This window comes from Ferdinandcohnia jepli (genome assembly GCF_047246645.1).
Classification (GTDB): domain Bacteria; phylum Bacillota; class Bacilli; order Bacillales; family Bacillaceae_L; genus Ferdinandcohnia.
Genome location: NZ_JBFOKR010000005.1, coordinates 1 through 57,671, shown reverse-complemented (window position 1 = coordinate 57,671; position 57,671 = coordinate 1). Strand labels below are relative to the sequence as shown.

Below are 57,671 nucleotides of genomic sequence, written 5' to 3'. Positions count from 1 at the left end.
AAAAAAGCACAGTCGAAGAGTTTTTAAAAGCAGGCCATCGGAATTTTAAAAAGTATATGGAAGATGAAACAGGCATGAAAATGTGGAGAGTCCTACAAGTAGAACAATTTCGTTTCCCACTTGCAAGGGAAATCATTTTAGAAGACTTATTTAAAAAGACGATTGATTTCTTGGAGTTAGTTTTTAGTAAACTAATTGAAATGAATAAAATCAGGAATTTTGAACCAAAGTTATTAGCAATTGAGTACCAATACCCCGTTTTCACCTTACTCACTGAATACAATATTTTAAAATTTGACGGTAAGGATACCTCAGAGGTCGAGTCAAAATTAGATCAACACATAGCATTCTTTTTAAATATGATTACTGAATAAACCAAAAAGCACAGGTGAAGAGAATTCTCTCCAGCTGTGCTTTCATTAATCTTTAAGCAATAGAAAATCCTAAGGAAGCCATTAACACATATACCACCATTTGTAGATCCATCACAAAGTGAGCGATAATTAATGGTGTCATGTTTCTTGTTTTATGAAAGATAATCCCAACAACTAAGGCCAATGGAATGAAAGCAAGTAACCGCCAGGCAATATATGATCCTCCTAATACAATTGGAAGTGGTCCATGTTGTATTGCTAAAAAGAGGGCAGGAAGAACGATTGCCAATGCCACACTTCCCCATTTCTTTTCTATTCTAGGAAAAGCATACCCATAATATGTCGGAAGTTCAACTAATGCATTTGTTAGTGGAAAAACGACTACTGCAATAACTGCAGCCCCTAGTGGAAGAGCCTGCATCATGTTTGTAGGTGGTTGAATATCTCCCAAGATTAAATAGGAAAGTCCATATAACCCTAACGCAGCAAAAGGAAAACTAATTAATAAGTAAAGTAAGCCTTTTAAAATGTCTTTTTTAAACTTTCCTTTTCTAAAGTGAAGGATTGAATTATAGGGTTTCCCTTCTTTTCTCAACAAATTCTTCAATACAAGAAAACTAGCAATATTAGCTAAAATTGCTTGAAACGGCCACCATTTCTCTGCTTCTTTCATGGCATCATCCACACCAATTACACTACATATCACAATTATTACTAAACCAAACACAAGAAAAAAGACAGTTCTCATAACTAAAGCAGCCCATACCCTTGTTTGTTCCATTATCGTTATCCCCTTTTATTATTATAATACTAACGTTCGTTAGTATTATAAGCTAACATGTGTTAGTTTGACAATAACAAAAAAGAAAATTTTTTGCTAAAAGAAGAACTACCAGGAGTATTCCTGGTAGTTCTAAACAAATTTATCTATACACTTCTCAATGCATCAATCGGATGAAGTCTAGATGCTTTTCTTGCCGGTGCAATACCAAAGATAATTCCAATTCCTGCAGAGAATCCAAGTGCCAATAGGACTGTTGAAGCTGTTAGAATTAACTTAGTACCCATAATTAAACACACAACATATGCAATGAAGGCACCCCCGAAGAATCCTATAATTCCACCGATTAATGAAAGAAAGACAGCTTCAAGCAAAAACTGCTGTTGAATTCGTTTAGGTTCTGCTCCTAGTGCTTTTCTAAGACCAATTTCAGTAGTCCTTTCTGTGACGGAAACAAGCATCATATTCATAATTCCAATACCCCCAACAAAGAGAGAAATGGAACCAATCCCACCTAGCATAAAAGAAAGCATATTTGTTATTTTATTGATTGAAGAGAGCATATCCTGCATATTCATTACCGAAAATGCTTCTTTTTTATCATTAAATGCCTCGGATAAAGCTGCATCAATATCTTCTGTAATCTTCTCTGAGCTAGTAGAATTTGTCATATATACATCTACACTTGTTACATAACCAGTTCCTAGTAAGCTCATAGAAGTCGTATACGGGATAATAACAGATTCATTCATAGATGCGTTGGAAAAGTTATTAGATTCTTTTAATGTTCCTATTATTGTATAAGATACCCCACCAATAATTAACTCTTTACCTATCGGATTTTCCCCAAAATACATCTCCTTCGCAATTGTCGATCCAATCAGACTGACTTTATTTTCACTTTCAATATCCAATTGATTAATGCCCCTACCGGTTTCAATTAAATCTTTACTTTTGGAAAAGTACACATCATTTTTCCCTTGGACCACTACATTGGATTTCTCAGCACCAGATGCAACCACTGTCGTATTCCCTGAAATAGTTGGTGACACACCTGCCACATTTTCAATCTGTTGAAGTTTTTCAATATCACTTTCAATAAGCCCTTGTTTTAGAGGCGTACCTATCACTTGTATAGATATTTTATCTGCACCAAATAATTCAAATTCACTCGTCATTTCATTCATTGAGCTTTTACCAATCGTAATAAGGGCAATAATTGAACTGACACCAATGACAATGCCTAAAATGGTTAAAGCGGAGCGCATTTTATTATTCATCACATTCATCCAGGACATTTTGAGATTTTCTTTAAACATACGCCCTCTCCTCCCTAAGCTGACCATCTAATATATGGACGATTCTATTTGCGTGTTGCGCAATTTCTATATCGTGTGTAATCATGATAATGGTTTTTCCCTCATTGTTAATCTCTTGAAAGAGTTTCATTATTTGTTGCCCTGTTTTTTGATCTAATGCTCCAGTAGGTTCATCTGCAAGTAGAATGGTAGGCTCAGTTACCATTGCACGAGCAATGGCAACTCTTTGTTGCTGACCGCCTGAAAGCTGATTTGGACGATTTTGTATTTTGTCTTCAAGTCCCACTCTGCTTAACATCTCTTTGGCTCTTGCCTTCCTTTCTTTTTCATTTATTCCTGCATAAACTAGAGGAAGTTCAACGTTTTGTAATGCACTTAGTCGTGGCAGCAATTGAAATTGTTGAAAAACAAACCCTATTTCTTTGTTTCGAATTGCAGCCAATTTTTTATCACTTAACTCATTAATCGGTTGATTTGATAATACATAATCTCCACTAGACGGTGAATCGAGGCATCCAATTATATTCATTAGCGTTGATTTCCCTGAACCAGATGGCCCTAATACTGCAAGGAAATCCCCTTTCCTAACTTCTAAATCAATCTGCTTTAAAACGATTTGATTTTCGGCCCCCATGATATATGACTTTGTTATTTGATTCATTGTCAGAATGTTACTATTCACTATTGATTTCCCCCTCCATGCATAGCAGTAGCACTAGGCTGTTCAGATGTTTTTGGAATCAAAACTTTATCGTCTACCTCTAATCCTTTCTTGATTTCTACGGTTATACCATCATTTATACCTGTTTCAACATATTGTTTAATTGCTTCCCCTTCTTCAGAAGCTATCATTACATAAGGTTTATTTTTACTATCAAACTGAATTGCTTTCATCGATACTGTTTTAATTTCTTTAGCGTGATCTTTTAAAACTTCTACTTCTGCACTCATCCCAACTCTAATTGTTTCATCTTTATCAAAATCAATCATGGCTGTAAAGTATGAAATCCCGTTCTCATTTATCGCCTCTTTTGAGATATCATATATATTACCCTTGATATCTTTTTCTAGAGCATTAATTGTTACATCTACTTCTTGATTAACCTCGACATATTTTAAGTCATATTCATCAACTTTAACTTTCACATGTAAATTGCTATAATCTACAATATCAACCAATCTTGAGCCTTTGATGGCATGACTATTATTCTTCGTATATACACCCGCTATTTCTCCATCAATTTCGGCCCTTGTCTCTTCTCCTTCTGAGCTAATCAGTAACACATCTCCCATTTTCACCTTATCCCCTGGTTTAACTAATACTTCTTCAACATGCATTTCTTTTTGACTAACTATATTTTGTCTGCTCTTTGCATCAACTGTTCCTGAGAAACTATAATACGTTGTAATGTCCTCTGTTTGAACCTTTTCTTCTTCGTATGAAGCAGAACCCTTCTGTGTAAATAATGCACCTGATACTAAGGAAACTACCAATACTCCACCGATTACGAAACTAGCAATCTTTGTACTCTTTTTCATTTTCTTTCCTCCAATTTGTGATTTTTAGTTTATCAACTACCTGTTAACTTTCGAATAATTATACTTTTATCGTCGATTTAACCTTCTTATCGATCAACGACTTCCCCTTCCTTGTGAACTTTCTTTATTTTCATCTCCTCACTCTCTTCGTAGGTATCTTACCAACATTATTAACAGGCTTTGTTTTTTGGTATTAGACTTATTAGTTTCTACACTCTCATTCTACTAAGGAGAGACATAATTCAAACCGCACTCTTATGAGAGAACAACCGAACAGTTTTTGAAGAACACCGCAGACAAATTGAAGGGAACCGCAAGATTTTGCGGTTCCCTTCAAAAGAAAAAAACTACCAGGAAACCTAGGTAGTTCAACACGTATTATTATTTCAATTCTTCCTCTGGAATTAATCCAAGTTTTTTTGCTTTAGCGATGGTATCTACTCTCGTACGGACACCAAACTTTTGGTAAAGAGTTGTTAAATTATATTCTAATGATCTTTGGCTCATTGCTAAAGTTGCAGCTATCTCACGTGTGCTTTTTCCTTTAGAAAGCTCTGATAAGATTTGTTCTTCGTTTGCAGTTAAGACTACTTTTTCATAAGAATTAGAGCTATCTGTTATTATCCCTGGTCTCCTTAGTTCTCTGACCAAAGAAAGCGGCAAAATGACTTGTTTTCTTATTGCACTTCGAATTCCTGCTACTAACTCGTCTCTTGAAGAGGTTTTGGATAGAAATCCAGAAACTCCCGCTTCTACAAGTAGATTAAAATGTGGCTTAATATCAAAGCCTGTATATATTAAAACTGTTAAATCAGGATTATATGCAAGTGCTTGCTTTGCTAATTCAAGCCCATTGAGATGTGGCATGTATAAGTCAAATAGTAGTACATCATAATGGTGTAGCTTAATTATATTCATTGCATTTAATGAGCTGTTTTCAACGGTAATCTTAAAATCAGGTTCTTGTTCTAACAGCATTTTCGTCCCTTCGATGATCGATAAATGATCATCTACAATTAATATATTTACCATTACACTAAACTCCTTTCTAATTGGTTGGGTAGCTCTAGTGTAGCTACAAACCCACTGACATGCTTTGAGGTGATATCCATTCTCCCTCCAAGACTTTTCGCTCGTTGACTTACACTAGTAATCCTCAGATTTGTTGACCAGTTATCTTTTTCATTTGCATCATACATTCTTCCGTTATCACTATATACAAGTTTTAATTTTTCATTTTCACTATACAAGTTAAATCTTACTACACTCGCTTTAGAAAATTCTTCAGCATAATGAAGGAACTCTTGTACAATCCGATATATCCCAATAGTTTGCTCTTCGTTTAAACTAATCAATGAAAGATTACCTGATGAAAACTGAATTTTATAAGTGGACGATAGCTGGATATGATCAAACAAATTTTCTAGTGAACTTACCAGTCCCAATTCTCTTAAAAGAGGTGGCCGTAAATTATTACATGTAGCTCGTATTGCATGAATAATATCCAACAAGCCTTGTTCAATTTCGATTAACTTCGTTTTTGCTTCCTTATCAATTTCAAAACGTTTTAATAGCGTTTCAAGTCTTCGATACAAGTCAATTTGATCCTGTAAGACGGTATCGTGTAAATCACTTGATAGTGTCAAGCGTTGTTGTTCTTGAAGGTTAAACATCATTCGAAACACCCATTGTGGGGTTTCTTTTTGAAGGGTTATCGCTTCTAGCTGATGCATCAGATTTTCAATCATATTTAAATTTTCAAAAACCATGACTGAATAATGAACAAACGTTTCTAGCCAGATTAACTCCATTGGTTCACTGACTTCAAGAGCGTCAAGAGAGATGATATAAGGACGGTTCTTTCTCTCGCCTACTTTAACGAATATGTTGTCAGAAATCATTGTTATTTTACCAATAGGCAAATTCATGTCATTACCTACTTCATCGGAGTATGTCGAAGTAATTTTAGGCTTCGAATCTGGAAGAATAGTTACCAACTCTTTCATCATCCGGTTCTCAAGATCAGATAGTTTCATAACTGCCGTCAGATCATTTGAGAAATTTTTTAAACTTTTTTGTAATACTTCATGTCTGTTTTTGTGATACTCGAGTTCCAACTCAATCATCTTTCGCTCGGTAACATCTCTTGTCGAGACAACTTGCAGATAATTCTCTGTGCCTGGAAGTGGGGTAGTTTTACACTCAAAGTACCGGATTTCTCCGTTTTTTCTAACCATACGATACTCACTGGAATTACTCTCCTCAGAATCTAGTAAATGCTTATGTCGATGCATCATCAGCTCTCGGTCTTCAGGATGAACAATAATAAATGCGTCTACATCATTTAATTCTTCAGGACTATAGCCCGTAATTTCATAAAAACTAGGGGTCGCGTAAATAATGTGACGATATTGATTAACAATAAAGAGCATATCACTAGTATGAGTAAGGATGGTTTCAAACATTTGCTGGTTGAAGTTCATAAAAACACCACCTATTTTCAACTTTATATTTGTATGTTAGCTCAATTGTGTCTATCTTGAGCCGTAATAATTCTGCGTGCCTACGCCTTTTTTGCGTGGATACTTGCAGGATCAATAGGAAGTGTAATAAGTAACCTTAAGCCTCCACCAGTCTTTGAAATAATATCAATTTTACCTCCGAGACTTTGTACTCGTTGGTTTACACTGTTTAATTTTACATTAGTTAAGTCATGACCAATCATTTCAACATACCCAATACCATCATCATGATAGGTCATCACCAAACTATTATTTTTATAACAGAAATCAAATGTTACGTCCTGTGCTCCAGATACGAATTCCGCATAGTGCAGCAACTCCTGAACTATCCGGTATATTCCAATCGTTTCATACTCACTTATCGATAGCGCTGAAAGACCACCAGGAGAAAAACGTATTTTATAAGTAGAAGTTAGTTGAACATGATCAAACAAATTGATCAAAGCCGATTCAATTCCCAATTCACGTAACAAAGGTGGGCGTAAATTGTTACAAGTTGTCCGGATGTCATGAATGATATCTAATAAACCTTGTTCAATTTGTATTAGTTTTGATTTCGCTGTTTCTTCAATTTCATCTCGATGTAGGATTGATTCTAGTCTACGATATATATCAATTTGATCCTGTAACACGGTGTCATGCAAATCACTCGATAACGTATTTCTTTGTTGTTCTTGAATGTCAAACATCATCTTTAGCATCCATTGCGGTGTATTTTTTTGTTGGGCCGCTGTCTCCAGTTGAACCATAAGATTCTCTATTAAAAGTAAATTTTCAAAAAGCATCATTGAATAATGAATAAGTGTCTCTAACCAAATGATTTCCATTTGATCATGAATCCCATTAGCCTCTAATGTCAGAATATATGGTAGCTGCTGTAGATCACCTATTTTAATAAAAATCTTATTAGAAACCGTTACCAATTTCCCGTCTTGCAAATCTCTTACTTCACTAGGAAAATCGGTAAGAATAATTGGATTTGAACCAGGGAGAATTGACTCTACCTCTTTAAGCATTTTGTCTTCAAGCTCAACTAGCTTCATAATGGTAGTAATTTCACTTGAAAAACGTTTGAGGCTGTTCTGTAAGGTTTCATGACGATTTTTGTGATACTCAAGATCCATTTCCATTAGCTTTCGTTCAGTAATATCTCTCATTGATACCACTTGAAGATAGTTCTTTGTCTCAGGAAGTGGTGTTGTTTTACATTCGCAATACATTACTTCGCCATTTTTCATAATCGTTCGATATTCTGAAGAATTCCTTTGTTCTGATTCAAGTAGATTTTGGTGCCTTTTTTCCATATATTCTCTATCATCTGGATGGAGGAGAAAAAAAGTATCTCTGTCTTTCCATTCTTCAGGGCCATAACCCGAAATCTCATACGCATTTGGGGTAAGGTACACAACATGGCGATTTCGATCGCAAATCATGATAACATCACTCGTATGATTTAGGATGGTTTCAAAAAACTGTTCATTGTATTTCATGTAAACACCACCTGTAAATATCTTCTAATACTAGTTTACCTGAATTTCACATAACCTGAACCGAAAAAATCTTGCGTGATTGGTGCTTTTTTTAGAGATATAGGTTGGTTGAATTTCTCTTCTGAGAAACAGAGGGGTATAAATATTTATTTTGAACTATTTTCCAATAGTCATCAAAAGGGAAAGGCCGCTTGACCTTTCCCTCATTTCCCAAAGCTAAATGGTATCGTCATTCAATTACCTCGATGACAAATGGGAATGCTCGAACTTTACCATTTTGTTGAAATTCAGCCCAAATTTTATAAATACCTGGTTGTTCAAACTTTGTTTCAAAAATAGTGTCAACATCATTAGACGGATGTACATGAAGAAATTTCTTACCAAATTCATCAAGTATTACTACATGGCCCATAGCCCCTAAATATGGATCTAGGTTTGTTTTATCTAATCCAAACGATAGTTTCACATTCTCCCCTGCTTTGACCGAACTTACTGAGAGTGTAACCTCTTCTCCTTCTACTGTTTTTGTAAAAGTAGTATCTGGCACCAAAGCATGACCTTGTGTTTCTGATTTAGGAGTTCCAACTACGAATGGAATAGGTTCTACTGCGTACGAATGTGACTTTGGCTTAATATCTATAAATGCCTTATAGTAGCCATCGGGAAGAGTATTTTCTACTGTAAACTCACCAATAGCAGTTCTCTCTGGATGTACGTGGTAATATTTCTGCAATTGTTCATCAACAATTACTAAATGAAATAATTTCTCATGATTTACTTCTAAATCGTCTACCGGGTTTCCAACTTTGTCTTTTAAGATGAGTTTTATGTGGTCTTCATCGTTAACCACAAACGCATTTACTTGACTTCCTTCACTATGTGATCCATCACTATGTCCATGGCTCGCTTCTGTCTCAACCCCATCCTCACCATGACTCGATTCCCCCATATTTTCCATTCCTTCCATGCTTTCTGAAGCCTCATCTTTCATATCATCCATGTTCTTGGATTCTTTACTTTCTAAATCCATACTACCCATGTCCTGCATCCCGGCTTGAGCTACTTTGCTCTCTTCTTCTGCAAACCATCTGTCATATGCCTCAAATCCAAAAACAACGACTGTAATATAAATCATTCCTGCAATTGCCCATTTTCTCATTGAACTCACTCCTTGATTTAAACCGAATTATTGGTATATATATCCATGTAATAGATATCATATAGTCACACTCCTCACGAAAAACCGCAAAACCTCAGTATATTCCCGTAAAGATATTGAATCATTCCTCAAAAAAACCAGGTGTTTCTACGCCCATTGAGCTATTGTAACTCCCAATGCACTCATAAAAATATCGTTATTCTTTACCTGAACTATCCGGTTGGTCTAGATCAACTTTCACCGACACAGGTTGTTCTTCGTCCGCATTATCTACCAAATTGGTATAAATAAAATAACCGCCAAACAAAACCACCAATGAAAGCAATGCCGGGATTACTAATCGTTTCATATTAACTCCACGATGTGTATTATCCTCGACATTGGCTTCTTCATGCTGAAGTCTAAGAGCATTTAACACCACAGACACTGAACTAAATGCCATGGCCGCACCTGCTAACCACGGTGCTAAAAAGCCAAAAGCAGCAACCGGAATTCCCACTGTATTATAGGCAAAGGCCCAGAATAGGTTTTGTTTTATATTTCGAATCGTGCTTTTACTCATATGGATGGCATCTGCAATCCCATTTAAATCTCCACGCATGAGAGTAATATCACTAGCCTCGATCGCAACATCAGTACCTGTTCCAATTGCCATACCAATATCAGCAAGCGCTAATGCAGGTGCATCATTAATTCCATCACCAACCATTGCTACAATTTTCCCTTGTTCCTGAAGTTTCTTAACTTCTTCTGCCTTTCCTTCAGGTAGAATTTCTGCTAATACATGGTCAATCCCAACTTGTTTAGCAATCGCATGAGCAACATTTTGATTGTCACCTGTTATCATAATTACTTCTAATCCCATATCCTTTAGGCGCTTTACAGCCATTTCAGACGTATCTTTAATGGTATCTGCAACTCCAATCACTCCGACATAAAAACTATCAATTGCAACCAGCATGGCTGTCTTTCCAGCATGTTCAAGTTTTTCCATTTTACCTATTGACTTTTCAAACGAAACATTGTGTTGCATCAGTAGCTTCCGTGTCCCAATTAGGACTTCCCTTCCATCAATGTTTGCTTTAACACCAAATCCTGGGATTGCTTCAAACTCAGTCGGATCTGTAAAAAAGATGCCTTTTTCTTTTACCCCATCAACAATCGCTTTCGCCAAAGGATGCTCAGACTGCTTCTCAGCAGATGCTACGATCTGTAAAAACTCCTCTTCACATAAATCTCCGGCAATGATAACATCTGTTAATACAGGAGTACCATTTGTTATCGTACCTGTTTTATCTAACACGATTGTCGTTAATAGATTGGTTCTCTCAAGATGTTCTCCACCTTTGAACAAGATTCCGAATTCGGCAGCCCTGCCCGAACCTGCCATTATTGACGTTGGTGTTGCTAACCCCAAGGAACATGGACAAGCAATGACAAGAACTGCAATTAATTTTTCAAGCGAACCAGCGAAGTCTCCCGGTGATACCCAGTAATACCATACAAAAAAAGTCAGTAAACCAATGCCAACAACAATAGGGACAAAAAACCCCGAAATCCGGTCCGCCAACCGTTGTATTGGGGCTTTTGAACCTTGTGCTGATTCCACAATTTTTATTATTTGCGCAAGTGCTGTATCCTTACCAACTTTTGTCGCCCGTACTTTAATAAAACCGTTTTTATTAATTGTTGCACCAATAACCTCGTCTCCAATTGTCTTATCAACCGGAACACTTTCACCAGTTAGCATCGATTCATCTAAAGATGTCCTACCTTCTATAATTTCACCATCAACAGGGACCTTTTCACCTGGTTTAATTAAGAGAATATCTCCTACTACTACCTCTTCAAGCGGTAATTCAAATTCCTGACCGTTTCTTTCAACAATAGCAAGCTTCGATTGTAGTTGCATCAACTTTTTAATAGCTTCAGAGGTACGCCCCTTTGCACTAGTTTCAAAAATCTTACCTAAAAGTATGAGCGTAATTAAAATGGCACTCGTTTCAAAGTAAACTTCGAGCATCATCGCGCTTTTTCCATATGACTCAATTGTGATGTATAAGCTATAAAAAAAAGCTGCAGAAGTACCAAGTGCAACTAGTACATCCATATTGGCACTTCGGTTGCGAACAGCTTTAAAGGCGCCAATATAAAACTGCATTCCAATCAACAATTGTACAGGAGCAGCCAAAGCAAGCTGCACCCATGGATTCATAAAGAAAGTCTGTATCCCAAAAGTATCCGGGACGTTAGCCATATCAGCGAACATTACTAAGGCCATTGGCAATGATAAATACATCGCAAAAAGAAATTTCCCCTTTTGGCGCTTCAGCTCAAGTTCTCGAGGGTCTACCTTTTCACTACTAGCCTCATCTTTTCGTTTTGCTCCATAGCCTAACTTTTCAACCTTTTGAGTTAGTTGAGTCACATCGACCATAGAAGGGTGGTATTCCACAGTCGCCGATTCTAATGCCAAATTAACAGTAGCATTTGCTACGCCGTCTATCTTGTTTAACCCTTTTTCAATTCGTGCTGCACATGCTGCACAAGTCATCCCAGTAATAATAAACTCCTGCGTTTCTGTGACCACATCGTACCCAATGTCCCGAATCCTTTTCTCCAAATCTTTAACAGAAATGATATCAGGTTCATAGTTTATCGTTGATTGCTCTAGGGCAAGGTTGACAGAAGCCTCGTTAACACCTTCCAGCTTCGCTAACCCTTTTTCTATCCTTGTTGCACATGCTGCACATGTCATACCAATGATTTGTAAATTAGCTTTCTTCTCGCTCATGCAGTTCGTTCCTTCCTACATTAACTTTACACCGTGTAAAGATTGATTAATGACATACCGCATACCCTAAATCTTCTATACAATTTTTAATATCTTCCAGCTTCCCTGTGATAGACTTGAACTCTACTTCAACATTACCTTCTGATAGATATACCTTTACCTTTTTAACTTCAGAGAGTTTTCCTACATTACTCTCAATTGATTTGACACAGTGTTGGCATGACATTCCTTTTACTTGTAACATCACTTTTTCCATTTTTCTTCTCTCCTTTATGAATGTTTTACTTCATTACTCTTGCTACTGTAATCATTAGCTCATCAATAACTGCATTGTCATTCTCTTTTAAACAGAGTAAGATGCAGCTTTTTACATGTTCCTCTAGTAGTCGTTTTTTTAAATTGTATAGTTCTGCTTGTGCAGAAGAGATTTTGGGAATTACCTCATCAACATAGAAGTCTTTTTGAATACATTCCTTAATCTCACTAACCTGATTAGCAACTCGCCTAAGATCGTTAATTATGTCCTGTTTGACAGGCTCAAATGATGAATGACTCAAATCAGGGACCCTCCCTTTTCCTTAACGATTACTTTGACAATATCATTGTATATAAGATATCAATCTTAAAAACCGCAATTCTTTTGGGTATCCCCGCAGCATTGTGTTGATTTCCGCAACGGAAAATTTCGTTTAAAAATCATAAATTTCCACCAATAACCTAAGCATCTCTACCTTTTTTAAAGAAAACTGCACGTGCCGAGTCTTATAGGCGAGTACACGCTTTTCAATTAGCAAAAAAAATAAACCACATGAGTGGTCTATTTTAAGTAGCAATTATACACTGATTGGCAATTGTAGCCTTACTCGTAGTCCCTTTCCAGGCTGTGAGTCAAATTCAATAACCCCCCCTAGACTTTTAATCCTTTCTTTCATACCTGAAAGACCGATACTCTTAAACGTAGGTGTTAGCTTATTAGTTTCAAAGCCTCTTCCATCATCTGAATAGTCCATAATAAGCCTTTCTTCTACATTACTTATATGAAAATGTAGATTATTAGCTTGTGAGTGTTTCACTGCATTATTAAGTAACTCCTGGACAATTCGATAGATACCAATTGTTTCTTCTTCGTTTAAAACAAGACCATCTGTATTTTTCGTTTGAAATCTTATTTTAAAAGAAGACGAAATTTGTGTATATTCAAATAAGTTTTCTAACGACCGTAATAGCCCAAGCTCTCGTAATAATGGAGGGCGCAACTCGTTGCAAGTCGTTCGAATTTGGTGAATAGAGTCCAACAATCCTTGAACAATACCTTTAAGTTGCTCATCAATATCTCCCACAAAGTGGTGCTCTTTTAAAATGACTTCAAGATCTCGGTATAACATCATTTGTTCCTGTAACACCGTGTCATGTAAATCACTAGATAATTCCGTCCTTTGTTTTTCAGATAGATTAAATAATAACCGTAAAATCCATTGAGGCTTATCATTTTTCTGGAGTTCATTTTCCAATTGATTCAATAGATTTTCAATAACGTTTAAACTCTCAAAAACCATAACTGTATAGAAAATCAGTGTTTCAAACCATATGGAATCCATTGATTCCTTGATTGAAGAAGACTTTATTGTGAGAATGTTGGCCCTTTCTTTACGGTTCCCGATTAATATATGTATTTGTTCGCTATCATCTAGAAGTCGACCGACCGTCATTTTTGCCAAATAACCTGAAAGTCTCAAAGGGTAATTTGTTTCAAAAGTTTTCTTTTTTCGGTGAAAGATGCTAATAGAAGGCTCAGATTCCGGGAGCACAGTCTCAAGTTCTTGTATCAGCCTATTTTTAAGATCTGACACCTTCAAAACCATTGATAAATCTTGAGAATAACTTTTTAGTTGATTTTGTAATTGTTGATAGCGATTTTTTCGCTTTTCAAGCTCAACTTCCATCGATTTACGTAGGGTAATGTCTCTGATTGAAACCACAACAAGATTATCTGGGTCGTTCGGAATTAGCATTACTTTTGATTCAAGATACTTCACTTCTCCATTCCTATGAAAAACACGATATTCATCAATTTTAGGGTCCTTTTGAGTAACCACTTCTCGATGTGAAGCTATTAATCTGTCACGATCTTCATAAAAAACCGGATCAAATGCATTTTTTCCAATGAACTCTTCAGGACGATATCCTAGAATCGTTTCTAAGGAAGGGGTAACAAACTGAACGATTTGGTTTTGATCAACAACTATAAGTAAATCTTGGGTATGCTTTGTAATGGTTTCAAATTCCCAGTTCATATGACTTGTTTTATCCAATCTTCCACCGCCTAACAGGTTATCTTTTCCTTTTAATTCCATTTTACATGACCACTTATTAAAAGAATAGATAAATATTTGTATCTTTTTTTGAATATCTAACAGACACGAAAAGTGTCCGTAACCACAGTAGTCACGGACATTTTTCAAGAATAGTTTCCACTTTCTATACAGCAGAGACCAATTTAGTTGTTTTTCTTGAATTCTGTATAGTTTCAATCTTATTTTGTTTTGAATATAAATCTGTGTAATACCCATCTAAGAGTAATAGACCATCATGGTTACCACTTTCAATTATCTCTCCATTTTTCATTACAAATATTGTATCAGCATATACAATTGTAGAGAGTCTATGAGCAATCATAATGACGGTTTTATCTCTTCCAATCTGATGAATTGATTGTTGAACGAGCCTTTCACTTTCATTGTCGAGTGCACTCGTAGCCTCATCTAAAATTAAGATGTCCGGGTCTTTCAAAAAAACTCGCGCAAGTGATATTCTTTGTTTTTGTCCGCCTGAGAGCTTAATCCCTCTTTCTCCGATCTCTGTATCATATCCATCAGGTAACTTTGTAATAAATTCGTCAGCAAAAGCTTTCTTTGCTGCTAGTTTAACTTCCTCATCTGTTGCATCAGGTTTCCCCAGCTTAATATTATCTTTAATTGAAGAGCTATATAAAAAGTTATCCTGCGTCACGATTCCCATTTTATTTCGCAAACTTGAAATTGAATAGTCCTTAATATTATTTCCATCAATTGTCACTTCTCCGGAGCTTACGTCGTACATTCTCATAAGAAGTTGTAAAATTGTACTTTTCCCTCCACCACTTTCACCAACAAATGCATACGTTTTTCCTTTTTCCATCCTAAAATCTAGATTATTCAATATTTGACGGCTATTATTATATGAAAATGAAACATTCTTAAATGTTATAGATTGCTCAAATCTATCTAATACCTCCGGATTTTCTTTTTCCAGTATCTCTTCTGAAATAGAAAAAAAGGCAAAGATTCGATGAAGAGCAACACTCCCCTCTGTAATCACTGGGAATGCTTGAACAAGTGCAGCAACAGGGCTTCGCATTTTTTCTACGTATGCAAAGAAAGCAATAAGACTACCAACTGTTAAGTTCCCCTCAATGACAAACCAACTCGCAATAAATGCAACAAGTAACGGTGTAAAATCGATTAAAACGTTAACGGAAGCCAAAGAGAGTGCATTTATTTTTGCATGTTTATCTGTTAGCACTTCGTATCGTTCCAGGCGTTCGTTTAATTCCTCTTTGTCACGTTTTTCTGCAGAAAATAACTTAGAAAGAAATGCTCCTTGAATCTTTTCAAAGATAAATCCGTTTAAACTAGAACGCTCACTCATCAAATTCTTTGTAGATGACTTAAATCTTTTTGAGAAATAGTGTGCAAGTGAAAACTGAACTGATATGAGAACAATTGAGATAATCGCAAGCATTGGGTTCAGGAAAATCATAATGCAAATCACAGTTATCAGAACAATCATTTCGATTACTATATTTCCTATCGTTGCTGTTAAATATCCTCTGACCTTTTCTACATCATCAAAAAAACGTGTACCAATTTCCCCGCTTTTATTTTCTGTAAAATACTTTGCATCAAGTGAGTGAATTTTATTAAAGATGTTTTGGCGGAGCCTCTTGAGAATATTATTATTTGCTGTGTGTATACAAAATTGTCGAACATACTCCATTGGATAGCGTGCAAATAAAAATATGATGACCATACATAATGCTATTAACATTAATTTTTCTGCTTTTTCAGTATTTGTATAGGCAGCGTTTTGTAGCAAACCGTCAAAAACGTATTTTAAAATGAGCGGAACGGACAAAGGAATCATAAAACGAAACAAACTCCCCACAAATCCCCAGATGTAAAGCCCTGCTTCCTTTCTGACATAAGGTGCAAACTGCTTATTAAACATGTTCAGAACCCCTTTCGTAAAGTTTCTAAACATAACATTACCTTTCTTCCCCTACCTTCAGAGCGCAGTATTGCTGTAAAAGGTCCGCAAATGCTTTTCGCTGATGTTACAAGTTATTTTCGGGGCACTCTTTTCTCATCTCAATTGGAGGGGTTCGAGTAAGAATTACTTAATAAAAAGTAATGAGAAGGGTTCTATGCACCTTTATCTGTATAAAAATTTACAAAAACCCTTCATTTTTATAGGCAACTTTCATACACTGCTCTTAGAGGTGATGAAAATGCCAAGAGTACAATATACTGACAAGGATATTGACTTAATTGCAAGGATGATGAGAGCCGAAGCCGAGGGTGAAGGTCGACTAGGCATGCTTATGGTTGGTAATGTAATAGTTAATCGACGAAAAGCAAATTGTTTGGATTTTAAAGGATTGAGAACAATACGGGATGTAATTTATCAAGTGCAAGGTGGAAATTACTCGTTTGAAGCAGTACAAAAGGGGAATGTTTTTTATAATCCTGCCAGAGAAATAGAAAAAAAACTAGCCAAACAAACCCTAGATTTCTGGAGAGAACATCCTTCCAAACATTCACTTTGGTACTTTAATCCGTATGGTGCATGCCCCCCTACATGGTACGATCAACCGTTTACAGGACAATTTAAACAACATTGTTATTATGAGCCGCAAGCTGGTACATGTGAAGGCGCTTATACCTGGTAATCTCCCCATATATCTAATAAGACTTCTAGCAACAACAATACTCCAAATAACACATTTAACAACCATTGATTACCGAGCTTTTAGAACTAGTGAGATAGGTAAAGATTTTTACAGCTCCAATGAAAAATGACGTGAAATATCACGTCATTTTTTTTACTAATAACCAGAATCTTCCGATGTTAAAACATCCAACATAGTAAAGTCATATTTTTGTAACGGTTTTTCTGCTGGCCCTTCTAGCACTTCACCAGTGTAGGAAAATCGTGATCCATGGCATGGACAATCCCATGATTTCTCCCCGTTATTCCACGCTACTTCACATCCAACATGTGTACAAGTGGTATCCACGATGAATAATTCTCCTGCTTCATCTTTATATGCACCCTTGCGATGCCCGTTTATAGAAATAACAGCACCTTCACCATTTTGTAATTCCTCCACTTTTTTATGAGGCATCTCCATTTTTCCTTTTATTAAGTGCTTAACTACATCCCCATTTGTAAGCAAGAATTGTTTTAAGCTAGGATGTGCATAGAAACGTGATGGAGAATACAAATCACGATACTGATTATTTCTTTTTAAAATAATATCTTTAAATAAAAGTGCAGCTACTGTACTGCTGGTCATTCCCCATTTCCTGTATCCTGTTGCCACTAATATATTAGGCTGGTCTGTAGTTAGTTCTCCTATATAAGGAATCTTGTCTAATGTTGTTAAATCTTGAGCAGACCATCTATTTATAATATCTTCCAACTCAAAGACCTGTTCACTGAATGTACCTAACCCCTCATATTCCAACATTGTTTTGGTTTCTTGTCCTGCTTTATGACCTCCACCTCCGATAATAACGACCTCCTCGCCATTATTAGATGCGGAACGCAGGGAACGTGATGGTTTATCTACACTAAGATACATTCCTTCCGGATATTTCTCCTTTGCTTTCACCGCAACTACATATGACCGATCTGCATACATTCTTGCGGAATATAACCCTAAGCCCTCATAAAAAGGAAAATGCGAACAGGATAAAACAAAGCCTGCAGTGACTCTGTTTCCATCACGAGTTAAAACTGTAGGCTTAACTCCAGGTTCCACATTAACAGCTACTGTATTTTCAAAAACCAACCCGCCTTTTTCTTTTATAATTTTTGTGAGATGGGCAAGGTATTTTACTGGATGGAACTGTGCTTGGTTTTTCATGACAATTGCATTTTTCACTTCGATATCAAAAGGTATACTATGTACTATGCCGCCGTCTATGCCTAACTTCTCATAAGCCTCAGCTTCAGTTTTAATTTTTTGCTCATACTCATCTGTAGTTGAATAAAGGTAAGCATCCTGCTCTTTAAAATCACATTCTATTTGGTGTTCTTCAACTGTTTTCTTAATAAATTGAAGGGCTTCAGTATTCGCTTCATAGTACAATCTGGCCATACTTTTTCCAAAGTTTCTGATGAACTCATCATAAATAAGATCATGCTGTGCTGTTATTTTTGCAGTCGTATGTCCTGTAGTACCATTAACTAAATTATTTGCTTCCAAGACGGCAACCTTCAGCCCCTCATTTACTAATACATAGGCAGAAGTGAGGCCTGTAATCCCGCCACCTACAATGACAACATCTACCTCAAGATCGTTTTCCAATTTTGGAAACTCAGGTATATCAATATTCACTCTCCAAAACGGCTCTACTTTTTCTGGTAGCTTATGTTCAGAAGTCATAAAAAAAGCCCTCCATTTCTTTAATCCAATACGTCATAATGTTCGTCACCATATTCGCCTATATTACATTCGCTGTTCAAAAAATAATTTTGACTATAGGATTTCCAATTTTTTACGTATCATTCATCGGTAAAGTGGTCTTAGAAAACTCGGCGATTGCCGAGCCTAAAGGTGACAGCAGAGCCGTAGTTGCACTTATGCAGATAGGAAAGAATTTATTGCTTTCCTATCTGCTAAAAAAAAGAATGAGCCTAGGTTAAAAACCTGGCCCATTCTACATTATTCAAACCAAAAACTTCACTTCTATTTAAAATCAGCTGGAGTTAATTCCCATACAAGTTTATTAGGGTTTGTTTTACCACCTAAGATAATCGTATATGTTTCCGACTCCCTCGCATCAAATATAACACTGCCAGTTACTGATTCGCCCTCTTTAATTTCTCCAGCAATCTGGGTGCCAAAACTGTATTCTTTACCAACAGATACATTGTTCCAGTTCACGACATCATCAACATAGATTTTAAATGGTAAAACATCCTCTATATTTACTGCTTTAGCAGCCCTACTCGTTACAGTAGCATTTGCAACAATATATGTTCCTCTTAAAGATTTTTCTCCATCTCCACCTGCTTCATACTTAATCTCGTCCAATGTTACCTCAAACTCACCTTTATCAGTTTTAAAAAGACCCGTTTCTCCTAGTGTTAGGACTCCATCCTCACTTACTGAGGCACTCTCTGAGTCACTGCCACAAGCACTTACTACCATTACTAAAAATAAAAGTACTGCAAAAAAACTAAACTTTTTCATTTCTTCATCCCCTTTTCTCTTTTTTATATTTAGTTTTAAAAACTAGCAACAATAATTGTAAAATCTACTTATCTCCAATAGAAATATTAATTGGATTTGGTATTACACGATGTACAACATTAAAATTATTGGGAATTTTTAGAAAACTATTAGCGCAATTACATCATGAACATACCTCCATATTTAATTTATAATTATTTCGACAAATCTTCTATAATTCCTTCAAACAAAACAAAATATTTTTACTATTTCGACACTTAAATATTTTTAATTAAAGATAATTAACTACCATCATTAATTAATAGATTATTCATCTAACTTTATCTATATTACTGATAATAGTTTTAAATTTATTTTTTCCTCAAGTAAACACTCTTTCCATACTGTTATTTTATTGCCTTTTCGAAAAAACGTTGCCGTAGACTAACACGAATTTGCTTTGTTACAATAAGGGTCGATGTGAAAATTCGGGGGAACTAAAATGGAGCAAAGATATAATGATTTAAAGTTAGGGGAACGTGGTGCGATAATAAGCATCGTTGTTTATCTACTATTAGCAACACTAAAACTAGTAATAAGCTATCTAACTGACTCTGAAGCATTGCGCGCAGATGGGTTTAATAATACAACTGATATAATTGCATCAGTTGCCGTATTAATTGGTTTACGGCTTTCTCAAAAACCGGCAGATGATGACCATCCATATGGACATTGGAAAGCAGAAACAGTAGCTTCCTTACTTGCTTCCTTTATCATGGTATTAGTAGGTTTACAGGTTTTATATGGTGCAGCTTCTTCTCTATTTGTTGGGAATGCTGAATCTCCAGATATGCTTGCAGCATGGACAGGAATTTTTTCTGCTTTTATTATGCTATTTGTTTATCAATATAATAAAAATTTGGCAAAACAGGTGAAAAGTCATGCAGTAATGGCTGCTGCAAAAGATAATCTATCTGACTCCTTGGTGAGTATAGGAACCGCAATTGGTATCATCGGATCTCAATTTGGGATGCCTTGGCTTGATCCTGTTACAGCAGTCATTGTTGGTTTACTAATTTGTAAGACTGGTTGGGACATCTTTAGAGAATCTACACATTATTTAACCGATGGTTTTGACACAAAGGATTTAGATAAGTATAAACAGACAATACTAAAAGTACATGGGGTATTAGAAATAAAGAATATAAAAGGAAGGACCTATGGCAATAGCAATGTTGTAGATGTTGTCATTTCAGTTCCCAGCAATCTAGATATAATTCAAGCACATGAAATATCTTCGAGGGTTGAAGATACATTAATCTGTGAACATAATATTTATGATGTCCATGTACATGTTGAGCCTATAATCACCGAGAGAACTAAGCTTGAATCATAAATATTGAAAGCAACGCCCACCGGGAGCGTTGCTTTTTTAACACTTTATATCTCCCCAGAAACAAACTTCCCATTAAAAAGTACTACACGTTTTGCCGCTCTTCTTGCAACTGCTTCGGCAGAACAACTCGAGTCAACAAGTACTATATTTGCATGATCGCCAACCTGTGGCCACTCACGGTTCCCGTCTTTATCTAATGGTGTAATGCCTCCCGTAATATACGCTAAAGATTGAGCGAGAGCAACTTCATCCACATGTCGGTACAGTTCTGCCAATCTGCCAACCTTTTCTAAGTTATCACCGTTACCAAATGGTGACCAATGATCTGTTAGACTATCCGTACCCAGTTCAACTTTTACCCCTTTTTCTCGAAGCATAGGTAATGGCATTATTATATTGCCGATTGGTACAGTTGAGGTTACGGCTATTCCAAGTTTTGCAAATCTATCAGCTAGCTCAGAAGCAGCTATTTTCGATTCTTCGGCAAAGCCAAATGCATGACTCACTGTTACCTTACCTTGTAAGCTTGCTTCTTCTGTTAAATCAGCAAGAAGATTCATCGTTTTTAATCCAATGGCATCTCTTTCGTGAAGATGAATATCGATTCCTGCATTTGCTTCAACTGCAAGTTCGACCATGGTATTTAATGATTTTTCTAGGTTATTATCAACACTAAAAGGATCTACCCCACCCACTATAGTAGCCCCTTGTTTCAAAGCTTGTCTCACTTGCTCTACCATATTTGAACGAAGAAGACCGTGTTGTGGGAACGCGACAATTTCAGATGTCATTTTTCCAGTAAAGGCATCTAACGCCAGGTTTGTCGCTTCTAAATTAGATAAACCAATAGCAGGATCAATATTACAATGGGTACGCACATGGGTCGACCCAAAACCAAGGATTGTTTCTAAAATCTTTTCGGCTCTATCCCTTGCAGTGGGTAATAATTTTGGAAGCAGTTCTTTTTCCTCAGCAAATTTATCCAAAATGCTTTTTGCCGGTTTGATCGCCTTCCAAGGTCCTCCATAATATGTTTTATCAATATGTATGTGCATTTCCTTAAAGGAAGGAAGCATTAACAATTCTTTCGTATTATACTTGTCGAGATTATCATTTAATTCCGTTTCTTCTGGAACTATACTGGCAAACCTACCATCCTCAATTTTTATATGACACACCTCTGTAATGGTTCCTGAAACGTGGTCGTCCTCGATATAATATCCTTTTTCTAAACGTACGTTTTTTAGCCAAAATGCTGAATTAGCCATTGCTGCATCCCCCACTAGTTGTTGATTATTATCTAAAATTAAATAATAGAATCACATCACTTATATGTAACCTGCGTCCAAAATAATAGTGGAAGCTCCTACTTGGTTACTTCCACTATTTTATATTATTTTAAATTATCTATATGGTAAGGTGAATCCTTTTCTTCACTTACTACACTAAACGAATTGCCATCAGGGTCGAAGAAATCAAACCCTTTCATCAGACCATAATCATGTATATCTGTTGTTTCAACTCCATTTTGTTTGAGCTGATCGTATACTGGTACAATTTGATCAACTACAAAATTATAATATACGTTTTTGTTTTTTCCTTTAGTTATAAATTCTGTTGGTTGTGGTTTTTCTACTTTTATTAGAGCAAGACCAACCGTCTCACCTTTAAAAACGTACCCTACTCCATGGTCTTCTCCGTTTTCCTGCCACTCATCTACTTTAGTTACACCCAGATTCAATTCATACCATTTTTTAGAACGCTCCAAATCTGTAACAGGAATAAAAATACTGCCTACCTTAAACATCCAAAATCACTCTCCTTATTCTTTGTTCCTCTACAAACGATTATAATTAAATAAAAGTTACATAATCTATAAAAATTTATTGGAGGAAAAATGGCTATTGAAATAAATAATATTGAAGAAGTTTCCTTAAAGTTATATGGATATTGCTTATCTTTAACTAGCTCAGAATGGATTGCCGAAGATTTAGTTCAGGAGACATTGATAAAATTTATTAAAATTAAAAAGGATGATCCAAATAGAAATATAAATCTTTCATTTCTATATAAAACAGCTAGGAATCTATTTATTGATGAAAAACGTAAAAAAACTGAAATTCCAACTTCTCCTAATGAATTATATACCAGTAGTTTTGACCCTACTGAATGGGATAGCTTACTAGAAATTTTAATTAGTACTCTTCCAATTCGCCAGGCTATGCTGTTAACATTAAAAGATGTTTTTCAATACACTTCTGAAGAAATTGCTGAAATGCTAAGAATCAGTAATACTTCAGTAAAAACGGCCCTTCACCGTTCTAGGATTAAATTAAAGGAAAATCATAACTCACCTATACATAATAACAATCAATTACTTACTCCTTCACTAATTAAGGACTTTTCGTTAGCCGTAAAAAAACAACAGCCTCTAAAGATATTTTATTATTATCGATTACTACAAACATCTGATTTCAATGTAAATAGCAATAGAAAGGAAGCATTACATACCATTTTTATAACGGACCCTGATGGGAATATTCTTCAAATATATTCAGCATAAATTACTAAGCATACCATTCAAAATGGAAATAATAGAAAAGCCCAATCCCTCTCTTTTCAGAGGGGTTGGACTTCTCCTAACTTTTTCATAACGACCATTTCAGTCACTAGCAACTCTATTACCCCGTTAGTAAATCCTCTTTCGGATATTTAATTTTGGATACACGTGGTTTCGATAAAGAGTAAACAAGTGTGAGAGGTCCAATATTTCCTAAGAACATAATAAATATGATAATTATTTTTCCTACCAATGTTAAGGAATACGTTAAGCCCATCGACATTCCTACTGTGCCAAAAGCAGAAACCACTTCAAATAATGAAACTAAAAATGGTGCATCCTCTGAGATTGTTAAGATAAATACAGCAAGTAGAACAAAAAAGAGGCTGATACTAGATATCGCCAAGGCACGAAAAACAATTTCATTTGAAATGGAACGATTTGAAATTACTACATCCTTTTTTCCTTTTAAAAAGGAAAGTACCCCAAAGACTATTACTAAAAATGTAGTTAGTTTAATTCCCCCACCTGTTGAAGCACTTCCCGCTCCAATAAACATTAAAATTACCATTAAGAATGCAGTAGATTCATCTATTGCAGCAATATCAATTGTATTAAAACCAGCTGTTCTTGTTACAACTCCCTGAAAATAAGCTGCCCATAGTTTATCAGACAATGTAGATAAACTCGCCAGAGTATTAGGGTTATGAAACTCTAATACAAAAACTAGTAACATCGCAACTACGTTTAAGACGACAGTACCAATTATCATCAATTTTGAATGTAACGAGAATTTTTTTAATTTCTTAGTTTGCCAAACATCTATTAAAACCGTAAAACCAATCCCACCAATAATAAATAAGGTTGTGATAACTGTGTTTACAAGCGGATCGCCAACATACCCCATTAAACTATCTGACCATAATGCAAAACCAGCATTATTAAATGCTGAGACAGAATGAAAAAGGCTGTAGTATAGCCCAGTTCCCCAACCATACTCTGGTACCCATTTAAACGCTAGTAACATCATCCCGATTAACTCAATAGTTAGAGAAAAGATAAACAAATACTTTACTAGTTTAATAATACCACCAATGGATGTCTGATTCAGAGCTTGTTGCACGATAATCCTGTCTTTTAAACTAATCTTTTTCCCGAGCATCATATAGATTAGGACTGCAAAAGACATAATTCCTAATCCACCAAGCTGAATTAAAGAGAGAATGACTACTTCTCCAAATGTCGTAAAAACAGCTGGTGTATCCACTACAATCAGACCTGTAACTGTCGCAGCGGAGGTGGCAGTAAATAATGCATCAATCCATGATATATACTCCGTTGTTGACAATGGCAATTTTAATAAACAAGTACCAATCATAATAAAAACAAAAAAGATTAGTATGAGCAGTTGATAAGGAGAAAGTTTAACACTCTTTTTATACATCATCTTTATAACGCACCTTTCGAGGCTAGTATTCTATTAAAAAAACATACTCGAACCTACATCGCTTTCTCCTCAAAACGTTTTATATCAATATTACTTCCCACCAAAACCAGAATATCTCCTCGACAGATGATATCTTCTGGTAATGGTGAAATATTTATATCTTCTCCTCTTTTAATAGCTAAAATCGTACATCCGTATTTTGCACGTACTTTCAACTCAATAATCGAGCGCTGATCAATTTTTGCTGTTGCAATCAATTCTACGATGCTGTAATCCTTTGAAAGCTCAATATAGTCAATAATATTCTCAGAATCTAGCTTATGAGCAACTCTTATCCCCATATCTAGTTCTGGTTGTATGACCCGGTCAGCACCAATCTTTTCAAGTATTTTTTGGTGGTATGAGTTTTGGGCTTTTACCCATACTTTTAGTCCCATTTCCTTTAGAAGCAATGTACAATGAATACTCGATTGCATATCCTCTCCAATGCCGACAATCGCAACATCAAAGTTCCGTATTCCAAGTGACTTTAATACATTTTCATCTGTAGCATTTGCCACAACTGCATTTGTAGAGTATGGTAACATCGTATTTATTTTATCATCGTTAGAATCAATCGCTAACACCTCATGACCTAACATATCCAATTCCCTGCATAACGCACTACCAAAACGACCTAAACCAATTACTACAAATTGCTTTCTCATAGCTGTCCTCATTTCTATCCTAGCACCAATATTCGAGAAATCGGCGATTGCTTATAGTTAAGCAAAAGCTTATTCGTTAGTTCCACTTATGCGAATTATCCCGCAAAAAAAGACCATCGCAAATAGAATGGTCTTAGGCTAACCTATGACCTTTCTCTCGACTTACATATAACGCTTACGAGGTTAGCTGTCGGATTAGGAATTGAGAGTATCCCTTCTTACTAAGTAAGATTCACCCCGAGATAGCATCGCTATCATAATTGGTTCCCCCGCTCATAAGATTCAGCGAATAAAAGGTGTTGGATATTTATTTTTAATAATTTAATAATCAAAATCTACTCCCGTTTTCGTTTGTTGTCAACATGTATTTTTATAGAATGAAACCTAACATTTCCATTTTGCTTTCATCACCTCCGATAATGTCTCTTACCTTACCTTGTACAATTTTTATAACTCCTCGACTTTACTAAGTTATTTTTACTTTTATCCTCCGGATAGATCGAGTAGTTTTTTGCAAATACTACCATTATTAAATTCGAAAGAGAGGAATATCTAAATGCAACAGAATCTGCGACCTAAAAAGAATTCGGGTTCAGCTTTCGCTGGTACTAATCCCCAAAAGGTTAAACAGGAAATTCAAAGAGATGTAAGCGAAGGACAAGGTGCGATGACTTCCCGAGAAGCAGGGGCAATGAAGGATTAAGAAAAAATTAGAAACAAAATATATGATAGCGGATAAAGCAGAGGATATTTTTGTATGGTTAATCAAATATTAACAAAGTAAAACAACTTATAAGGAGGTTAGCTCATGTATTTTTATAAGGAAGATTTGATTAATATGATTGTTCCTGATAAACCCGATCCTTCTGCAGCAAAAGTACTTCAAGAAACATTAGGTGGCCGTTTTGGCGAGATGAGAACTATGATGCAATTCTTCTTCCAAAGCTCAAATTTTAGAGGTAACCAAAAGCAGTACCGCGATTTAATTAGAGGGGTCTTCCTAGAGGAAATTAGCCATGTGGAACTAGTTCAAACTACAATCAATCAATTATTAAATGGTTCTGGAGAAGAAGCTGTTGGTGCAGGTGGTGATACAGGTGCTCCATTAGAGGATGCAATAAAACATGCAAATCCTCATCACTTTATTATGGGCGCACAAAGTTCGCTTCCTGTTGACGCTGCAGGAAATCCATGGAATGGAAACTATGTTTATAGTCATGGTAATTTGATTAGTGATTTACTTGATAATGTAGTTTTAGAATCTACTGGTGTTCTCCAAAAAACAAGAATATATGAAATGAGCTCTAATAAGACATTTAGAGAAACATTGGCTTTCTTAATTGTTCGTGATAATGCTCATCAAAATGCATTTGCAAAAGCTCTGGAAACCCTCGGTGTGGACTGGGCAAAAATCTTCCCAGTGCCGAATTATGATATTAACAAGTATCCGGAGTGTAGAAAATATGTTGAAATGGGCTTCCATAATGCACAATTTAATTTTAGATTAGATGAAACACTAATGGGACAAATCTTCCAAGGTGAATCCCCAAGTAGAGACGATGGTACTCTTCAAGTGGTACCGCCTCCAGCAGGTCATCCTGTTCCTGTGTTACCAGAAATGCCTAATGAACATAGCCCTGGTATACAAGATTTAAACAGATAAAAAAGCGTCAATCATTGACGCTTTTTATTTTGCTGCTCACATATATAATAATTACCTGCCTTACTTTTACGCGTTTTATATTTTTGGCTCTGTTAAAGGTAAATGTTGATATTTGAAACCTTCTTGAAATCTTTGTATAATTAGGATAAGAACAAACATTCGAGGAGGTCACAAGGTTGAGCAAAGCGTTCAGTAATCTATTAAAACATATCGACAAATTATCACACACAGAGAAAGAGCGTGTGTTTCAATGGGTAAAACGCTATGTTGAGCCTTCTTCCTCTGTTGGTGGTCGCCTAATTAATGAACTGAGAGAAACCCGTTTCAAAGAAGGTTTTCAATGCCCTCATTGTGCGTCTGAACATGTTGTTAGGTTCGGGAAACACAATGGTCGCCAACGCTATCGTTGTAAATGTTGTAGTAAGACATTTACTGATACAACTAATACAGTTCTTTATCGAACTCGAAAGGGCGATGAATGGATTACGTTTGTTGATTGTATGTTCAAAGGTTATTCCCTGCGAAAATCTGCTGAAATCGTAGGGGTTACTTGGGTTACACTTTTTTATTGGAGACACAAATTATTGAGTGCCTTAAAACAAATGGATTTTGAGCAATTTGAAGGTATCGTTGAAGTTGACGAGACCTATTTCCTATACTCCCAAAAAGGACAACGTGGCATTACTGACCGCAAACCTCGTAAGCGTGGTGGAAAATCCAAACATAGAGGCATTAGCCACGAACAAGTATGTGTTCTTGTTGCAAGAGACCGCACCAAAGCAACAGTATCAAAGGTCGCTTGTATGGGGCGTGTAGTGAAAACTAAAGTTGATAATATGATTGGCTCTAAACTGACACCTGACAATGTGCTTGTGACAGATGCTTGGAGAGCCTATAAAACCTATGCAAAGGAAAAAGGTTTAGAGCATTACCGAATTAAATCAGACGGTGGCAAACACGTTATTAAGGGTTTGTACCACATCCAAAATGTCAACGGTCTTCATTCTCGTATGAAACAATGGATAAACCGTTTTAAAGGCGTGGCTACAAAGTACCTTGACAATTACCTTGCTTGGTTCTTATTTGTGGATAGTCGAAGTAATGAAAGCACTAAACACAATATAAAAGAACTTTTATTAACATCATTTGTATTTGAAATGACGGATACTTATGATAGTTTGCGTCTTTCAAAATTCATTATCTAAATCTATTTATGTAAATTTATTAGGAGGTCTGTCCATTGAAAGTAGATACTTTGAATGTGAATTATCTAATTGACGGAAAAATCTCAGTCATACCAACAAATATGTTTTACGAACAATTAGATGAAGAAGAATTTCAAAACATTCGCTTTGAAGTCCAAGTGAATAATCACCAAATTCAATCTAAGTTATCCAGTTCTATTGAATATGCAGTAAAGTATTTACAGAAAGAACTTCCAGACAATATCAGTATCGCTTGTTGTCAATCTTGCCGACATGGTAACTTTAATCCATTCGGTGATTTAGAAAATGAGATATTCTGCTTAAAAGATAAGACTTTTCTCAATCGGGATGATGTGGTTGAAATCTTCTCCAAACAGGATAAATCTTTTGGTAGAAGGAGTAGAAAACTTCTTGATTTTTGTAAAAGTTATAAACCTATATCTGAGAATGAAAAATACACTTACAATGATTGGGGTTTAGAAGAATTATCTTAATTCAAATTACAAAAGTTAGGGAACCATTTAGGTATCCCTAATTTTATAATGAATATCAACATTAAAATTTAACACAGCCATATTTTTAAAAATTTGCTAGTACCTACCTCAGTTGAACTTTTTCCTTTAAACCTCTTTAATGTCGCTACGATAAGAAAGCTGACGATTACTAATAATAGCCAGGAACTTACTTTTCCTAGATGAACTAAGCTCCACGCATCGGTTTGGTTCGGATATTCCCAGGCTCCAAAGAACGTGGCAATGTTTTCAGCTACCCATATGAAAAATCCAATGAGTACAAAAGATAGTGCGAGTGGCATTCGGTAACGTGTTCCATTAACCTCATATATGACCCATGTTCGCCAAAAGACGATAATCACAAGGAAAGATAACCACCAGCGTACATCAATCCAATAATGGTGTGTGAAAAAGTTTAAATATATTGCAGCTGCAAGCGGTACTACCACTAAAAACGGTGGCCACTTAATCAGTTCAACATCTAAGCGTCTCCAAGCCTGGCAAAGATAACTAGCTACACTTGCGTACATGAACCCACTATACATAGGTACTCCATAAATTTTAAAATATCCTTCCTCTGGATAGGACCAGGAGCCCATATGCACCTTAAAAAGTTCAAGTGCTAACCCAATAAGATGAAACAATGTGATTACCTTTAGTTCATCCCCAGTTTCAAGTCCAGAACGCAACATCCACCACTGCATCAAAAGGCAGATAATGAGCAGCCAATCATATCTTGGCAGCAAAGGAAGTGGAAGGATTTTTGTTAATGCTAAAGACACAAAAATTACTACAGGAAATAAACATGATAGTGCCTGTTCCCACCCAAAATAAACAAGCTGTTTTAGCGATCTAATGATTTGATCCTCCCAGAGGTTATTCCTGAATGTTGACTCACGTTTCATAATACACCTCTTACTTGTTCTAATTGATTATATTTTACTTTATTATTTATTGTTTTACAATAAAATATTATTAATTTTAATTATATTATTGTTGTTTTAATATTTCTATAAAAAAAAGCATTTCTCATTCAGAGAAATGCTTTAATGTTTTATTAATACATTTACTATATTCTTTCGCTACTAGGTAGAAGTACTTTACTATTTTTGTTTAAATTTCCCCTACTCTTGAACTTGTAACTTTCTTATTAAACCTTTTTTCTTTAATAAACTATTAAGCTTCTCTGAGCTTAATAGCATTGCCGCGACAAAAATAACAACAATGATTGGGAAAATTCCTATTGTTACATACGATGCAATGAACCCAAGTAATGGAGGCACAAATGTACTACCTGTATATGCCATAGCCATTTGATATCCCATAATGGTCTGAGAATGCTTCTTTCCAAAACGTGTTGGCGTTTCGTGTAACATACATGGAAATATTGGTGCTAATCCTAGGCCAACCAGTACAAAACCTACTAATGAAAAAATTGATGGTAATGGTAAGATTAGCAGTAATGCCCCTGCTAAAGCGATAAACTGCCCCGTCCGGATGAGCGTACGATTAGTTACCTTAAAAGTTATAAATCCTGTAATAAATCTACCAATCGTTATTCCGCCGTAATAAAATGATACCCATTTTGCAGCAGTCGCCACGGGTAAATCCTTTACATTAACCAAGTAGCTACTTCCCCATAATCCTACTGTTGCTTCAACCCCACAATAAAACAGAAAGGAGAATAGAGCCAATTTTACCCCTTTAATTTGTAGGGGTTTGATATTACCATTTTCTTCATTTAGTGAGACGCTTTTTGATTCATTATGCACCTCGTTCGATTCGACACTATATATTGCAGTCACTTTGTTCCATAAAGGTAAAGTAAAAAACAAAATTACTACTAATAAGAATTGAATTCCAGCTATTGTCAGGTAGCCACTGCTCCAAGATGTTTCTCCTGATATAAACTGAGCCATTATAACAGGACCTAGTGTAGCTCCAACCCCCCAAAAAGAATGTAACCAACTCATATGATGTGCCTTATAGTGTGTAGCCACATAATCGTTTAATCCGGCGTCAATTGCTCCAGCACCTATTCCAAGTGGAATGGCACATAAGAAAAGCCAAATTATAGAAGGTGCAAAATAAAATCCTAGTAATGCTCCAGCAGTCATTAATGTACTTACAAATGTAACTTTCCCAGTTCCAAATTGTTTAAGAACCCTTCCACTAAATAAACTGGATATAATGGTACTGCCTGCAATCGTCATAAATAGTACCCCAGCAGTCTCAAGTGGGGCTCCAAAGTCTTTTTGCATCACAGGCCATGCTACCCCTAATAAAGAATCAGGTAACCCTAAGCTGATAAAAGCCAAATAAATGATTATTAAAAGTAAAGTTGCCATACTATCTATTCTCCCATATTAATTATTAATTTGAATTTATCTAGTAACTTGCGGTTTGTTTATCATCAGATTAAGACCAAGACTTTGCAAACCTATTAAATAGTCTTGTTTCCAATCACTAATTACTAGCTCCGGCAGATGTTCCGAGGGTATATATTTTGAGCTGCGAATTGCTATTTTATCTAATATTGCACTTTCAACATCACCACTACAGAAAATCATTTTATGTGGGTTAATGATTGCTACAAATGTGGCTACTAATCTACTAATTGCATCAATTTGAGAACCCTCTTTGATCAAAACATCTGCAGATGGATTTCTGTTTTCCAATGCTTGACGATAGTTTCGGTCATTATATTGAGGAACGAATGAAACCTCTCCAGCAAAAAAAGTACTTCCTCGTACCACATCTCCATTTACTAAAAATCCTGCTCCAGGACAATTTTGACCGGAATAGAGATAGATTAGCGATTTGTTATCCTTACTCCCGCTATTATTATGATATCCTAGCACAGCAGCATTCATATCGTTCTCCACAACAACAGGTATCGAAAATTGTTTCTCTAAGTATCCCTTTAAATCTATATTTTGAAATTGTTCATACCCTGGTATATAAAAAATCCGCCCACTATCAACAGAACCAGGAACACCAATTGCCAAAGAACTAATCTTAGGATTTGTTTCTAGTAAGTTATCTATATAGTTTGTTAATAGTTGTAAGCCATTGTCTTTTAGCACACTTGAAACGCTGCCTTGTTCCTTTATTTCTCCTACACAATTAAAAATTGTATAATTCGTCTCTGTACCTTCTAAAAAAATGGCAAGTCCAAGCATATGTTCAGGATTATATGTATATCTTTTTGCTCTTCTCCCACCACTTGATTCATCTAGACCCACTGAAATAATTTCTCCGTCCCTCTCCATCTGCGTTAGGAACTTACTTATCGTTGGAAAACTAATTTCTAATTTATCGCTTAGTTCTACTTTTGTTGCACTTCCAAGCTCTAAAAGAGTTTCGCGAATACCACTAAGGATAACCTTCCTCATAGATTTTGGAGTTGGTTTCACAAGCGTCACCACCTATAACATATACTTTTTAAAGATGTTTAATAAGTACCCAATAATAAACTTATTAAACATGTTTAATAAGTTCGATGCTATCATATCATATACAATTAGCCTTAACAATCACGATTTTTTAAAATTAGTGGGGCTTGTGGTGCTTTGTTATATGAAGTTTAACTAGCAAGCTCCTACAGATTAAAGTATAAAAGATTGTTGCTGAACATAGAAAAGACAGTATAAAACCCTCCTTCCAGTTTAGGCTTTAAAGCAACAAAATTTCCTAAACAGCCGTATAAAAAAATGGTACGTAGTAGAATTAGTCTTTCTAATCTCTATCACATTACTTTATTTGGTATCTTCATCGTTATTTATAGGTAGAATACCATTAGTAATCTTGTATAATACTTTACTCAGTATATTCATTATTAAATATAGGGTTAGATAAACAATGACGAAGAATATAATATATTTTATAATCGTATTTTGAAATTGTTCCGCACTCCAATTACCAAAGTAGTATATACAAATAAATGCTATAAAAATTGCTCCAATATATGAAATTGTTACACTTAAAATTTGTGGCTTAGTTAATACCTTTAGTGATACCTTTACTTTATTAAAGATACGAAGAAGTAGGATAATACTTATAACTATGCTTAAAAAGTGAAACATAAAGATCACCTCATGAATCTATTAGAGTATACATCTACAGCACTTCACTTTACTTTATGACCAAGAATCCAATCAAGTCTGTTAGTAATAAGTTTCTTTGGAATATTTTTAAGAACAATATTTCTCGCGTGTATAGTCAGAGGGTTCTCAAGCTGTACCATTCGTGCCATCTTTCTAGATTGGTTAATTATTGATCGTGTTCTTTGTTTTCTAGTATGTTCATAACTTTGAAGGGCTCCTTGTAGACTGCCTATTCCTTTTAAACTTTGAGATAAAACAATGGCATCCTCTATAGCTTGGGCACCACCTTGGCCTAAGTTTGGTAACATTGGATGTGCAGCATCTCCTAACAGTGTCACCCTCCCCTTACTCCAACGTGTTATAGGAGGAAGATCATAAATATCATGGTGTAATATTGAGGTTTCCTCGGTAGCATCAATAGCGAGTTGAACTGGTGGATACCAGTCTTCGAAGTACTTTTTCACTATTTCCTTTCTTCCTTCTGGCTGAGTCTGTTTGCCTTCTTGTGAATTTATTGCAGCAAACCAGAAGACTTTGCCTTCTCCAAGATGAGAGAAGCCAAATCTTTTACCTCTCCCCCAGGCTTCAAAGCCACCACCATCTTCCATCTGGTATTGAGAATTAGCAATATCACAAATACCTCGAAAAGCAGTAAATCCCGCATATCGAAGTTTTTCTTCCCCGAATAATTGTTTTCTAACTAAGGAATGTATCCCATCAGCACCTATTAGAATATCGGCATCTTCATTAGTTCCATCTTCAAAAAATGCAGTTACTTTATTTTCAGTTTGGGTAAACTTTACTAATTTTTTATTGAGTTGAATTTTAGTATTAGAATTCAGTTTATTAACTAAAATAGATACTAATTTAGCCCGATGAATTAGATAGCTATATGTACCATAACGATTTGCTTGCTCATGCGTTGGAAGCTCAACTATAAGCTTTCCATCCCATGAACGGATCTCTGCTTTCCCAACATGAGCTCCACTTGATACTACATTTTTTTCTACACCTAGCGTCCCTAGTGCTTTAAGTGCATTTGCTGCTAAAACAATTCCTGCCCCTACATGAGTTAATTGGGCTGCCTTTTCAAAAACTTTTACTTCGTATCCTTCTTTTATTAAAGCGATCGCTGTACATAGACCACCTATTCCAGCTCCTATAATGATAACCTTTTTACTCATTTGTAAATCCACCTTTTTGTTTCGTTCCTATGATACTTCAATAAAAAAAGAAAAACTCCTTCTCAAGTTCCTACAACTCTTATTTTTCCAATAAAAAAGCAGTGTGACCCACAATTGTGAATCCACTGCTAAGAAAATACATTATTTATTAATAATCTTATTAACCATTGGAACTACGTCAGTTGCTAATAATTCAATGCTTTTAGTTACCTTATCAAATGGCAACCCACCAATATCAACCTGAGCTAGAAAACGTGTATGGCCAAACAACTCGTACTGACGGTGTATTTTCTCTACAATTTGCTGGGGGCTTCCTATAAACAATGCTGTCTCTGGACTAGCCATCATCTCAAAATCTTGTCTCGACATCCTGGTTCCCATACCACGTTGGCTATTCACATAGGACCAATAGTTTGAATAATAAGGGAAGAACTCATCTTTAGCTTGCTCATTTGTTTTAGAAATATACGTATGGCCAGTTACACCAACTTTTAGCTTTTCTGGTGAATGGCCCGCTTCTAGACCCGCTTTACGGTAAATTTCAACAAGTGGTTTAAAGCGTAAAGGGTCTCCTCCTAAAATAGCTAATGCCATTCCAACTCCGAATATTCCCGCACGCTCTGCACTCTCAGGGGTTCCACCAACTCCAATCCATATTGGCAGTTCATCTTGTGCAGGTCGCGGTGCGATTTCAGCATTTTGTAAAGGAGTTCGGAAATTTCCTGTCCATGTTACTTTTTCATTTTTATTTAATTGTAAAAGTAGGTCCATATGCTCTTTAAAGAGCTCATTATAATCGTTAGTGCTGTACCCAAATAGAGGAAATGACTCAATAAAAGCCCCTCGACCAGCCAAAATTTCAGCACGGCCATCTGATAGCAAATCTAATGTTGCAAAATCCTCAAACAGGCGCACTGGATCTAATGTACTTAACACACTAGTAGTACTTGTCAATTTAATATTCTTTGTTACTTGGGCAATTGAAGCTAAAATAACGGCTGGGGAAGAAGCAGCATAGTCTAACCGGTGGTGTTCCCCTACCCCAAACACATCTAAACCAGCTTCATCAGCAAGTTGGGCAGCTTGTACAATCTCTTTTAATCTTTGCTTTGCTGTTATCATTTCCCCCGTTATTGGGTTTGGGCCTATATCTGCAAGTGTGTAGATACCTATTTCAAATTTTTTATCTGTAGATGACATCGTTTTCTTCCTCTCTGATGTAACTAATTTCCTGAGATTTTTATTTATTACATTCTATTCTTTAATAAAAATGTCAGCTATAATCAATTTCACTACTTACTTTATGTAAGTAAGTATATTAAAGTAATAAAATGTTGTCAAGTAACTTTAAAACTGGTCGATTCCCTAACCTATTAGCCTAAAAATAAAAAACTCATAAACACTTTATCCCAATGTTCACGAGTTTCTTTCATTTGACCTCAATTAATACCTGACTTTATAAATGGAATAGCTGATTGAATAAAATCCTCTGGAGCTTCCTTGTCAATTGTTCTTTTCCATTCTACTGATAAACCGTAAATTCCCCAACTAAGCATTACCGCAGTAACCTTTAATCCTTTTTCATCATTCGCACCATGTTGTTTCGTTAAAATTTTATAAAAGATTACCTCTAGCTGATCTCGAATAATCCGCGCAATTGTATCCTCGTATCCCCTGTGACACCGATTTGATAAAGAGCATTGAAATTCGGTTATCGCTTTAAAAATGTGAATAAAAACTTCATCAGTCAGTTCAGTATCTTCGTATAAACTACCATCCAAATTAACTAACAATACCTCTGATAAAACCTTATTTAATAGGTCATATATATCTTCAAAATGATAATAAAAGGTTGCACGATTAATCATAGCCTCAGTTGTAATATCCTTAACAGTAATATCCTTGAATTCCTTTTTGCCCGAAAGCTCAATAAAAGAATCCATAATTAACTTACGTGTTCGTAGAATTCGAGGATCCGTCTTTGTTTCACTCATCTCCAAAACCCCTCCTACTTTTCCAACAGTTTCACCAAAATGTCGTATAAACAACAAATCCAACAATCTATTGGTATCTCTGACTATCATTATGAACTACCATTACCTTATAAACAAGTGGGACAAAGGGACAGCTCCCTTCTCCCAAAATGAAAGGAAGATGATTTTGATGAGTAACAATATTAATATGATTTGTGATTTACAAACAGGGGTGTGCGGTGTAGTTGAAGAGGAAGAAGTAGAGATAATTGATTTTACTGAACCAAAGAAAACAATCGACCTTTACTATGTGACTGATCCCATTTGCTCTCACTGCTGGGCACTTGAGCCTACACTAAGACGTTTTAAAGAGGAATATGGGCATTATTTCAACTTTCATACTGTAATGGGAGGGCTATTAGAAAAGTGGGGTGACAAACCCGTTGATCCTGCAAACGGGATTTTTGGTCCCGCTGATGTTGCCGGACATTGGAGAGAAGTCGGAGAGTTTTCTCGTATGCCAATTGACGGTTCTCTAATGATTGACAATCCAGTTCAGTCATCATATCCGCCATCCCGCGTGTATAAAGTTATTCAAAAGCATCACAATAATGAGATTGCATATGCATTTTTACGACATGCAAGAGAAGCGCTTTTCGCTTTCAATGAAAATATTGCTGATGATTTCGTTATGTCTCGACTCGTAAATGATATCGGTCTTAATGGAGAAGCAATTGTAAAAGAAGCGAATGATCAAACTGTCCAAGATTTATTAAACGAGGACTTTGCTCTTACTAGAAATCTTGGAGTAAGAGGATTCCCAACCATTGTCATGATAAATGAGGAAAAAAAGGGAGTAAAAGTAGTCGGGAGTCGTCCTATAGAAAACTATGTTTCCGCATTAACTAGAGTCTTAAACAATGAAGAACTCAAAGGAAAGCAGGTTCCTACTCTATCTAACCTTCTGGAAAAAGAGAAACTATTATTCTCAAAAGAGATTGAAGTTATGTATGATTTAGCTCAAGATGAAATTCACGCATATATTGAAAATCAATTGATTCTTGAGACTTATGAAAAAAAAGAGTTACTTGGAGAAATATATATAGCTAAAAAATGAGTTCGGTCGTGCCTGTTCGTGACAGGCACTCTTTTTATGGAGCCCTCATTTGGCTCATGGTCATTTATACACTAATTTTATTTATGACCTTCTAACCTGTTTACACTTAGAATTGACATAGTCTTACCACTACCTTACACTTCAGTTTATTCAAATACTATTTATATAGAAAGGAAGAAAAGGATGAGTACGGAAATACAGTCCCTCAAAGAAAGAGCAGTATCATTTTTACAACTCGTTGTATCAGGTGAAGTTCGCATAGCATACGAGCGTTACGTTGGATCTGATTTTCGGCACCATAATCCCTTTTTCCCTGGAGATGCAGATTCACTAATGCTAGCCATGGAAGAGGATGCAACCCAAAATCCCCATAAAATACTTGAAGTTAAACTGGCTATCCAAGAAAATGATACCGTTTCAGTATTGTCACACTTGAAACTAATAACAGATGATCCAGGTGTTGCACTTGTACATATATTCCGTTTCCAGGATAACCAAATCGTTGAATTGTGGGATATAAACCAATCCGTCCCAGATCCATCTCCTAATAAGAACGGGATGTTTTAACACATAATTAATTTAGAATTTTAGTCCCCGTCTAGCTCATTCCATTTTACAAAATTGTTTTCCATACAAAAGAGCGTTAACCCTTGGATTAACGCTCTTTTGTTTCTTATTAGTTTTGATTATCCTCGTCATTTCTGTACTCTAAAAGATCTCCTGGCTGACAATCCAATGCCTTACAAATTGCCTCTAACGTAGATAACCGAATTGCTTTAGCTTTCCCATTTTTTAAAATAGAAAGGTTCGCCATTGTTATTCCAACCCTTTCCGAAAGTTCCGTAACACTCATTTTTCGTTTCGCCAACATTACATCAATATTAATAATAATTGCCATTGTATTCACCTCAGACCGTTAAATCATTCTCTGATTTTATAGTAATTGCTTCTTGTAAAAGTCTTTGAAGAACAGCGGCGAATACTGCAATTACCATCCCAGCAAAAGCAGGGACCATTCCTACTATGGCAAGACCAGGAGCATCGTCAAGTTCAGCTAACATAAACACAAATGGCAAAATTGCCAAATACAAACCACTGAATATGATTGCAAGTAATTTTATATTCTTTAAAGCCTTTACTGATAAATCAGAGAAAGCATAGTTCTTATCAATATAACCTAAAAGTTTAAACGCCTGGAACAAAGCTCCAAAAAATGGTATCACCGATAAATACATACCTATTACGATAGGATATAGTATATGAGCGTAATCTGGATTAACTGGATTATCTAATAAAGAATATAAACCAAAAATACTTAAAGCAAGAACTGGGACTCCCATTAGAAAGACAGTTACCTTTAAGAACAGGGTAGTTCTTAATTTCATAAAAAGCACCTCTTTTAACATTATTTCATCTTGAGTATAATAATGTATTTATCGTTTGTCAATAAATTATTAATGTTTTACTGCAACCTAGTATCCTACTCTAAACAACACGCTCTTATAAACTGAAAAAATTTATATTTCATGGGGACCACTTTGTTAAATAACTTTCTTAATGGTGTTGAGCTTTAAAAACAAAAAAATCACCTTACTCTAAATAAACACTAGAAGTAAGGTGATTCCAATTAACGTGATACTTTTGGTGGTTGGCACACGTCACATTTACGTTGATGATTATTTTTAAATTTGGTAAATGTTTTTTCGAAGTTGTTTCCACAAGAACATTTAAATAAAAGCTTTTGAGAGAAACCGTGATATTCCGTAGTTAGCAGCTTACTCTCCGAGTTGTTCTCAACAAATTCTTTAATTTTGCCGATTGTCCAGCGTTTATTCATTCTCTTACACCTCCAGGTTATTAGTACTTGTCGGAGGCTTTTTATTGCATCCGTTCAATTATAGGCATAAGTCGTAATTATCCTAAGTTTTCTCATTATACCATGTATTAATTCACAATTAATAGAAAGGTGGGTCTTTCACCTTAAGCGAATTGGTTTCTACTTGTTATTCCCAATAGTAATTTATTAATTGAACTAGAAGTTAAATTTCTTTTTTATCCCATTCCAAAAGCATTCGTGACAACTACCCATTTTCTCTCTAAAACGGGGCAATTCGTACATAGGTGAGTATAATGTAGTGACTTGAATAATATAAAGAAAGGGAGTACGAATATGGAGTTAAACATTTCTAATGTTAATGCGGCTTCTGTAATGGGAGCATACGCACCACCACAACCATCTTATACTGCACCAACTTATACTGCACCTACCTATACAGCACCTAGTTACGGATATGCACCTAGTTATGGATATGCTTGTCCAGTACCTTGTAACGATACGTTTATATTAGTTGTTGTGCTGTTTATTTTATTAATTATTATAGGAGCTTATTACTGTTAGTTAGAAAGCGTCAATTAGATTTTAATAACGTATCCTAATTATAAAACCCTGTATTTCCATTCATTAGAGATACAGGGTTTTTAACCTTCATATTTTTCTCATTATATTTTACATCATCGATGCCTTTAGTAAATTTCTTGCTCGAAATAGTCTCGTTTTAATTGTTGAAATATTTAGGTCCAGAAATTGTTGAATTTCTTTTAAATCTAGCTCTTTCACATAGGTTAGATATAAAATTTCTTGATATTTTTCAGGCAAGCTCTTAATCTGGCTATAAATTTCATCCTTATTTTGTCGGCTCATCATTTCCGATTCAGGCGTGATTTGAGTAGAGATAAAGAATTCCGAGGTTGGGCTTACGTTTTGATGATACTTGGTTCTAAGATAATCTTTACATTGATTTTTAGTTATCGTATACAACCAAGCTTTAATAGATTGAAGCTCCCCCAATTGCTCTATGTGAATATAACATTTTAATAGAACCTCTTGAACAATATCTTCAACAAGATAGGGATCCATAATATATCTCCAAGCCAATTTTTTAAGCTCTGTACTATATGTTTTAACAATTGTATCAAACTGCTGGTTAAGGCTTTCTCTCATACTCAACTCACCACCTAATTTATACCCTTAATTTACATAGCAGGAGATTAAAGATGAGAATTGTATCGAACTCCTATTCCCACCTTGTCCACCCTTACTACCGTTACTAGTTCTAGTAAATATCCTCTATCTCATGAATATATAAACGATATTCCTTTTGATCGGCTTTACTATTTTTCACCTTCAGTTTGCCTTCATAAAGAATGTCCCCGGTTTTTAAATCACCTATAAATAAGGAATGTCCTTTCTCAATTTTCTGAACGGCATACACTTTACCATTCATTAACTTCAAGTAGGGTGATTCGTCGCCATTCTCCGAAAGTACTATATCAAATTTTTGTACCTTGCCCCATTTCTCAGTTTCAATATCATATTGGCTAACCTCTAAACCAGTAGCCGTATGAGTGGGAATAAAAATTGTAGAACCAAAGATTGACGCAGCACCTACTTGCTCTAATAGTTCTTCTGGTACTACTAATTTTTCTAGCTTATTATTTTCTACATTGTATATAGCGTAATCAGTAGAAACCACCTCTGATTCATAGGCCATTTCATATTCGCCTTGAGTACTGCCATCTTTATAACCCATAATTTCAATAAAAATGTATTTTTCAGGTCGAATAGAGAAATAATCATTCTTTATTCTTATGTCTGACCATCCATTTTCTACAGTTGGTGCAGTAAGTATTAATTCAGTTGAAAGTAATTTATTATCTTTAATATTAAATGTGTATACGTTGAACTCATCATTGTTTCTATCGTCATTCGAAAACTCTTGTGTGAAGACCTTCAACTCTCCTTTTACAACCTGGACATCTACAACATCTATCCAGCTATTCTTTTTACTTTTAGGTAAATCCATTTGAATGGTAGATGTTTCTCCAGACTTTTTATCTAACACCTCAATATCAAAGGAAGACTTTGCCGTTTCATAATAACCATCTCTTTCAATACTTGCGTATGCTAGAGTACCTTCATCTTCATAAAAGTAATTAGGCATTGTATCTTTACCACGCATAAAACTCTTATGCGCCTCTATTAATTTTTCAAAAACTGGCGAATTGATATTACTAATCATTTGTTCTAGAGGTGATCTATTTTCGAGACTAATTGTTTCTTTTTTAGATATTTGTAAGGATTTATATATACTTCCATTTTCATAACTGCCATACATATTTATTTTTTTCACTTCATCTTCATTTCCACTTACTTTTTCAAATTCAATTTGTATACTTTCATCTGCAGCCATACCAGATTGTATATAGAAACTTCCAATAACGATCACTGTTACAATACAAAGCGTGACTATTTTCCAATATCGTTTCATGTTGCAGCCTCCCTTTACACCCTTATTTTATTTTTTATGAGGAAATTACCTGTCCAAATGGTACCAGCCAAAACAAGTAAACCGGTTCCCAGTTCCATAAAAAATAGTTCGTGTGTATAAAAATAGTCTTCAAGAATAAAAGCATTAACTAATAGTGGTGCTAAAAAGACGAAAGCAGCTACAGCAATATAGAGAATGGCATATAAAATTCCCTTTAAACGATAAGAGCGTTCAAACATGATAGCCGTGAAGGCAATAAATACTGCTGCCATACCAGTACCGTAGTATAAAATAAATTCTATAAAACTTTTCGGGAACAAAATCGCCAAGAAATATATACTAGTAATTTCATTTATCGATAGATCCATACGAAATTCGTTTGGTATCATCCATTTTAAAATTTGGCTTTCTACTGGTATTAATAGTAACTGTAATGCTATGAATCCCAAAACAAATAGCAATATTGCTGTTGCCTTTGCTAAATAGATATTAATACGTTCTGTAGGTAGTACTAACAAACGATAACTAAACGTATTTTTCCCAAGCCAATCACGATACCAAATGAAAAACACGTAAATCATTAATACTATTCCGCATACTACTACTGGTCCCATAAACCAAATTGTCTGTGAATAATGTACAAAGGACATTTCTCCATATGAATCTAAGAAATCGCTGACTGGAAGTAATTCCTTGTAAATTTGTTCATTTGCTCGCCCCATATATTTTCGTGATTCATAAATCATTCCAACTAGTTGAGAAACAATCGTAATCCCCATTAATACTAAATATAAATTTAAAAAACGGGTAAATTCGAAATTAACCAATTTTAAATAACGATTCATGCCTGGTACACCTCTCTCATTACATCGATTACTGATTTCCCTTCATTCTCTCTAACATCTTCTGTCTCAAATTCTTTTAAAACTTCGCCGTTATCTAATAAAACTACCTTATCAATTAAATGTTCAATATCATTAATTTCATGAGTAGTAATTATGACACCACGATCCTCCATTAAATGACTTGTAAAAGCATCGGCAATTTGTTCACGGCTAAATATATCAATACCTGAAAACGGCTCATCCATTAAGATATAATCTACATCCATTGCTAAACCAAGTAACAAGTTCACTTTTGCTGTGTTACCCTTCGATAATTCGGAAATTCGGTCAGTTTCTTTTAGTTTAAAAAACTGGAGAAGTTCGTCTGCTCGTTTCTGATTCCAACAATCATAGAAATCATTCATAAACGTAAACGCCTCTTTTATTTTCATTTGTGGAAGCATTGTGATGGTATCAGGAATAAAAGTAATTTTTTCATAGCTCTTTTTGCTTAACTTTTCACCATCTATAAGGATTTCACCACTATCAAATGGGGTTAATGCCATTATTGCCTTCATAACCGTTGTCTTTCCAACTCCATTTATCCCAATTAAACAAGTAATCTTTCCTTTTTCGGCTGTAAAGGAAACACCCTTTAGAACTTGCTTCCTACCAAACTTTTTTCTTACATCTTTTACTTCAATCACATATATACCCCCTATTAATTACTTTCCCTTTCGTACTCTCTTTTCACTAAATTCAACACTTCATCTAAAGGTACGTTTATAGACCGGACTGAGAAAACGAATGTGTCAACTGCCTCTAAAATCAGTTCCTCTCGTACCATTCTCAAAACTTGTTCATCCTTTGTTATACGGCTAGGCAAATTTCCTTCGGTAAAAATCAACCCTTGTTCCTCCATTTCTTTATATGCTCGTTGAGCTGTATTCGGATTAATCTTCATCTTGCTTGCTAATTCTCTTCTAGACGGAATCTCTTCACCAGGTTCAAATACACCTGTTGAAATTTTCTCTTTAAAATACCTAATTACTTGTACATAAACCGGATCCCGATTATTAAACTTTACATCCATAGACCCAACTCCTAAATGTGAGTGTAATACTGTATTAACCAATTAATACAGTACAAATAAAAAAATACATCCCTTGAAAAGTTTATGTGTATTATGTGGATGATACACTATTTATAAAAAAATAGATCAAATCAACTTTTTAACATGTACTAACCATGTAATACACCTTATGCTTGTATTATATGGTTAATACACATTTCTTGTCAACAGCCTTTTATTTTTTTAAGAAGCATTTATCAAGACCTTTAGAACTGGTTTCCTCTGCATCTATACAAATACATTTAGATTTTCAAATTAAAATAGGTGTTAATCCTATCCTTGGATTAACACCATCGTAACAAAATAGCTTACTCCCTACTCCCGTTCTCTTGCCCTCTGCGTATCTCTTATATTCTTTTGAACAGTTATAGCTGCAAATAAGCTAAGAACAAATGACATTCCATAAAATCCTTTTTCACTTAAAACAATACTCCCCGCATTGTATAAACCAATGGCCATTAAAGAAATTGATACAATAAGTGCAAACCAACTAATTCCGTAATAAATACCAGTAACCGGAATTCCCTCTTCTTTGTCGCGTACTGCCTTTTGTAACGATACAGAAGCATATAGACCAAATACTAAAACAGCAAAGTAGTAGCCTTTTTCGTTTAACTCCATTGCTGCATTAAACAAACCAATAAGATAGGCAGCAACACCTACTACCAACGCTGCCCATGAAGCACCCTTAAAAGCAGCAGTCGGTTCCCCTTCTTTTCTTTCGACTTTCACTTTTGGTTCATTTTGTTTTCCATTATCGATTACAACCTCATTATCATTAGACATTCAAATTTCTCCCCCATCTTTGAGCTACTAAAATAAAGCATCATAGATATCTCCATAATGCTTTATCTTAATCTATTATATAGAAATCCCTTACAAATAATAGATAATTTTAATTTTATTTCCATTTATTATTTTCGTTCAAATTTGGCTCACTTAGTAAAGATGAATCGCAATAGTTAGTGATTTCCGATCCAGGAACATGTTAACTTATCTCATCTCAGATAATCCTTTGTTTACGAAAGCATGGATAATTTCAGCCATTTCCCGAGGAGATTTGTTCTTTTCATTTGCTAACCAATTTTTTATCACATGCATCGTACCACTTACTACAAACAGGTTTATGTACTCTAAGGTCTCCTTGTCATAACTACTATCGGTAAGCCAATTCTTAAATATAAATTTCTGTGTAATCGTCATACCTTTTTTTTGGAAATGAATATCACTATTCTCGCTTAGAAGTGTTTGACAAACATCACTATTTTCTGCAACATGTTCCAAGGTTTTCACTGTCATTTGCAAAGCTTCTTCTTCACTTGAAAAGTTATATTTGCTAAGTGTACTCACCATACCCTCAATAAATTCATCCTCAATTGAATTAAGTAGATCGTATTGATCCGAAAAATGAGAATAAAATGTAGACCGATTGATATCAGCTAACTCACAAATTTCTTTTATGGTAATACTTGATATTGGTTTCTCTTTTAAAAGTTTCATAAGACTATCTTTTAAAACCATTTGTGTATATTGTTTGCGTCTATCCATTTTTGCACTCAAATTTTTATTCCTCCTATCTTACTATTGAATTTAGCAAGTTAAACAACATAATGCAATAATCTGTTGGGAAACAAACATTATGTAGTAAATTGTATGTTGAATACCCAGCACTGTGTTTATATAATGATAAGGTGAAATTCCGAAACCTTAGAGAGGATGAATAGAGATAAATATTGCAGCACGTATCATAAAACAGAAGAAAGCTGTTGTTATTGCATTTGCAATAATTGCCGTGTTGTCGACAGTGGCACAGTTTTTCGTGTCAGTGAATTACAATATGGTTGATTACTTGCCAGATGATGCCCAATCAACACAAGCACTCGATGTGATGGAAAATGAGTTCAAAGCTTCCGTGCCAAACACAAGGGTTATGATACCTGATGTAACCTTACAGGAAGCTCTCACGTATAAAGATGAATTGTCAGCTATAGACGGTGTCTCCGATGTGCTTTGGTTGGATGACGTAATTGATTTAAAAACTCCCCTGGAAATGGCTGACGAGGAGACTGTAGAAACTTATTATAAAAATGGAAATGCACTGTTTACCATCGGTGTGCGCGCTGGTGATGAGGTTGAAATAACAGACGCCATTTATGAATTAATTGGAGAAAACGGGGCTATTGCCGGGGAAGCGATCAACACTGCCACCTCGCAGAAAATGGCTGGAAATGAGTCTCTTTATGCCGCTATATTATTAGTTCCCATTATTATTTTCATACTCGTCATCTCTACTACTTCTTGGATAGAACCACTATTATTTCTAACCGCTATTGGTGTTTCTGTTTTAATAAACTTAGGAACTAATATATTTATTGGAGAGGTTTCCTTCGTAACTCAATCAGTTGCTCCAATCTTACAATTGGCCGTTTCACTTGATTATGCAGTTTTTCTTCTTCATAGTTTTAACGACTACCGGAAAACAACTAATAATCCAGAAGAAGCTATGCAGTTAGCGATGAAGAAATCTTTCCCCGCTATTACTGCAAGTGCAGCCACTACCTTTTTCGGATTCATTGCACTTACGTTTATGAATTTTGAAATTGGTTCAGATCTTGGCTTGAATTTAGTAAAAGGAATTGTTTTAAGCTTTGTAAGTGTCATGATATTTTTACCAGCATTAACTTTATGGTTATACAAATGGATTGATAAAACAGATCATAAAAGCTTTGTGCCGAGCTTCGCTGGAATTGGAAAGTTTATGCTAAAGCTACGCATTCCTAGCTTAATTATTGTAGGTGCAATTCTAATTCCTGCCTTCTTGGCACAATCCAATACATCCTTTACATATGGTCTAGGTGAATTACCTGAATCCTCTCGTGCAGGAAGTGACTTCGTCAAAATTAAAGAAGCGTTTGGTGAAGCAACACCATTAGTGCTTTTAGTACCTAGAGGTGAGGTTGCAAAGGAGACAGATCTAGTTAATGAATTAGGAGAGCTTGACTATGTAACAAGTGTAATCGCATATGTAAATATGGTTGGATCTGTGATTCCACCAGAATATTTAGATGAATCCGTTACGAATGAATTTTATTCCAAAAATTATAGTCGAATTATCATTAACACTAATCAGGGTACTGAAGGTGAAATTCCCTTCGGAATAGTGGAAAAGGTACAGAAAACTGCAGAGAATTATTATGGAGATAAAGCACTTAGCTTAGGTGAAAGTGTAACCCTCTTCGATATTAAAACAACTGTAACACGAGATAATATTGTTGTTAATACATTGACAATCGGGACGATCGCCTTGGTGTTATTGGTAACCTTTAAATCAATTTCGTTTCCAGTTGTACTGCTGTTAACTATTCAGTCTTCGGTTTGGATTAACTTATCAATACCCTACTTTACAAATTCATCATTGGTTTTTGTAGGATATTTAATTGTTAGTACTGTTCAGCTCGCAGCTACGGTGGATTATGCCATTTTATTAACGGAAGAGTATCAGCATAACCGCAAAGAATTGCCTGCTTTAAAAGCAATCATGAAAACATTGGATCAAAAAACTTTCTCCATTTCCATTTCGGCCGCAATTTTATCCAGTGTTGGATTTATTTTATGGATTACGTCTTCAAATCCGATTGTTTCTTCGATTGGTTTATTGCTAGGAAGAGGTGCTTTACTCGCCTTTGTAATGGTTGTCCTTCTATTACCAGCATTGCTCGTGGTATTCGATAAATTAATCAAGAAAACCACATATCAAGCAAATTATTATGAGGAGAAATGATGATGAGAAAAAAACAAGTACTACTAGTTATGATGGCTGTTTTCTTACTCTTGCCTTCATTTCTTGTGAAAGCCGATTCGACAGAACGAGTGAATGCTGAAACTGTAGAAGGGAAACTCTCTTCTAAGGATGAAGTGGTGTATGCAACGTTACATGCCACTGGTGCTTTAGAAGAAATCTATGTCGTAAACACGTTAGATGTTGCGAAGGCAGGAGAGATTTTCGATTATGGAGTATATACTAGCTTAAAGAACCTGACTGATTTATCAGAATTAACTCAAGAAAGCCAAAATGTTCGAATTAATGCTCCAGAGGGAAAATTTTACTACCAAGGAAATATGAATAAAGATACAGAACTGCCATGGGAGATTTCAATTTCATATTTATTAGATCGACAAAAAATAGCACCTGCTGAGCTCGCTGGCCAGAATGGTCATCTTGAAATTATAATCAAGACATCTGCCAATAACGCTGTTGATAAAGTCTTTTATGAAAATTACTTATTACAGGTTTCATTGCAGCTGCCAAATAACTATGAAAATATTGTAGCCTCAGGTGGCATGGTTGCTAATGCAGGAAAAAATAAACAAATTACCTTTACAGTAATGCCTGGTGAAAACGAAGAATTTAGTGTTGAAGCAGATGTTGAAAATTTTGAGTTCCAGGGTGTTGATATTGCCGCTATTCCTTCCACACTCCCTATCGACACATCGGAAATGGGGAATATGACAGATGCCATGGCAACATTATCAAATGCTATCAGGGATGTTAATAACGGAGTTGCTGAGTTAGAGGATGGAGTTATTCAATTAAATAACGGTGTCTCATCACTAAGAGATGGCTCGGCTCAATATCGAAACGGAATGAACGAAATCGATGGCGCATCCACCAAAATTGTTACTGCTTCAAATTCAATTGGGGATGCCTTAAAAACAATTAGTACTTCCCTTACTTCAAATTCGGAAGAAATGGATCTTACTAAGTTAGCTGAATTACCGGCAGGACTAACTCAATTAGCAAAAGGTCTTACAGATACAGCAAATGGATTAACGAAGTTACAGGAAAGCTACTCACAAGCATATTCGGCATTAGATAGCGCCATTGCTGGTGTACCTGAACAACAGGTTTCAGATGAAGAGATTGCTGGATTATATGCGAGTGGTGCCAATAAGGGCGTATTAGATCGTTTGCTTGCATTTTATGGAGCCGCACAAAAAATAAAAGCAACCTACTCCGTGACAAAAGAAGCTTTTGAAGCGGTGGAACCATCATTAACCAAAACTAGTGGAGCTTTAAAGGAGATGAGTGGCTCGCTCACCTTTACAGCAAATGAACTTTCTACCTCTCTTGAGGATATGGATTTGAGTGCATTAGGTGAACTACAAAAAGGAATAGCAACTCTATCTGCTAATTATCGAGAGTTTCATACTGGACTCGTAAGTTATACAGATGGAGTAAGCACATTAACCGACTCCTACAACGATCTACATTCAGGCATTGTTGATTTATCAGATGGAACTGATGAATTAGCAAATGGTGTTGGCAAGCTCCATGATGGAACAAATGAGCTATACGAAGAAACCAAAGACTTACCAGAGCAAATGGAAGATGAAATCAATCAAACGATCTCCGAATATGATAAATCTGACTTCCAACCGGTTTCATTTGTTTCACCTAAAAACAAAGATGTCTACTCTGTTCAGTTCGTCATAAAAACGGGGGCAATTAAGAAAGAAGAACAAGAAACGAAGAAAGCGAAAACTCAAGAAGAAAAGGGATTTTGGGATTTACTTATGGATTTGTTTAAATAAAAAAGAACTCGCCACGTTGATATAACGTGGCGAGTTTTTGAATACTATTTTAGAATGTCAATTAAAAAACACTTCTCAGTTAATAAGAAGTGTCTTTTTATATCGGTGGTTTTTGTTTACATTCATACACATAAAGACAAAGGCCAACTTTTCCCCATCCCCAAATCATTAAGCTCTTTGTCTACGAGTCATTACATCAAAGATAACTGCTAGAGTAAGTACTCCGCCACGAATGATATATTGAGGGGCAATACCTACACCCATCAAGTTCATACCGTTTGTTAGTGTAGCCATAACTAATGCTCCTATAACAGCTCCTGTTACTTTACCAACGCCACCTGCAGCAGATACACCACCAACGAATGCTGCAGCAATTGCATCCATTTCAAATAATGTACCAGCCGTTGTTGTAGCTGCTTGTAAACGAGATGTGAACAGAATACCTGATAAAGCTGAAAGCATACCCATTGAACCAAACACAAGGAAAGTTATTTTACTAACACTGATCCCTGTTAAGTGAGCAGCTTCTGGGTTACTACCAACTGCATAAATATGTCTACCTAAAACTGTTTTTGTAGTAATGAAATGATACACAAGAACAACAAGAAGGATGATAATAACTGTCCAAGAGAATCCATTATAACCTGCTAAAAGCCATGTAATATAAGCAATTATTGCTGAAACAAATACCAATTGTATTACGAACAGCGGACTTGAAACAACGCTAAAATTATATTTCACTTTGTTTCTTCGATTTGAAATTGCACTATACACATAAAATACGATTGCCAGTGCTCCGAGAATCAACGAAAGTAAATGTAGGCCTCCAACTTCCATAATCGAAGGAATATATCCGTTACCTATCGCATTAAATGCGTCATTGTTAACATTAATTGTTCCTGATTTTTCTGTTACTAATAGAATTGCTCCTCTATATATAAGCCAACCCGCTAGTGTGGCAACAAAGGCTGGGATTCCAACTTTAGCTACAAGAAAACCAGTAGCAGAACCAGCCAAAATACCAAGGATTAAAATGATTGGTATCACGATATAAACTGGCAAATTGAACTGCATCAATAAAATTGCTGCAATTGCCCCAAGAAAACCAGCTAAAAATCCTATTGATAAGTCAATATGTCGTATAACGATAACTAGCATAACACCGACTGCTAATACAGCTATATAACCTGCGGAGTCCAGTAGATTACTAATATTACGGGATGTGAGAAATAATCCATCAGTTAAGATTGTAAAAGTGACCATAATAACAATTAGAGCAATGTACATCCCATAATCACGAATATTCGTTTTTATTAAATTCCTTGCTTCATTGAACAGATTCATTATTGTTTACCTCCTATTGCGTCGCGAGTTGCATAATCTTTTCTTGATTCGCTTCCTCTGATGACAACTCACCTTTGATTTCGCCTTCTGCCATTACATACACACGATCGCTCATTCCTAATACTTCGCCAAGCTCAGATGAAATCATAATAATACTCATGCCTCTATCAATCAGTTCATTCATAACTGTGTAAATTTCAAATTTAGCACCAACATCTATACCACGAGTTGGCTCATCTAATATCAACAGCTTCGGTCCTACAAAAAGCCATTTTCCTAAAGAAACCTTTTGTTGGTTCCCACCACTTAAATTACCCACTAACTGTTGTATGGAAGGGGTTTTAATTCCCAATGATTCTCGATATTCCTCTGCAATTCTTATTTCTTCGTTTTCATTAACCTTCCCATTGGAAGCAATACTTGTTAAATTACCTATTGAAATATTGTTTTTGATATCTTGTAGTAAAAATAAGCCATCACCTTTTCGATCTTCGGTCACATAAGCAATCCCAGCTTTAATCGCATCACTGGTATGCTTAAAATTGGTAGGCTTTCCTTCAAGAAGCAATTCTCCTTGAAGCTTGTAATTCTTTGAGTTACCAAAAATACTTTGTGCGAGTTCTGTCCTTCCTGAACCCATTAAGCCGGCTATTCCTACAATTTCGCCCTGCTTAACATGAATCGTAACATCTGATGCTACATTACGTCCTAACTTAGGGTCATAAGCAGTCCAGTTAACTAACTCAAGAACCTTTTTACCAAATTCCTTCTTCTCTCTCTTCGGATAAATATCTTCAATTTCGCGACCAACCATATTTTTTATTATGACAGCTTCATTTATTTCGCCTTTTGATGCATCCAATGTACAAATTGTTTCGCCATCCCGAAGAACGGTTATTTTGTCTGCAATGGCTGTGACTTCCTTCAGTTTGTGCGAAATCATGATGGATGTAATACCTTGCTTTTTAAGCTCACGTAGTAACTGCAATAGGTTTTCACTATCGTCCTCATTTAGCGCAGCAGTTGGCTCATCTAATATGAGAAGCTTAACTTCTTTGCTTAGTGCTTTTGCAATTTCTACTAGTTGTTGTTTTCCTACACCTAAATCTTTAATTAATGTTTCTGGATTTACCTTCAAATTAACCTTATCTAGCATTTCCTTTGATTTAACAATAGCTTTGTTCCAATCTAGAACTCCACCACGCTGGATTTCATTACCAACAAATATATTTTCATAAACAGATAAATCAGGGAACAATGCCAGTTCCTGATAAATAATCGCGATACCTACATCTACGCTATCGCTTATTTTGTTAAACTGTTGCACCTTACCGTTAAAAACAATATCTCCCTCATAATTTCCATAAGGATACACTCCACTAAGCACCTTCATAAGCGTCGATTTACCGGCACCATTCTCTCCTACTAAACAGTGGATTTCTCCTCTTTCAACTTTGAAGTTGACATTAGAGAGCGCCTTCACACCTGTAAATTCCTTCGATATCTGATTCATCTCTAAAATATAATCGCTCATCGTTATGCCTCCTTACCAATGAAGTAAAGTGTTAGACACTCGCCTAACACTGTTACTTCAAATCAGTTAATCTATTATTCTAATCCAGTAAACTCACTTGCTTCATAGTAACCTGAATCAATAAGTTCACTCTTCACGTTATCTTGTTTAACTACGATTACGTCAGTTTGTTTAGCTTTAACATCTACACTACCATTATTGTAAGATCCAGTTGTTTCAGGTGTTTTGCCATCTAGAATATCAATAGCCATACCCATAGCATCAGTAACTAAAGTACGAACATCTTTGAATACAGTCATTGACTGTTTACCGTCAATTATATATTGGATAGAAGCTTTTTCAGCATCTTGACCTGTTACTACATAGCTTGAAATAGCGCCATCAGTTGCAAAAACGTCAGCGATTGAACGAGCAGTTCCATCGTTTGGAGCTAGAATTGCAACATCACCTTTTAAATCATCACTAGCAGCTGTTAAATGTGTTTGAGCTTTGTTTTTAGCTTCGTTTGGATCCCAGTTTGTAGTAACCTGACCAAGAATTTTACCTAACTCATCACGAGTAAGTTCAGCTTTGTCTTGTAATGCAACTGCTTCACTTGAGTTTGCAATTACAAAAGTTCCATCAGCAATTTTCGGTTGTAGTACTTTCCAAGCACCTTCAAAGAATAAAAATGCGTTATTATCAGAAGCAGCACCAGCATATAGATACAACGGTACGCCTGTACCTTTAGTGTTTTCAATTAAATATTGTCCTTGTGCCTCACCTACAGCAACGCTGTCAAATGTAACATAGTAATCTACTGCATCTGTGTCAGTAATTAGACGGTCATATGCGATAACAGTGATTCCTTCTTTTTTAGCCGCTTCAACCGCAGAACCAGCAGCTGTGCCATCATGAGGAGCGATAATTAAAACATCGATTCCCTTACTGATTAAAGTTTCAACGTTCTCTTTTTCCTTAGCAGAAGATCCTTGAGAAAATAAGATTTCAGTAGTATACTCTGAATCTTTTAAAGCATCTTTAAATCTAGTTTCATCTTGAACCCATCTTGGCTCATCTTTAGTAGGTAATACGATACCAACACTAACTCCAGCTTTTCCTCCACTCGAATCACTACAAGCAGTAGCAACAAGAACAGACATAATTGCAACTAATGTAAGAAGAAACTTAAATCCTTTTTTCATCTTGAAACCCCTTTCATATATCTGTTTTATTTACTTACAGGCTAAATATATCACCGATACACACGTAGGAAAACGCTTTCTTATAGCACTATTTTGTTTTCATCTTCACTTTTTTAACATTAGGGGATTAGACCCTTATTAATTTAGTTCTACAAAACTTTTTCAGACTTGTATATTAAAACTAGATCTAAAAAAATCAATCAAAAAAAGCAAAGTGATTATTACTCACTCTGCTTTTTTCCCTAGATTCTATTAAGATTTTATAAAAAAAAAAGAATATGTACTAAGAAGAATTTTAATCTCCGAATAAATTTAATATAAACTAGGTGGGCTGTCAGTCATCGTATTAGTAAGAATTAAATAAATAAGTATATTACCAGGTAAAAATATAAATAGAAGTCTTACTGCAGTTGAGGATATACCAAAAAACTCAGCAATTCCTCCACAAACCCCAGCAATTGACTTATCAGTTGAGGATTTTCTTAACTTATTTTTCATTCATTTCCCCCTTAAATATTTCCATTACTTATATTACCATATTATAGTAAGTGTATCGCAAAAAGCAGTGTAATTTTAAAGGATAAATCCACTGCCTTTTTTGTTTAGTTTATGTTATTTGTCGGTTTATCGTAGTCTGGATATATATTTGAAGTATGCTTGCAAAACTGTCGATATTCTCAATTGAATGTAATCTATCTTAGAAGAGAAATGTATAAAATAGGAACGTATTTTGTGCTCGAGGGAATCAAATACATTTTACTTTCAATAAATTTTCAGTGTCTTTAAGGAAAAATTGATAAGAAAATAATTAATACCGCCATAACTAAAATCAAAAGAGAAATTGGTGCATTTTTAGTTTGTTTAAGCCTTTGTACTGCAAAGGTCATTAAATTTAAAGCTAGCAAAATATATACTATCCTGAACATCCAATAGTAATCTTCAAATGTAAAAGAGATTACTGCTAATATAGCAGCAGATATCGCAAATATTACTTGAAGTTTATCTAATTTGTTAAAGTTTTTCTTTACCATTTTTTACCTCAGTTTTTCATATGATATAGTTAATTTTACTTCGTTATAATTCTAACCCATATTTCTTTAATTCTACTGTATCATTTGGGAGCGTTACGAAGCAATCAAACTTCATTCCGAGCTTTTCAAGGAGTCTATACGAGCGCTGATTATCTTTAGTTGTAAATGCTACGATGCACTTCAACCCGATTTCTTTGGCGTACCCAACCATACCTCTTGCCGCCTCATACGCATAGCCTTTTGAATGATAATCGGATAGAATTGCATAACCGATATCAACATCTTTAAGTCCATCCCGTTTAATCAACCCACACAAGCCAATAGGAATATGATTTTCCTTTAACTGTGCTACAAATAGTCCAAATCCTTCCCGTTCATACATAGCCTGCGGTCCGTTCTTAATATATGCAACTGCGTCATCTAATGTATGTATTCCTTTATCCCCAATGTATTTTAACCAACCTGGTTCATTAAGTAATCTCATAATAAACTCTGAATCTCTTTCTTCTACCCATCTCATACTTAATCTCTCAGTTTCGAGTACTAACATGTAGAAATGTCTCCCTTCTAGTGCTCCATATCAAAATAGTAGACCTACTTGTCTAGGTCAGATAACCTGTCCCCTTATCGCACTTTTTATTTTATTGTTATTATGACATTACCTTTTTTGTGCCCTTTCTCTACATACCTATGAGCTTCGACGATCTCTTCAAACGGGTAGGATCTATCTATGGCTACTTTCAATTTGCCTTTTTCGATAAGTCCTTTGATGAATTCTAAAGCCTCACTGGTTTCAGGTGAGTTTCTACTCATAATGAAATTAATATTACCTGTCAACTTAGCCCATACCATTTGAAAACTTGGAATTGGTTCCGTGACATTTATATAAGTTCCGCCGCTTTTTAGTAGCACCAACCAGGTTGAAAATGAGCTCTTATTAACTGCTTCAAAAATAACATCATATGTACCCTCAAGCTTAGAAAGATCTTCCTTAGTGTAATCAACTACTTTATCTGCTCCTAGAGCTTTCACCATATCTAAATTTGTTGTACTGCATACCCCAGTTACGTTCGCACCAAAATATTTAGCTAACTGGACTGCATAACTTCCTACACTGCCTGATGCACCATAGATTAGGATCTTATCTCCTTTCTTAAGAGTAGCCTTTCTAAGAAAAAACAATGCAGTTCGAGCTCCAATTGGAATAGCAGCTGCCTCCTCCATAGTTATGTTATTAGGTTTTATACTTACTGGGCCATCTTCTGATAAACATTTATACTCAGCATACGCACCAAAATCTGAAAGAGTGGCTGCAAAAACTTGGTCACCTTCCTTAAACCTTTTAACATTTCTTCCAATTGACTCGACTACACCAGCTAATTCCATCCCTAATATCTGTTTTTTTGGTTGTCGTAAACCAAGTGTAATTCGGGCAGGCAGCCAAAATAGTGGAGGAACTGTAAAACTTCGTGATCGTATATCTGCTACAGATACAGTTGTTGCTTTTACTTTTACCAATATCTCATTATCCTTTGGAATGGGTTTTTCTACTTCTTTTAGTTGAAGAACATTGGGGGGACCATACTTTTTATAAAGGATTGCTCTCATTTGAATTCCTCCACTTCGTTTTACTCATTAATATCTACGAAGGGGGTTAAATAGAACTATGGATGAAATTATAAATGAAGACAAAATAAAAAACACTTCTAATTAGATAGAAGTGTTTTTTATGATACCGGTGGTCGGGGTCGAACCGACACTCCAGAGGAACACGATTTTGAGTCGTGCGCGTCTGCCAATTCCGCCACACCGGCAAATATAAAATGAAAGACATCCAAAAGTAAGGATGCCGAGGACCGGAATCGAACCGGTACGGTAGTCACCTACCGCAGGATTTTAAGTCCTGTGCGTCTGCCAGTTCCGCCACCCCGGCATATAGATTATTGTAAAAGTATAATGGAGGCGGCAACCGGATTCGAACCGGTGGTAAAGGTTTTGCAGACCTCTGCCTTACCACTTGGCTATGCCGCCGTTGGAGCGGAAGACGGGATTCGAACCCGCGACCCCCACCTTGGCAAGGTGGTGTTCTACCACTGAACTACTTCCGCAATATACTTTTAAATAAAAAAATAAAATGGCTGGGCTAGCAGGATTCGAACCTACGAATGACGGAGTCAAAGTCCGTTGCCTTACCACTTGGCTATAGCCCATTGATTAATCATCATGAAATACATCATCGAGTAAGCTGCATGAGCAACTCCGAAAGAGGATATTCTGAAAAATTTATTAAGTGAATTTTACGTTTGCTTAATATCCAAATAAAAAAATGGGGCGACTGATGGGAATCGAACCCACGAATGTCGGAACCACAATCCGATGCGTTAACCACTTCGCCACAATCGCCATAATAATATTGGCAGGGGTAGTAGGAATCGAACCCACACCAAAGGTTTTGGAGACCTTCGTTCTACCTTTAAACTATACCCCTACACTATAGAATGTTACTACTTTTTTAAAAATGGTGGAGGGGGACGGATTCGAACCGCCGAACCCGGAGGGAGCGGATTTACAGTCCGCCGCGTTTAGCCACTTCGCTACCCCTCCACTATTTAATTAAAAAATGGTGCCGGCGATAGGAGTCGAACCCACGACCTACTGATTACAAGTCAGTTGCTCTACCAACTGAGCTACACCGGCATATTAATATATGAAGATACTTCTTTTTTCTCTCCTGAACAGTTGCTCGTCACACCTTGCGATGTTCCTCGCATGCCGCCAGAGAAGCCAATTCATTGTTGTAACGGCATGCTCTACCAACTGAGCTACACCGGCACAAATAAATATAGAATATTAAATGGTGGCTCAGGACGGAATCGAACCGCCGACACAAGGATTTTCAGTCCTTTGCTCTACCGACTGAGCTACTGAGCCATGTTTTAATATTATGGCGGTCCCGACCGGGATCGAACCGGCGATCTCCTGCGTGACAGGCAGGCATGTTAACCGCTACACCACGGGACCTTAATTTGGTTGCGGGGACAGGATTTGAACCTGCGACCTTCGGGTTATGAGCCCGACGAGCTACCAGACTGCTCCACCCCGCGATAATAGAAAGTATATAGTTTTTGTCATGCGCTGAGTTAGCATATGACTGTCCCTTCCTCTAAAAGCCTAATCAAGAAGCTAATCCGTCGGGACAACTCGCAGATTAATCATCGAAGCAACGCTCATTGCTCCACCCCGCGATAAAAAGAGATATAAACTTTTGTTATAATACATAATGGTGGAGGATGACGGGATCGAACCGCCGACCCCCTGCTTGTAAGGCAGGTGCTCTCCCAGCTGAGCTAATCCTC

At 35.8% G+C, this 57,671-nt stretch carries 55 protein-coding genes, 12 tRNA genes and 1 riboswitch (1 of these 68 running past the window's edge); of the genes, 13 read left to right on the top strand and 54 right to left on the bottom strand.

Features of this window, described 5'->3' with window-relative positions:
* A protein-coding gene (locus AB3M96_RS06490) for a TetR/AcrR family transcriptional regulator (RefSeq protein ID WP_412966764.1) crosses the window boundary here: on the top strand, positions 1-374 show its 3' portion. 232 nt of this gene lie to the left of the window's left edge; only the last 374 of its 606 coding nucleotides appear in the window; its start codon lies beyond the left edge, outside the window; the stop codon is at positions 372-374.
* 52 nt (positions 375-426) lie between these two features.
* On the opposite strand, the gene AB3M96_RS06485 is transcribed toward AB3M96_RS06490, so the two are convergent.
* The 13 genes from AB3M96_RS06485 to AB3M96_RS06425 all read right to left on the bottom strand — a co-directional run bounded on the left by AB3M96_RS06485 (position 427) and on the right by AB3M96_RS06425 (position 16,244).
* Positions 427-1,155: a CPBP family intramembrane glutamic endopeptidase gene (locus AB3M96_RS06485; RefSeq protein ID WP_412966763.1), complete on the bottom strand. Its 729-nt coding sequence runs from the start codon at positions 1,153-1,155 to the stop codon at positions 427-429.
* Between the two features lie 146 nt (positions 1,156-1,301).
* The gene (locus AB3M96_RS06480; RefSeq protein ID WP_412966762.1) at positions 1,302-2,474 is read right to left on the bottom strand and encodes an ABC transporter permease; all 1,173 of its coding nucleotides are present in this window, start codon (positions 2,472-2,474) and stop codon (positions 1,302-1,304) included.
* Positions 2,467-3,156: an ABC transporter ATP-binding protein gene (locus AB3M96_RS06475; protein ID WP_412966761.1), complete on the bottom strand. Its 690-nt coding sequence runs from the start codon at positions 3,154-3,156 to the stop codon at positions 2,467-2,469. The genes AB3M96_RS06480 and AB3M96_RS06475 overlap by 8 nt, the downstream gene beginning before the upstream one ends.
* Positions 3,156-4,013, bottom strand: coding sequence for an efflux RND transporter periplasmic adaptor subunit (locus tag AB3M96_RS06470; RefSeq protein WP_412966760.1), 858 nt, complete (start codon positions 4,011-4,013; stop codon positions 3,156-3,158). The genes AB3M96_RS06475 and AB3M96_RS06470 overlap by 1 nt, the downstream gene beginning before the upstream one ends.
* A 381-nt stretch (positions 4,014-4,394) precedes the next feature.
* Positions 4,395-5,045 (bottom strand): response regulator transcription factor, encoded by a 651-nt coding sequence (locus AB3M96_RS06465; protein ID WP_412966759.1) that lies wholly within the window; start codon positions 5,043-5,045, stop codon positions 4,395-4,397.
* Positions 5,045-6,496 carry a sensor histidine kinase gene (locus AB3M96_RS06460; RefSeq protein ID WP_412966758.1) on the bottom strand — a complete coding sequence of 484 codons (1,452 nt, stop codon included), beginning with the start codon at positions 6,494-6,496 and terminating at the stop codon, positions 5,045-5,047. Before AB3M96_RS06460 ends, AB3M96_RS06465 begins: the two co-directional genes overlap by 1 nt.
* 80 nt (positions 6,497-6,576) lie before the next feature.
* Complete coding sequence (locus AB3M96_RS06455; RefSeq protein WP_412966757.1) at positions 6,577-8,025, bottom strand: PAS domain-containing sensor histidine kinase; 1,449 nt, start codon at positions 8,023-8,025, stop codon at positions 6,577-6,579.
* A 229-nt stretch (positions 8,026-8,254) separates the two neighbouring features.
* On the bottom strand, positions 8,255-9,184 hold the full coding sequence (locus tag AB3M96_RS06450) for a DUF8832 domain-containing protein (protein WP_412966756.1): 930 nt from the start codon (positions 9,182-9,184) through the stop codon (positions 8,255-8,257).
* 196 nt (positions 9,185-9,380) lie between these two features.
* Entirely contained in the window at positions 9,381-11,978 is a 2,598-nt protein-coding gene (locus tag AB3M96_RS06445) for a heavy metal translocating P-type ATPase (RefSeq protein WP_412966755.1), read from the bottom strand.
* A gap of 46 nt (positions 11,979-12,024) precedes the next feature.
* Entirely contained in the window at positions 12,025-12,234 is a 210-nt protein-coding gene (locus tag AB3M96_RS06440) for a copper ion binding protein (RefSeq protein WP_412966754.1), read from the bottom strand.
* 25 nt (positions 12,235-12,259) lie between these two features.
* Complete coding sequence (locus AB3M96_RS06435) at positions 12,260-12,535, bottom strand: metal-sensing transcriptional repressor (RefSeq protein WP_412966753.1); 276 nt, start codon at positions 12,533-12,535, stop codon at positions 12,260-12,262.
* 276 nt (positions 12,536-12,811) lie between these two features.
* Entirely contained in the window at positions 12,812-14,332 is a 1,521-nt protein-coding gene (locus tag AB3M96_RS06430; RefSeq protein WP_412966752.1) for a PAS domain-containing sensor histidine kinase, read from the bottom strand.
* A gap of 124 nt (positions 14,333-14,456) precedes the next feature.
* Positions 14,457-16,244: an ABC transporter ATP-binding protein gene (locus AB3M96_RS06425; protein ID WP_412966751.1), complete on the bottom strand. Its 1,788-nt coding sequence runs from the start codon at positions 16,242-16,244 to the stop codon at positions 14,457-14,459.
* A 280-nt stretch (positions 16,245-16,524) separates the two neighbouring features.
* Between AB3M96_RS06425 and AB3M96_RS06420 the strand changes: the two genes are divergently transcribed.
* Positions 16,525-16,965 carry a cell wall hydrolase gene (locus AB3M96_RS06420; RefSeq protein ID WP_412966750.1) on the top strand — a complete coding sequence of 147 codons (441 nt, stop codon included), beginning with the start codon at positions 16,525-16,527 and terminating at the stop codon, positions 16,963-16,965.
* A gap of 156 nt (positions 16,966-17,121) precedes the next feature.
* Here the strand turns inward: AB3M96_RS06420 and AB3M96_RS06415 are convergent, their stop codons facing one another.
* Both AB3M96_RS06415 and AB3M96_RS06410 read right to left on the bottom strand, forming a co-directional pair.
* Positions 17,122-18,687 carry an FAD-dependent oxidoreductase gene (locus tag AB3M96_RS06415; RefSeq protein WP_412966749.1) on the bottom strand — a complete coding sequence of 522 codons (1,566 nt, stop codon included), beginning with the start codon at positions 18,685-18,687 and terminating at the stop codon, positions 17,122-17,124.
* 303 nt (positions 18,688-18,990) lie between these two features.
* Positions 18,991-19,497: a hypothetical protein gene (locus AB3M96_RS06410; protein WP_412966748.1), complete on the bottom strand. Its 507-nt coding sequence runs from the start codon at positions 19,495-19,497 to the stop codon at positions 18,991-18,993.
* Between the two features lie 481 nt (positions 19,498-19,978).
* Here AB3M96_RS06410 and AB3M96_RS06405 point away from each other — a divergent pair, with 481 nt between their 5' ends.
* Positions 19,979-20,872: a cation diffusion facilitator family transporter gene (locus AB3M96_RS06405; RefSeq protein ID WP_412966747.1), complete on the top strand. Its 894-nt coding sequence runs from the start codon at positions 19,979-19,981 to the stop codon at positions 20,870-20,872.
* A 44-nt stretch (positions 20,873-20,916) separates the two neighbouring features.
* On the opposite strand, the gene AB3M96_RS06400 is transcribed toward AB3M96_RS06405, so the two are convergent.
* Positions 20,917-22,140: an amidohydrolase gene (locus tag AB3M96_RS06400; RefSeq protein ID WP_412966746.1), complete on the bottom strand. Its 1,224-nt coding sequence runs from the start codon at positions 22,138-22,140 to the stop codon at positions 20,917-20,919.
* 125 nt (positions 22,141-22,265) lie between these two features.
* Positions 22,266-22,679, bottom strand: coding sequence for a VOC family protein (locus AB3M96_RS06395; RefSeq protein ID WP_412966745.1), 414 nt, complete (start codon positions 22,677-22,679; stop codon positions 22,266-22,268).
* Positions 22,680-22,769: 90 nt separating this feature from the next.
* On the opposite strand from AB3M96_RS06395, the gene AB3M96_RS06390 reads away from it, so the two are divergent.
* Positions 22,770-23,435 carry an RNA polymerase sigma factor gene (locus tag AB3M96_RS06390; protein ID WP_412966744.1) on the top strand — a complete coding sequence of 222 codons (666 nt, stop codon included), beginning with the start codon at positions 22,770-22,772 and terminating at the stop codon, positions 23,433-23,435.
* Positions 23,436-23,553: 118 nt separating this feature from the next.
* Here AB3M96_RS06390 and AB3M96_RS06385 read toward each other — a convergent pair whose 3' ends face one another.
* Positions 23,554-24,876: a TrkH family potassium uptake protein gene (locus AB3M96_RS06385; protein WP_412966945.1), complete on the bottom strand. Its 1,323-nt coding sequence runs from the start codon at positions 24,874-24,876 to the stop codon at positions 23,554-23,556.
* A gap of 56 nt (positions 24,877-24,932) precedes the next feature.
* Entirely contained in the window at positions 24,933-25,586 is a 654-nt protein-coding gene (locus tag AB3M96_RS06380; RefSeq protein ID WP_412966743.1) for a potassium channel family protein, read from the bottom strand.
* 157 nt (positions 25,587-25,743) lie between these two features.
* Positions 25,744-25,884: riboswitch (cyclic di-AMP (ydaO/yuaA leader) on the bottom strand.
* A 258-nt stretch (positions 25,885-26,142) separates the two neighbouring features.
* On the opposite strand from AB3M96_RS06380, the gene AB3M96_RS06375 reads away from it, so the two are divergent.
* The 4 genes from AB3M96_RS06375 (at position 26,143) to AB3M96_RS06360 (ending at position 28,948) form a co-directional block, all read left to right on the top strand.
* On the top strand, positions 26,143-26,289 hold the full coding sequence (locus AB3M96_RS06375) for a hypothetical protein (protein WP_412966742.1): 147 nt from the start codon (positions 26,143-26,145) through the stop codon (positions 26,287-26,289).
* A gap of 105 nt (positions 26,290-26,394) precedes the next feature.
* The gene (locus tag AB3M96_RS06370) at positions 26,395-27,249 is read left to right on the top strand and encodes a manganese catalase family protein (protein ID WP_412966741.1); all 855 of its coding nucleotides are present in this window, start codon (positions 26,395-26,397) and stop codon (positions 27,247-27,249) included.
* A 176-nt stretch (positions 27,250-27,425) separates the two neighbouring features.
* Positions 27,426-28,454: an IS1595 family transposase gene (locus AB3M96_RS06365; RefSeq protein ID WP_412966740.1), complete on the top strand. Its 1,029-nt coding sequence runs from the start codon at positions 27,426-27,428 to the stop codon at positions 28,452-28,454.
* 35 nt (positions 28,455-28,489) lie between these two features.
* Positions 28,490-28,948 (top strand): hypothetical protein, encoded by a 459-nt coding sequence (locus tag AB3M96_RS06360; RefSeq protein WP_412966739.1) that lies wholly within the window; start codon positions 28,490-28,492, stop codon positions 28,946-28,948.
* Positions 28,949-29,016: 68 nt separating this feature from the next.
* Here AB3M96_RS06360 and AB3M96_RS06355 read toward each other — a convergent pair whose 3' ends face one another.
* The 6 genes from AB3M96_RS06355 to AB3M96_RS06330 form a co-directional block, all read right to left on the bottom strand.
* Positions 29,017-29,823: a DUF817 domain-containing protein gene (locus AB3M96_RS06355; RefSeq protein ID WP_412966944.1), complete on the bottom strand. Its 807-nt coding sequence runs from the start codon at positions 29,821-29,823 to the stop codon at positions 29,017-29,019.
* Positions 29,824-30,090: 267 nt separating this feature from the next.
* A complete protein-coding gene (locus tag AB3M96_RS06350) occupies positions 30,091-31,314 on the bottom strand; it encodes an MFS transporter (protein WP_412966738.1) in 1,224 nt (407 codons plus the stop codon).
* 36 nt (positions 31,315-31,350) lie between these two features.
* Positions 31,351-32,361 (bottom strand): ROK family transcriptional regulator, encoded by a 1,011-nt coding sequence (locus tag AB3M96_RS06345; RefSeq protein WP_412966943.1) that lies wholly within the window; start codon positions 32,359-32,361, stop codon positions 31,351-31,353.
* Positions 32,362-33,095: 734 nt separating this feature from the next.
* A complete protein-coding gene (locus tag AB3M96_RS06340) occupies positions 33,096-34,256 on the bottom strand; it encodes an FAD-dependent monooxygenase (RefSeq protein WP_412966737.1) in 1,161 nt (386 codons plus the stop codon).
* A gap of 141 nt (positions 34,257-34,397) precedes the next feature.
* Positions 34,398-35,456, bottom strand: a complete 1,059-nt coding sequence (locus AB3M96_RS06335; RefSeq protein WP_412966736.1) for an LLM class flavin-dependent oxidoreductase — start codon at positions 35,454-35,456, stop codon at positions 34,398-34,400.
* Between the two features lie 239 nt (positions 35,457-35,695).
* Positions 35,696-36,250 (bottom strand): TetR/AcrR family transcriptional regulator, encoded by a 555-nt coding sequence (locus AB3M96_RS06330; RefSeq protein ID WP_412966735.1) that lies wholly within the window; start codon positions 36,248-36,250, stop codon positions 35,696-35,698.
* Positions 36,251-36,419: 169 nt separating this feature from the next.
* On the opposite strand from AB3M96_RS06330, the gene AB3M96_RS06325 reads away from it, so the two are divergent.
* Positions 36,420-37,346, top strand: coding sequence for a DsbA family protein (locus tag AB3M96_RS06325; protein ID WP_412966734.1), 927 nt, complete (start codon positions 36,420-36,422; stop codon positions 37,344-37,346).
* Between the two features lie 183 nt (positions 37,347-37,529).
* Positions 37,530-37,913, top strand: a complete 384-nt coding sequence (locus AB3M96_RS06320; protein ID WP_412966733.1) for a nuclear transport factor 2 family protein — start codon at positions 37,530-37,532, stop codon at positions 37,911-37,913.
* 109 nt (positions 37,914-38,022) lie between these two features.
* On the opposite strand, the gene AB3M96_RS06315 is transcribed toward AB3M96_RS06320, so the two are convergent.
* The 3 genes from AB3M96_RS06315 to AB3M96_RS06305 form a co-directional block, all read right to left on the bottom strand.
* Positions 38,023-38,244 carry a helix-turn-helix domain-containing protein gene (locus AB3M96_RS06315; RefSeq protein WP_412966732.1) on the bottom strand — a complete coding sequence of 74 codons (222 nt, stop codon included), beginning with the start codon at positions 38,242-38,244 and terminating at the stop codon, positions 38,023-38,025.
* 10 nt (positions 38,245-38,254) lie between these two features.
* Complete coding sequence (locus AB3M96_RS06310; protein ID WP_412966731.1) at positions 38,255-38,731, bottom strand: DUF2975 domain-containing protein; 477 nt, start codon at positions 38,729-38,731, stop codon at positions 38,255-38,257.
* A 242-nt stretch (positions 38,732-38,973) separates the two neighbouring features.
* A complete protein-coding gene (locus AB3M96_RS06305; RefSeq protein WP_412966730.1) occupies positions 38,974-39,183 on the bottom strand; it encodes a hypothetical protein in 210 nt (69 codons plus the stop codon).
* A 333-nt stretch (positions 39,184-39,516) separates the two neighbouring features.
* On the opposite strand from AB3M96_RS06305, the gene AB3M96_RS06300 reads away from it, so the two are divergent.
* On the top strand, positions 39,517-39,744 hold the full coding sequence (locus tag AB3M96_RS06300) for a YjcZ family sporulation protein (RefSeq protein WP_412966729.1): 228 nt from the start codon (positions 39,517-39,519) through the stop codon (positions 39,742-39,744).
* A gap of 108 nt (positions 39,745-39,852) precedes the next feature.
* Here AB3M96_RS06300 and AB3M96_RS06295 read toward each other — a convergent pair whose 3' ends face one another.
* The 7 genes from AB3M96_RS06295 to AB3M96_RS06265 all read right to left on the bottom strand — a co-directional run bounded on the left by AB3M96_RS06295 (position 39,853) and on the right by AB3M96_RS06265 (position 45,190).
* Entirely contained in the window at positions 39,853-40,347 is a 495-nt protein-coding gene (locus tag AB3M96_RS06295; RefSeq protein WP_412966728.1) for an RNA polymerase sigma factor, read from the bottom strand.
* A gap of 112 nt (positions 40,348-40,459) precedes the next feature.
* Positions 40,460-41,674, bottom strand: coding sequence for a hypothetical protein (locus AB3M96_RS06290; protein ID WP_412966727.1), 1,215 nt, complete (start codon positions 41,672-41,674; stop codon positions 40,460-40,462).
* Between the two features lie 14 nt (positions 41,675-41,688).
* Entirely contained in the window at positions 41,689-42,519 is an 831-nt protein-coding gene (locus tag AB3M96_RS06285) for a hypothetical protein (protein ID WP_412966726.1), read from the bottom strand.
* A complete protein-coding gene (locus AB3M96_RS06280) occupies positions 42,516-43,205 on the bottom strand; it encodes an ABC transporter ATP-binding protein (protein ID WP_412966725.1) in 690 nt (229 codons plus the stop codon). The genes AB3M96_RS06285 and AB3M96_RS06280 overlap by 4 nt, the downstream gene beginning before the upstream one ends.
* Positions 43,206-43,219: 14 nt before the next feature.
* The gene (locus AB3M96_RS06275; RefSeq protein ID WP_412966724.1) at positions 43,220-43,591 is read right to left on the bottom strand and encodes a GntR family transcriptional regulator; all 372 of its coding nucleotides are present in this window, start codon (positions 43,589-43,591) and stop codon (positions 43,220-43,222) included.
* 354 nt (positions 43,592-43,945) lie between these two features.
* Positions 43,946-44,416, bottom strand: coding sequence for an inner membrane protein YiaA (gene yiaA, locus AB3M96_RS06270; RefSeq protein WP_412966723.1), 471 nt, complete (start codon positions 44,414-44,416; stop codon positions 43,946-43,948).
* A 207-nt stretch (positions 44,417-44,623) separates the two neighbouring features.
* Positions 44,624-45,190, bottom strand: coding sequence for a TetR/AcrR family transcriptional regulator (locus AB3M96_RS06265; protein WP_412966722.1), 567 nt, complete (start codon positions 45,188-45,190; stop codon positions 44,624-44,626).
* A 277-nt stretch (positions 45,191-45,467) separates the two neighbouring features.
* Between AB3M96_RS06265 and AB3M96_RS06260 the strand changes: the two genes are divergently transcribed.
* Complete coding sequence (locus tag AB3M96_RS06260) at positions 45,468-47,411, top strand: efflux RND transporter permease subunit (protein WP_412966942.1); 1,944 nt, start codon at positions 45,468-45,470, stop codon at positions 47,409-47,411.
* Positions 47,412-47,413: 2 nt separating this feature from the next.
* Positions 47,414-49,222 (top strand): YhgE/Pip domain-containing protein, encoded by a 1,809-nt coding sequence (locus tag AB3M96_RS06255; protein ID WP_412966721.1) that lies wholly within the window; start codon positions 47,414-47,416, stop codon positions 49,220-49,222.
* A gap of 168 nt (positions 49,223-49,390) precedes the next feature.
* On the opposite strand, the gene AB3M96_RS06250 is transcribed toward AB3M96_RS06255, so the two are convergent.
* The 19 genes from AB3M96_RS06250 to AB3M96_RS06160 form a co-directional block, all read right to left on the bottom strand.
* The gene (locus tag AB3M96_RS06250) at positions 49,391-50,566 is read right to left on the bottom strand and encodes a sugar ABC transporter permease (RefSeq protein ID WP_412966720.1); all 1,176 of its coding nucleotides are present in this window, start codon (positions 50,564-50,566) and stop codon (positions 49,391-49,393) included.
* Positions 50,567-50,579: 13 nt separating this feature from the next.
* The gene (locus AB3M96_RS06245; protein WP_412966719.1) at positions 50,580-52,100 is read right to left on the bottom strand and encodes an ATP-binding cassette domain-containing protein; all 1,521 of its coding nucleotides are present in this window, start codon (positions 52,098-52,100) and stop codon (positions 50,580-50,582) included.
* 74 nt (positions 52,101-52,174) lie between these two features.
* Complete coding sequence (locus AB3M96_RS06240; protein WP_412966718.1) at positions 52,175-53,284, bottom strand: sugar ABC transporter substrate-binding protein; 1,110 nt, start codon at positions 53,282-53,284, stop codon at positions 52,175-52,177.
* Between the two features lie 312 nt (positions 53,285-53,596).
* The gene (locus AB3M96_RS06235) at positions 53,597-53,782 is read right to left on the bottom strand and encodes a PspC domain-containing protein (RefSeq protein WP_412966717.1); all 186 of its coding nucleotides are present in this window, start codon (positions 53,780-53,782) and stop codon (positions 53,597-53,599) included.
* Positions 53,783-54,066: 284 nt separating this feature from the next.
* Positions 54,067-54,315, bottom strand: coding sequence for a hypothetical protein (locus tag AB3M96_RS06230; protein WP_412966716.1), 249 nt, complete (start codon positions 54,313-54,315; stop codon positions 54,067-54,069).
* Positions 54,316-54,358: 43 nt separating this feature from the next.
* Positions 54,359-54,865, bottom strand: coding sequence for a GNAT family N-acetyltransferase (locus tag AB3M96_RS06225; RefSeq protein ID WP_412966715.1), 507 nt, complete (start codon positions 54,863-54,865; stop codon positions 54,359-54,361).
* An 86-nt stretch (positions 54,866-54,951) separates the two neighbouring features.
* Positions 54,952-55,923 carry an NAD(P)-dependent alcohol dehydrogenase gene (locus AB3M96_RS06220; protein ID WP_412966714.1) on the bottom strand — a complete coding sequence of 324 codons (972 nt, stop codon included), beginning with the start codon at positions 55,921-55,923 and terminating at the stop codon, positions 54,952-54,954.
* 125 nt (positions 55,924-56,048) lie between these two features.
* Positions 56,049-56,129, bottom strand: a tRNA-Leu gene (locus AB3M96_RS06215).
* Between the two features lie 33 nt (positions 56,130-56,162).
* Positions 56,163-56,248 (bottom strand) — tRNA-Leu (locus AB3M96_RS06210).
* Positions 56,249-56,272: 24 nt separating this feature from the next.
* Positions 56,273-56,346: transfer RNA gene (locus AB3M96_RS06205), tRNA-Cys, on the bottom strand.
* Positions 56,347-56,348: 2 nt separating this feature from the next.
* A tRNA-Gly gene (locus AB3M96_RS06200) sits at positions 56,349-56,423 on the bottom strand.
* Positions 56,424-56,450: 27 nt separating this feature from the next.
* A tRNA-Gln gene (locus AB3M96_RS06195) sits at positions 56,451-56,525 on the bottom strand.
* A 117-nt stretch (positions 56,526-56,642) separates the two neighbouring features.
* Positions 56,643-56,718 (bottom strand) — tRNA-His (locus AB3M96_RS06190).
* Positions 56,719-56,729: 11 nt separating this feature from the next.
* Positions 56,730-56,803 (bottom strand) — tRNA-Trp (locus AB3M96_RS06185).
* Positions 56,804-56,834: 31 nt separating this feature from the next.
* Positions 56,835-56,919, bottom strand: a tRNA-Tyr gene (locus AB3M96_RS06180).
* A 17-nt stretch (positions 56,920-56,936) separates the two neighbouring features.
* Positions 56,937-57,012 (bottom strand) — tRNA-Thr (locus tag AB3M96_RS06175).
* Positions 57,013-57,170: 158 nt separating this feature from the next.
* Positions 57,171-57,246, bottom strand: a tRNA-Phe gene (locus tag AB3M96_RS06170).
* A gap of 14 nt (positions 57,247-57,260) precedes the next feature.
* Positions 57,261-57,336 (bottom strand) — tRNA-Asp (locus AB3M96_RS06165).
* A gap of 6 nt (positions 57,337-57,342) precedes the next feature.
* Positions 57,343-57,419, bottom strand: a tRNA-Met gene (locus AB3M96_RS06160).
* Positions 57,420-57,671 lie beyond the last annotated feature (252 nt).

Excerpts from the sequence above, each read along its gene's own strand:
- AB3M96_RS06235 (WP_412966717.1), bottom strand. The coding sequence starts at position 53,782 with ATGAAAAATAAGTTAAGAAAATCCTCAACTGATAAGTCAATTGCTGGG.
- AB3M96_RS06230 (WP_412966716.1), bottom strand. The coding sequence starts at position 54,315 with ATGGTAAAGAAAAACTTTAACAAATTAGATAAACTTCAAGTAATATTT.
- AB3M96_RS06305 (WP_412966730.1), bottom strand. The coding sequence starts at position 39,183 with ATGAATAAACGCTGGACAATCGGCAAAATTAAAGAATTTGTTGAGAAC.
- AB3M96_RS06310 (WP_412966731.1), bottom strand. The coding sequence starts at position 38,731 with ATGAAATTAAGAACTACCCTGTTCTTAAAGGTAACTGTCTTTCTAATG.
- AB3M96_RS06335 (WP_412966736.1), bottom strand. The coding sequence starts at position 35,456 with ATGTCATCTACAGATAAAAAATTTGAAATAGGTATCTACACACTTGCA.
- AB3M96_RS06430 (WP_412966752.1), bottom strand. The coding sequence starts at position 14,332 with ATGGAATTAAAAGGAAAAGATAACCTGTTAGGCGGTGGAAGATTGGAT.
- AB3M96_RS06450 (WP_412966756.1), bottom strand. The coding sequence starts at position 9,184 with ATGAGAAAATGGGCAATTGCAGGAATGATTTATATTACAGTCGTTGTT.
- AB3M96_RS06225 (WP_412966715.1), bottom strand. The coding sequence starts at position 54,865 with ATGTTAGTACTCGAAACTGAGAGATTAAGTATGAGATGGGTAGAAGAA.
- AB3M96_RS06405 (WP_412966747.1), top strand. The coding sequence starts at position 19,979 with ATGGAGCAAAGATATAATGATTTAAAGTTAGGGGAACGTGGTGCGATA.
- AB3M96_RS06470 (WP_412966760.1), bottom strand. The coding sequence starts at position 4,013 with ATGAAAAAGAGTACAAAGATTGCTAGTTTCGTAATCGGTGGAGTATTG.
- yiaA (WP_412966723.1), bottom strand. The coding sequence starts at position 44,416 with ATGTCTAATGATAATGAGGTTGTAATCGATAATGGAAAACAAAATGAA.
- AB3M96_RS06340 (WP_412966737.1), bottom strand. The coding sequence starts at position 34,256 with ATGAGTAAAAAGGTTATCATTATAGGAGCTGGAATAGGTGGTCTATGT.
- AB3M96_RS06315 (WP_412966732.1), bottom strand. The coding sequence starts at position 38,244 with ATGGCAATTATTATTAATATTGATGTAATGTTGGCGAAACGAAAAATG.
- AB3M96_RS06480 (WP_412966762.1), bottom strand. The coding sequence starts at position 2,474 with ATGTTTAAAGAAAATCTCAAAATGTCCTGGATGAATGTGATGAATAAT.
- AB3M96_RS06325 (WP_412966734.1), top strand. The coding sequence starts at position 36,420 with ATGAGTAACAATATTAATATGATTTGTGATTTACAAACAGGGGTGTGC.
- AB3M96_RS06400 (WP_412966746.1), bottom strand. The coding sequence starts at position 22,140 with ATGGCTAATTCAGCATTTTGGCTAAAAAACGTACGTTTAGAAAAAGGA.
- AB3M96_RS06260 (WP_412966942.1), top strand. The coding sequence starts at position 45,468 with ATGGTTGATTACTTGCCAGATGATGCCCAATCAACACAAGCACTCGAT.
- AB3M96_RS06460 (WP_412966758.1), bottom strand. The coding sequence starts at position 6,496 with ATGAACTTCAACCAGCAAATGTTTGAAACCATCCTTACTCATACTAGT.
- AB3M96_RS06350 (WP_412966738.1), bottom strand. The coding sequence starts at position 31,314 with ATGGCAACTTTACTTTTAATAATCATTTATTTGGCTTTTATCAGCTTA.
- AB3M96_RS06275 (WP_412966724.1), bottom strand. The coding sequence starts at position 43,591 with ATGGATGTAAAGTTTAATAATCGGGATCCGGTTTATGTACAAGTAATT.
- AB3M96_RS06285 (WP_412966726.1), bottom strand. The coding sequence starts at position 42,519 with ATGAATCGTTATTTAAAATTGGTTAATTTCGAATTTACCCGTTTTTTA.
- AB3M96_RS06300 (WP_412966729.1), top strand. The coding sequence starts at position 39,517 with ATGGAGTTAAACATTTCTAATGTTAATGCGGCTTCTGTAATGGGAGCA.
- AB3M96_RS06415 (WP_412966749.1), bottom strand. The coding sequence starts at position 18,687 with ATGACTTCTGAACATAAGCTACCAGAAAAAGTAGAGCCGTTTTGGAGA.
- AB3M96_RS06220 (WP_412966714.1), bottom strand. The coding sequence starts at position 55,923 with ATGAGAGCAATCCTTTATAAAAAGTATGGTCCCCCCAATGTTCTTCAA.
- AB3M96_RS06330 (WP_412966735.1), bottom strand. The coding sequence starts at position 36,250 with ATGAGTGAAACAAAGACGGATCCTCGAATTCTACGAACACGTAAGTTA.
- AB3M96_RS06245 (WP_412966719.1), bottom strand. The coding sequence starts at position 52,100 with ATGAGCGATTATATTTTAGAGATGAATCAGATATCGAAGGAATTTACA.
- AB3M96_RS06390 (WP_412966744.1), top strand. The coding sequence starts at position 22,770 with ATGGCTATTGAAATAAATAATATTGAAGAAGTTTCCTTAAAGTTATAT.
- AB3M96_RS06465 (WP_412966759.1), bottom strand. The coding sequence starts at position 5,045 with ATGGTAAATATATTAATTGTAGATGATCATTTATCGATCATCGAAGGG.
- AB3M96_RS06255 (WP_412966721.1), top strand. The coding sequence starts at position 47,414 with ATGAGAAAAAAACAAGTACTACTAGTTATGATGGCTGTTTTCTTACTC.
- AB3M96_RS06295 (WP_412966728.1), bottom strand. The coding sequence starts at position 40,347 with ATGAGAGAAAGCCTTAACCAGCAGTTTGATACAATTGTTAAAACATAT.
- AB3M96_RS06290 (WP_412966727.1), bottom strand. The coding sequence starts at position 41,674 with ATGAAACGATATTGGAAAATAGTCACGCTTTGTATTGTAACAGTGATC.
- AB3M96_RS06420 (WP_412966750.1), top strand. The coding sequence starts at position 16,525 with ATGCCAAGAGTACAATATACTGACAAGGATATTGACTTAATTGCAAGG.
- AB3M96_RS06375 (WP_412966742.1), top strand. The coding sequence starts at position 26,143 with ATGCAACAGAATCTGCGACCTAAAAAGAATTCGGGTTCAGCTTTCGCT.
- AB3M96_RS06455 (WP_412966757.1), bottom strand. The coding sequence starts at position 8,025 with ATGAAATACAATGAACAGTTTTTTGAAACCATCCTAAATCATACGAGT.
- AB3M96_RS06445 (WP_412966755.1), bottom strand. The coding sequence starts at position 11,978 with ATGAGCGAGAAGAAAGCTAATTTACAAATCATTGGTATGACATGTGCA.
- AB3M96_RS06395 (WP_412966745.1), bottom strand. The coding sequence starts at position 22,679 with ATGTTTAAGGTAGGCAGTATTTTTATTCCTGTTACAGATTTGGAGCGT.
- AB3M96_RS06320 (WP_412966733.1), top strand. The coding sequence starts at position 37,530 with ATGAGTACGGAAATACAGTCCCTCAAAGAAAGAGCAGTATCATTTTTA.
- AB3M96_RS06385 (WP_412966945.1), bottom strand. The coding sequence starts at position 24,876 with ATGTATAAAAAGAGTGTTAAACTTTCTCCTTATCAACTGCTCATACTA.
- AB3M96_RS06240 (WP_412966718.1), bottom strand. The coding sequence starts at position 53,284 with ATGAAAAAAGGATTTAAGTTTCTTCTTACATTAGTTGCAATTATGTCT.
- AB3M96_RS06250 (WP_412966720.1), bottom strand. The coding sequence starts at position 50,566 with ATGAATCTGTTCAATGAAGCAAGGAATTTAATAAAAACGAATATTCGT.
- AB3M96_RS06345 (WP_412966943.1), bottom strand. The coding sequence starts at position 32,361 with ATGAGGAAGGTTATCCTTAGTGGTATTCGCGAAACTCTTTTAGAGCTT.
- AB3M96_RS06380 (WP_412966743.1), bottom strand. The coding sequence starts at position 25,586 with ATGAGAAAGCAATTTGTAGTAATTGGTTTAGGTCGTTTTGGTAGTGCG.
- AB3M96_RS06440 (WP_412966754.1), bottom strand. The coding sequence starts at position 12,234 with ATGGAAAAAGTGATGTTACAAGTAAAAGGAATGTCATGCCAACACTGT.
- AB3M96_RS06485 (WP_412966763.1), bottom strand. The coding sequence starts at position 1,155 with ATGGAACAAACAAGGGTATGGGCTGCTTTAGTTATGAGAACTGTCTTT.
- AB3M96_RS06370 (WP_412966741.1), top strand. The coding sequence starts at position 26,395 with ATGTATTTTTATAAGGAAGATTTGATTAATATGATTGTTCCTGATAAA.
- AB3M96_RS06410 (WP_412966748.1), bottom strand. The coding sequence starts at position 19,497 with ATGAAAAAGTTTAGTTTTTTTGCAGTACTTTTATTTTTAGTAATGGTA.
- AB3M96_RS06425 (WP_412966751.1), bottom strand. The coding sequence starts at position 16,244 with ATGTTTAATAAGCAGTTTGCACCTTATGTCAGAAAGGAAGCAGGGCTT.